Below are 43,177 nucleotides of genomic sequence, written 5' to 3'. Positions count from 1 at the left end.
CCCAGCGCGTTGAACCGGTGCAACCACCACCGCACCGCCTTGCGACCGCACCCCAGCTCAGCCGCGATCGCCGATACCCGCATACCCGCCCAACTCAGATTCACGATTCGCGCCCGCATCACCAGATCAGCCGGCGCCTTCCGCGCTCCCGCAAGTTTGTCGATCGCCCTCTGCTCGTCAGTCCCCAAAGCCTCCCGAGCCCACAACAACGCCGGCACATCCACCCCCTACGCGATCCCAACACACCTCTTATGCCCGCAACTTGAGGAATTAAGCACTAGTCGTACTCCGTCGCGCTTTTCATCTGCTACTCCCCCCACCAATACGTGAAGTTACTCAGGCGGACCCTATCCGGGCCTTGCCGGTCGGCATGCCTTGGTCACGTCACTGCTGTTCCGGTGCCGGCAGGGGCACCGGAACAGCACGGGTCAACGCGATCACGGCGATGCCCACCAGTACCGCAATAAGCGTGGCGGAGGGCAGCCCCGGTGCGGCGGCCCAGGTGGGGACGCCAGCTGGGTGCGGCACTTGGGCGGTGAGCGGAGAAATCGCAACCAGGACGACCGCGCCTAGCGCCCAACGGCGTTTGATGCGGTATCCGGATGCGGTGGCTGCGGCCAAGATCACGAGAAGCACGCCCGCGATCAGCCCGGCCCCAGGATGGACCAGCTGCCAGTGCGGGAAGAGGCGTTGAATCATAGTCAGTCAGACTGCACCGTAGGCCGCGAACAGCGATCCGAGCAGCAGTGAGATGACAATGACGGGCCTACGGGTCGGCGGGACGATGGCGAGCAGCGGTTCGTGAGGAGGCCCGCCGCTCAGCTCGGTATCCAGCGCGGCGACCATCTTGCGCAGGCTCTTACGGCCTCGTCTGGTGAAGATGTAGCTCAAGAAGAGGGCGACCAATCCGAGCGGCAACCACATGCGGACGACCGCGCCAGGAAGCGAGGCGCCCAGCGCAAGCTGGGGGACCAGGACGGCGAAGGCCACGGCCAGGGTTATCAGACCGTGAAACATCCGCCGGCGATCGTGCTGCTTGCGCAGCGCCTGTGTGTAGCGGGCTACCTTGCCCTGCCACTCCGCAGCTCCGAACGATTTCGTCTTGGTCTCCAGGTCGGACAACACATCTCCGGCCAGCTGCCGCACCAACATGCCATCAGGCGAGAAGTAGAGAGTGTGGTCCCGCAGCGGATGTCCAAGGACGGGTGTGGCTTCCTGCTCGACCTGATCGGGGAGAGGAGGCAGGAGCATACGGCCCACCATGTCGTGCTGGCTGCTGTGTTCCCGCCACTCAAGCTCACGGGCCGAAGTGCCCTTTGGGAGATTGAGAGAGTCCTGGATCACGGGCCTGATGAAGCGCCGTACCAGCGGCGCGCAGCCGGCAGTAATGAGTGCGCCGACAGCAACCAACCCCCATCGCGTGCCGTCCATGCCTGTGATGTCAATCGGGAGGTAGTCGCTGAGCGCTTGTGGTCGGATGGCGTCCAGGGCGTGGTTGAGCTGCGCGGAGGTCCGTTCGGGAGTCAGGGTGATGAGGGGCATCGCCAGGAGCATGGTGGTGCCGGCCATGGCCTTCATCACCCCCGCCATGACTGACGCGTCGGAGAACAGCGGCAACAGGCCCCAGCTGAAGCAAAGTGAGGCGGCGGGAAGCAGCCATGACACCAGCAGCACCGCGGGACGCTGGGTCTGGCGCAGGATCGAGATGGGCTTGAGCCCCGATCCCACTCCGACGAAGCGAATGACCTTGGCCTGGTTACGCCCGTTGTCACGGGCCAGGAGCTGGTGGGCGAGGTATCCGCCCTGTGAGTGGGCGATGATGACGATGTCGTCGCAGCGCCGCTCCAGCCACCGCAGCCGGTGCTCCAAGTAGCCGAGAAGGGCCTCACGTTCGGTGTCCCGGGCAGCAGCGGTGATCACGTGGTCGGCGACGTTAAGCCGGGTGCACAGCACCCCGATGACAACGGCGGCGATGACGGCTGCCGCCCACGGGTGTGTCGTAGCCAGTCCCACCAGCGCGGAGAACAACACAGCGAGCGTGAGCAGCCGCCACCCGATGCGCATCATCTGACGTACCTCGGGACTGGTGAAGTATGCCCGCAGGCTGAGCCCCCCGCGTAGTGTGTTGAGGAACGGCCTTTCCTCCGGCGACCCGTCACCCAGCCAGAACGCGCGGTCCCGCCGGTCCGGACCGATCAGCATGAGTGCCGTCGGCAGACTGCGCCCCATGTACCTCAGCGTGAGGAGCCAGCGCAGCCACCACGGTGGCCGCCTGAAGCAGTCCGACCACACAGCTTCGGCGATTGTCACCTTGGCCGTCGGCCGCTCAGGGATACGTATCCGGGCGACGGCGTAGGCGGGCTCACCGTAGGGGGCGTCCGCGGTCGCCTCCGGGCGCTCAGGGGTCTCCTGCCAGTCGACAGCAGACCTCCCGTACGCCTGGGCTATCGGGTCGACCATGGACTTGCCCATGTGGCGCAGGACGGATCGGTCCGTCCCAGCCTTGCGGTGCTGGTTTCCCACGCCGTGTACGACGAGGTAGCCGAGTCTTCGGGCGGTGCCCGACCCGTGTCTGCTCCGGTTGCCCTGCGCCCGCTGGCCGCCTCGCCTATTGCGTTTCGCCATCCGTGACCCTCGAGTTTCTCGCCAGTCCATTCCGCGATGTGAAGATCATGGCGAGGCTCGGGCACAGAGCGCATCCGTACGAATACTTAGATCAGCCGTCGTGGGAGAGGTGGTGCGCAGCGACCGAATTCAGGAACCGCTGTGGTGAGCCATGTCCCACAGACACCGGAGAGATGGCGGTGCGGTCACCTCACCGCAACCTGACGCCCATATGGCGCCGACGCTACGGGGGCCAACGCGTGCTGTCCCTGGAAACCCCTTGCGGTGAGAACACCGCGCTGCGCGATCTGCTTGCCACCACCGCCTGCTCCGAGGACCCCCTGCTCGACTTCATCCCCGCCGACCCATGCCTCGCCGCCATTCTTACCGCCTTGGCGCCTGCGGAGCGCTCGGTGGCACTCGCGCTCGGCATGCCGGGCATCACCACATGGGCAGAGGCGGCCGAGTTCGCCGGCGCCGACGATCCCCTCGCCTTCGGGGAGCGAGTTCGGCGCAAGACCCGGCGGCTGGCCGCCGAGCAGCGGCGCCGGGCCACGAAGCGCGAGATCTCAAATGGGGCGCTGTGGCGCCCGAACCAGAACGGAGGACAGCTGAGCGGCATTGCAGGACTAGGAGGAGCGCCCCGGTGAGCAAGGGATTAGAGCCCCAGGACGAGTCGGAGCCACTTGGCGGCGAGGAGGTCGGCGGCGATGCACCACCTCGCCGGGTGGATCGAAAAGTGCGCGATGCCATCGCGACCGCAGGGGTGACATTGGTGCGGGGGCCATCTCCAGCGTGATCGCTACGGTCGCAGGAGAGGCACTGTTGCGGGCGCTGGACCTGAACTAGGGCCTTAGAGGATGTCTCACGTGGTGCGTTTTGCCAGCTTCTTGTAGCAGGTGAGAGCGGCGGCGAGGCCGGGGAAGGCGAGGAACTGTGAGCCCTTCCGCTCGTATCGGACGGTGAGGCGGCGGTAGCCGAAGAGCCAAGCGATCGACCTTGCGGTCTTCCAGCGGTGCCGGCCGAGCCGTTCGCTCGACTCGATGCCCCGGGCGGGCGATACGCGGAATGAGGCCGCGTTCGCGCCGCCAGGCGAGGTGGTCGGCGGAGAAGTACGCCTAATAGGCACCGTGAGTTGGTCGTTGGGCCAGCTCTGGCAGGGGCCCATGCTCACTACGACCGCCGGCGAGACACCGGCGACCGATACCACGGAGCCCTCCGCCATCTATTCAACCGTATGCTCGGCCAACTCCATCACTGCCTGACGTGCCGACAAATGTTCAACGAGGGCGCAGCCTTCGGTCACCCAGACCTACCAGCACTCACGGCAGTTGCTTGACTTGACCAGATAGCTGCATGGGGTGTCTTGTCGGCGCGAAGCTTGCGGCGTGGTACGCGGCGGGAGCGGATGGCGGGTATCCCGTGGATCAGTGGCTTGAGGGCGAGGCTGTCGCGGGTGTTCGCCGTGGACACAGCGACGGCCAGCGGGATGTCCTGGGCCTCGGACAGCACGTGCAGTTTGCTGCCCTTCTTGCCGCGATAGACCGGGTTCGGCCCGGTCAGCGAGCCCCCGTTTCGCCCGCACCGACGCCGCGTCGACGATCGCGGAGGTCCAGTCCAGCTCGCCCCGGGCGCCGAGTTCGTCCAGGACCGCCCGGTGCAGCCGCCGCCACAGCCCCGCTCTCGTCCACACAATGAACCGGCGGTGCGCGGTGGCGGGCGAGACGCCGAACGTCTCCGGCAGATGCCGCCAGGAAACCCGCTGGTCAGGACGTACACCACCGCCGTGAGCACAGCCCGCTCGTCTCGCGGAGCAGTCCCGCCGCCTTGCGGACGGGACTTGAACGACGGCCCCACCGCCGGAGTCGCCCGTCCAACCACCCGTCAGGTTGGAAACGGCTCCTTGTATGTGCAGAGATGCGAGAGACAGCCAACACGCAACGGGGACTGGCAATAGTCTCGGCCCATGGCGACCTTCAACCAGCAGAACCAGACCGTTTACGGCGGCCAGAACAACGCAGAGACCATCAATCAGGTCCAGTACAGGACAGAACGCATCACTCTGGAAGCAGCTCGTGAACAGCTGGACGAGGTCATCGATGTCGCGTGCGCAGAGGACTCCCAGCTTGACCAACTAGGGCGAGACGAGCTAATTGCGGCCCGTCAAGACCTGGAGACAGGTGACACCGCTACCGCAACGCGGCGCCTTGAGCGTGCACGTGCTTGGCTCGCAGATTCTGTTGGGTTGGCGACACTGGCAGCAACCGTCGGCCAGATTGCCGGGGGCTTGGGTGGCTGAAGCAAGTTTCAATCAGAGCCGACAAAGCGTCACAGGAAACCAGTACAACGCTGAGCATATTGTTTTCGGGGCGACAGGCGGGCTGGATAGGGTCCGCCATGAGCTGGTCCTTGATATATACGCAGAGGGGAATACCCTACTGGACGACTTCTGTCGCACCGTGAGAGAGGTGCCGTTTCTTCATCTCGCCGACTGGTCAAAGAAAGTCGAATACCCTAAAGAATTCGAGTCGCGGTGCGATTCACTGCTGCGCCTACTGCTGAAGGCCAAGGCGCTCGGCGTTCAGACACGCGACTCCCCGCTAGATGATGTCCTCTCGATCCTACTCACCTGGATCAGGAGCATAAGAAAATTTATCGCCGGTGACCCGACGATTCAGCGAGCAACCGCAATGGAGGCGATCTTGGTGTACATGCATTCCTCGGAACATGAAGAAGATGCGCCTACAACCGGGGATCTAGCGGAATTGTTGGCGGGGGACAAGATTCTATTGGGGTATAGCAATGTGGTACTCAGGAAATCAGTAACAGACGCCCTAGACATGCTGCGACATGCTGAATTTGGCGTCTGGTGACGCCATCGCAGACCTGACGACGGCCGGCCGGTACATCGAGATGGCGTCGCGCCCCCAAACCGGCTCTGCTCGATCTAGCCGCGCTCGCGATCTGTGGGTGAGTGAAGCGGTAGGCGGCGGTTGTCAGTGCCGTATGGGATGGTGCGTTTCAGGCCTGACTATGGGAGGGAAATGAGTACTTCGGACCGTCGTTCGTGCACCGCGCCCTGAGTGGGGAAACATTCGAGGGCGCAGGCAATTTCCCGGTCGGGCCCTGGCCAAGTGCAAGGGGCGGGGTCCGACCATAACGCCAGACGGTTTCTTAAGGCCTACCATCGGCCTAGGTCCGTCTTTTTCAGCTTTCTAGTTGGCCGGTGTGCTCGATGGAGTCGACGAATTTGATCATTTCCGTGTGGGTGGTGCTCTTGGCTGGACGCATGCTCGGCCGGGCTCCCGGCTACCTAGGCCCATTCATCACGGCGGTCTGCGAAAAAATCAATTGCCTTCACTTCGCGATCGTTGGATCGGAACAATGCACGCAGATCCGATCGAGACACCTGAGCGACCCCCGGTTGGAAGATTCCGATGAACCAAGCCCAGCAGGGAGTGTGACGACAGGTCAAGGACTGTTTTGGGCAATGTCGTCACCTGGCAAACATCTGCTCATCACAGGAATCGAGAGGGCCGCCATACCGGGCGACCTGGACTTCATCATCACCGACAGGGCGCCGCGGAACTCCTTGGCCGCACCATACGACCGCAGCGACGAGCCGCACTGCGGCCACGCCGCCGGGCTCATCGGCGCGATCACCGGACGCATAGGTGGCACTTTCGCCGAATCCAGCCCCGTGAACCGTGTGCACCCGGCCCGAACACCCTCTGGAACGACCAGTGAGCGCCGCCCGAAAGTCCTCACCTCGTATGGATGTTCCGCAGGCCGCAGGCACGGAGGCCCTATCGAGAGGCAAGGGTCGGCAGCCACCTGACTGGGCGGGCTATTGATCGGGCTGCCAGCCCAGCTGGACCAGGGATGTGCCGCGTTTGCGGGTGATGTAGTGGGCGCGGCCTGGCGGCAGGGGGCGGGGGCGGACGTTGGCGAGGACGTCGCCGTCATTGGGGTCGCCGGAGAGGATGAGGGCTTGGGCGCCGAGTTCGGTGAGGCGTTGGAGGGTGGGTTCGTAGAGGGCGCGGGAGATGCCGGCGGTGGTGCGGGTGAGGATGAGGTGGATGCCGGTGTCGCGGGCGTAGGGGAGTTTGTCGGTGAGGGTGGCTAGGGGGTTGTTGGTGGTGGTGGCGATGAGGTCGTAGTCGTCGAGGAGGACGAAGAAGCGGGGGCCGGTCCACCAGCTGCGGTCGCGGAGTTGTTGGGGGGTGACGTCGGGGGTGGGGCGGCGGCGGTCCATGAGGCCGGCGAGGGCGTTCATGTGGATGTCGAGGGTGGCGTCGGTGGGGGCGTATTCGAGGAGGTGCCCGTCCGGGACGGCGCCGAGGAGCGTGCGGCGGTAGTCGCCGACGACGATTTTGGCTTCGTCGGGGGTGTAGCGTTCGGCGATTTTGTGGGCGAGGTGGCGGAGGGTGGCGGTCTTGCCGGATTCGCTTTCGCCGAAGACGAGGAGGAAGGGGTCGGTTTCGAAGTCGGTGTAGACGGGTTCGAGGTTGGTTTCGTCGAGGCCGAGGGCGCTGCCGCGGTGGGGGAAGTCCGAGCCCTTGGGGAGGTGGGCTGCGGGGACGGTGAGGGGAAGGAGGCGGACCGCGGGGGCGGAGGGCCCGGGCCAGTTTTCCGCGACTGTACGGACGAACTCGGCAGTGTTGTCGGCGAGTTCCGTGGTGTTGCGCGTCTTGCCGGTGTGGGGGAGGGCGGTGAGGAAGTGGAGTTTGCCTGGGGTTTGGCCGCGGCCGGGGACGCCGGGTGGGACGTTGGCGGCGGTTTTGCGGTCGAACTCGGAGTCCATGGGGTCGGTCAGGCGGAGTTCCAGGCGGCCCAGGATTTGGTCCTTGAGGGCGGCGCGGACTTCGAGGTGGCGGGAGGCGGTGAGGATGACGTGGATACCGAAGCCGAGGCCGCGGGAGGCGAGGTCGGTGACGACCGGTTCCAGGTGTTCGTATTCGTCCTTGAAGGGGCCCCAGCCGTCGATGACGAGGAAGACGTCGCCCCATGGCTGGTCGGGGAGGTGGCCTTCGGCGCGGCGTCGGCGGTAGGTGGCGATGGTGTCGATGTTGTGGGTGCGGAAGTACTCCTCGCGGCGGGCGAGGATGCCGGCGACCTCGGCGACGGTGCGGCGGATGCGTTCGGGGTCCAGGCGGGAGGCGATGGAGCCGACGTGCGGGAGGCCGGCGAGGGAGCTGAGTGATCCGCCGCCGAAGTCGAGGCCGTAGAACTGGACTTCGTGGGGTGTGTGGGTGAGGGCGAAGGCGCTGATGAGGGTGCGCAGGAGGGTGGATTTGCCGGACTGGGGGCCGCCGACGACGAGGAGGTGGCCGGTGGCGCCGGAGAAGTCGTGGTGGAGGGTGTCGCGGCGCTGTTCGAAGGGCTTGTCGACGAGGCCGAAGGGGACGGAGAGCGCGCGGCCGGTGGCGGGGTAGTCGGTGGCATGCAGGCCGCGGTCGGGGGTGGTGGCCAGGGGTGGGAGGAGTTGGTCGAGGGTGGGGGCGGTGTCCAGGGGTGGGAGCCAGACGCGGTGGGCGGGTGGTCCCTGGCCGTCGAGGCGGCGGACGATGACGTCCAGGACGGTGTCGGACAGGGCGGCCGTGTCGGCCAGGGCGTCGTCGGTCGGTGTGACGGCTTCGGGGGTGGGCTGCGCGGTCGGGGTGGTGCTGGCGACCGGGACCGGGACGGGGATGGGTACGGGTGTGGCGGTGAAGAGGGCTGCGCGCTGCTGGGTGGGGAGTGTGCCGTGGTCTGTGTGGTCGGTGGTTGAGCGGTGGGGGCCGGAGACGTATGCGGCTTTGAAGCGGGTCATCTCGTCCGTGCCGTGCTTGAGGTAGCCGGAGCCGGGGACGGAGGGGAGGTGGTAGGCGTCGGGGACGCCGAGGGCGACGCGGGATTCGGCGGCGGAGAAGGTGCGCAGGCCGATGCGGTAGGAGAGGTAGGTGTCCAGGCCGCGCAGGCGGCCTTCCTCCAGGCGCTGGGAGGCGAGGAGGAGGTGGACGCCGAGGGATCGGCCGATGCGGCCGATCTGGATGAACATATCGATGAAGTCGGGCTTGGCGGTGAGCAGTTCGCTGAACTCGTCGATGACCAGGACGAGGGAGGGCAGTGGGTCGAGGGGGTGGCCGGCGGCGCGGGCCTTTTCGTAGTCGTGGATGCTGGCGAAGTTGCCGGCTTGGCGGAGTAGTTCCTGGCGGCGTTGGAGTTCGCCGCGGAGGGAGTCGCCCATGCGGTCGACGAGGGAGAGGTCGTCGGCGAGGTTGGTGATGACGGCGGCGACGTGCGGGAGGGCGGACATGCCGGCGAAGGTGGCGCCGCCCTTGAAGTCGGCGAGGATGAAGTTGAGGGTTTCGGAGGAGTGGGTGACCGAGAGGCCCAGGACGAGGGTGCGCAGGAGTTCGGATTTGCCGGAGCCGGTGGCGCCGACGCACAGGCCGTGCGGGCCCATGCCGTTCTGGGCGGCCTCCTTGAGGTCGAGCATGACGGGTTGGCCGGATTCGTCGATGCCGATCGGGACGCGTAGGCGTTCGGGTTGGGAGCGGGGGCGCCAGGTGTGGGCGGTGTCGACCTGGGCGGGGTCGCCGAGGTCGAGGAGGTCGGTGAAGTCCAGGTTGGCCAGGAGTGGTTCGTCCTCGTCGGTGCCGTCCACGTAGAGGGGTGCGAGTTGGCGGGCGAGGGTGTCGGCGCGTTCCAGGGAGAGCAGGTCTGGGGTGCCGTCGTAGGCGGAGACGGCGGATTCCAGGCGCAGGCGGGTGGGGTGGGAGGTTACCGAGAGGCCGCCGCGGGGTTCGTCGAGTTCGCCGGAGATGACCTCGATGACGGTGACGCCTTGGAGGCCCTCGGGGGCGGCGAAGGCGGAGTCGGCGGGGACCATGCCGCCGTCCAGGACGATGACGAGGTGGGGTCGGTCGAGGAGGGGTGGGGCGTCTCGGTTGAAGCGGGGGCGGTCGGCGAGGTGGGCGGCCAGGAGGGTTTCGAGTTCGGTGAGGTCGTCGGTGAACAGGCGTCGGGTGCCGGCGCCGTCGGCCGAGGTGGGCAGTTGGGCGTGGGGCAGCCACTTCGTCCACTCCCACCGGTCGATGGCGCCGGGGGCTGCCACGACGGCGACCTGGAGGTCGGCGGGCGAGTGGAGGGTGGCGAGTTGGCCGATCAGGGCTCGGGCCGTGCCCTGGGCGCAGGCTGGGTCGCCGGAGACCGTGAGGTGGTAGAAGGCGCGCAGGGAGACGGCGATCGGCATGTTGTGCAGTGAGCCGTGGGTGGCCAGGAAGCGCTGCATGATGCCGGCGGTGAGGGGTTCGAGTTCGTCGACGGGGGCGGTGTCGGGGGCGACGAGCGGGGTGGCCAGTTGCTGGGTGCCCAGGCCGATGCGGGCCTGGGCGAAGTCGGCGTCGCCGATGCGGCGTTCCCAGACGCGGCTGCCCTCGGCGACGATGGACCACAGCTGGTCGGGGGCGGGGTGGAGGTAGTGCTGGGCGTCCTGCTGGGTGGTGGCGGTGCGGCGGATGCGTCGGCGGGTCTGCGCCAGGTATTTGAGGTAGTCCCGGCGGCTCTGCGCCATCTCGCCCTGGGTGCCTCGGCGGTAGCGGACGATCTGGGCGAGGACCATGCCGATCGTCGAGACGAGCATCAGCGCGCCCATGATGCGCATGAACGGCGGCATGCCCGGCATGAAGAAGAAGACCACCGACGAGCCCATGCCGAGCATCGGCAGGAGCTGCATCAGCACGCTCTCCTGCTGGCCGCGCGGCAGCTCCGGCGGGGCCTGCAGGTGTAGCTCGTCCGTGGCGGGGCCGGGCGGAAGCGCACGCGGTGGGCGCTTGACGACGATCTGGCTCACCGAGCATCAATCCCTCGACACGAGGGAAGTTCCGTCCCGATCGCCCCCTGGCGACGGCGCCCCCCGCGTCAGGCGATCCTACTGCCGACTAATGTGACGAGTGGGAAGGGCCTCGCGGCGCGGTGGCACAAAGCCGGTCACGCGAAGCCGGTGACGCAAAGCTGCGGTGGCTACCACGGTGTGGTGGCACGATGGCGCCCCGGCATGGGGCGTGCACGGAGTGCCGCGGCGATGAGCGAGTGACCGGGCGGCCGCCTGACCGAGTGGCCGGATGACCAGGTGAGCAGGGGGCAGATCTGAACACGGTGAGCATGAGTACGGGGGCCGGCTTCCGCAGGGTCGCGGTCGTTGCCCCCGACAGCCGTATCGACGTGGCGCTGCCCGAGAACATCCCGGTCTCCGACATCTACCCGGAGATCTTGCGTCTGACCGGCCAGCGGCAGCCCCCGGGCGCACCGACCGGTTACTACCTCTTCCGCGCCGACGGCAGTGCCCTCGACAGTGCCCGCACCCTCGCCGACCAACGTGTCGTCGACGGCGAGATGCTGCACCTGCGCCCCTTCTCGCAGTCGCTCCCGCCGGCGGTCTTCGACGATGTCTCGGACGCGGTGGCCGCCGCCGTCACCCGGGACCGCCGTCTGTGGCACGACGACCTGCTGCGCGGGACGGGTCTGGTCGGGGTCGGAGTGCTGCTCGCTCTCCTTGCCCTGTTGCTGTGGTTTGCCGACCCGGTGCGGCACGACATGCACAGCCTGCCGGGCGTGGTCGCCGGTACGGCCGGTGTGCTGTTGGCCGCGTTCGCGGGGGTTAGGGCCCGGGTCTACGGGGACCAGCCGTCCGCCGTCGCATTGGGGCTGGGCGCGCTACCGGTGGTGCTGTGCGCGGGTTCGGGGATCGTCGGTCCGGATGCCGGTCACGGGGCCGGGAGGCTGCAGTTCCTGCTGGGCTGTGTCGCCGTGCTCGTCGTCTCCGTCGCCCTGGTTGCGCTGTCGCCGTCCGGTGATGCGCCGTTCATCGCTGCCACGTTCGCCGCGGCGGTCGCCACCCTGGCCGCCTTCCTCGCCATTGTCAGCGAGGCGACGGCCGTCCAGGCCGCAGCCGTCTGCGCGCCGGTCGTCATCGGTGTCATGGCTTTTCTGCCGGGGCTGGCCACGCGCCTGGCCCGGCTGCCTATCGGGTACGCCACTCCGCGCAGCCTGAGCCAGGAGCGCGAGGCGGGGGCGGAACTGAGGGGCGGTGAGGAGCCCGTCGGCTTGGAACCCGTCGACGAGGAGCGCATCGCCGCCCAGGCCCGCCGCGGGCATGAGCTGCTGCTCGGGCTGCTCGGTGGCTGTTGCGCTGTCCTCATCGGTGCCGGGGGTGTCCTCGGTTTCAGCCACTCCGCATGGGCGCAGCTCCTCGCCCTCGCCACTGGTCTGGCGACGCTGCTGCGTGCCCGGCTCTTCCGCTACACCTCGCAGGTCGCCTGCGCGGTCGTCGCCGGCCTCGCGGCGCTCTCCCTTCTCGTACTGGGCGTGGCCTTCAACCCGCCCACCGGGATGCTCAACGACTTCCTCGCAGGCGACCGCACTCCACTGGATCTGCGTACGCTGTGGCTGGCGCTGGTAGTCATCGGCGCGGTGGCGCTGGTGACGACGGTCGCGCTGACGGTGCCGAAGAAGGGGCTGACGCCGTTCTGGGGCCGGGCGCTCGACCTCGCCGACGGATTCCTGCTGCTGTCCCTGATGCCACTGTGCCTGGCGGTCCTGGACCTGTACAGCACGGCGCGGAGCATGACGAGCGGTTGAGGAAATAGAAGGCCCCGGGCCTCGGGGCCCGGGAACAAGCAGGACCGGACGGCTACCGGACGACGTCAGAAACGGCCGTAGAGGGAGCAGGGGGAAGCGCAGCGTCATGGCATCACGGCGGGACGAGCTCAACGGCTACACCTTCGCCAAGAAACGGCTGGTGGCCGCGTTCCTGCAGCCCTCCCCTGACCGTACGGACGAGGGCGCCCCGAGCCCGCTGCGCGCGGTGCTGCCCGGCCTGGTCGTCGCCGCTCTGGTCCTGGCCGGATTCGGCGCCTGGGGCATGTTCCGCCCCAAGGCCCCCAAGGGCTGGGACACCCCCGGCGCGCACGTCATCCTGGGCAGCAAATCCGCCACCTTGTACGTGGTCCTGGAGACGGGCGGCAAGAGGCAGTTGCATCCCGTCCTGAACATGGCTTCCGCCCGACTGCTCGTCAAACCCGACCGGTCCGACGTTCTCAAGGTCGACGAGAGCGAGCTGGACAACGGAAAACTCCAGCACGGCCCGACCCTGGGCATCCCGTATGCCCCCGACCGCCTCCCAGATGCCGGCGACGCGGCGAAGAGCAAGCGCTGGGCGGTCTGCGAACAACCCGGCAACAACGGCAGGTCCGTACAGAAGGCCACCTTCCTCTTCGCCGACCGCGACGCGGACAAGGTGGAGGGCCCGGGCCGGCTGCACGGCGGCCAGGCCCTCTACGTCCAAGAGAACAAGGGCTCCGGGGAATCCGGGGAATCCGGGGAAGCCGGCGGGGCTCGCTACCTGGTCGACCCGAAGGGCACCAAGTACCTCATCGACGGCGGCAGCGACACCGAACTGCTACTGCGCGCCCTGGTGGGCAGCCGACAGCCCCAGCAGGTCACCAAGGACTGGCTCGCCACCTTCCACGACGGCACGCCGATTGCCTTCCCCGCCCTGCCCGTCGGCACGGTCGCCCAGCCCGCGAACGTCAAGGGGCTCGGTGCACGGGAAAACCGCGTCGGCATGGTGCTGCGCGCGACCACCGGCGACGGCACCCAGCACTACGTCGTCCTCCCGGGCAAGGTCGTCCCCGTCTCCGACTTCGTAGCCAAGCTGCTCCTGTTCTCCCGGCAGACGGCCCCGCTGCAGCAACTCAACCGTCCCACGGAGGTGAACGCGCAATCCTTCACCCCGCAGGCTCAGCAACTGTTCGCCGAGAAGCAGTGGCCACAGGAGATGACCGAGCAGGTCAACACCGCCACGGCTCAAGGTGATCGGGGCACGGTCTGCAGTGTGCTGCGTGGGGTGTCGAAGACCGGTGGTACGGAGCTAAGCACCTGGGCCGGAAAGGATTTCCCCCAGCAGATCGCCAACGGCGGTACCAGCGCGTACGTCACCCCGGGAACAGGCCTGTTCTACAAGCAGATCCAGCCGGGAGACGCCGTCTCCGGGGCGCACTTCCTCGTCACGGACACCGGCCTGCGCTACGGCGTCCAGACCAACAACGACAGCAACGCCAAACAATCAGGCATCGGCACCACAGGCCCCGCCAAGGAACAACAATCCAGCCAAGGCTCACAGGAGACCAACCGGGCGCAGATCCTCCTCGGCTACAAGGACATCAAGCCAGTTCTGGTGCCGGCGAACTGGTCGCAGTTCCTCCCGATGGGGCCCCGGCTGGACGCAAACGCCGCCCGCCAGCCCCAGGGCTCCTAAGGAACGGGGAGACGCAGTGAGGCGGAGAAGCACACCAGCCGCATGGGCCGCAGGCACCATCCTGCTCATGGCACTGATCGGGAGCATCGCCCCCGTATCTCCAGCCTCGGTCGCCCACGCCGCCGACGGAGAGGACGTAACGCCGGTCCCTCAGGGAAACGGCGTCTGCACCTTCCCCATGAAGCAACAGATCAAAGAACGCCCCTGGGCGCTGCAACGCATCGTCTTCGACCAGCTGTGGCAGGACACCAAGGGCCGGGAGGCGCACGGCCGCCCGGTACGCGTCGCCGTCATCGACACCGGCGTCGACAACACCAACCCACAGCTGGCCGAGGCCGTCGACGCCAAGAGCGGCTGGGACTTCCTGCACAACACCAAAGACGCCGGGACAGGCACGGCGACGGATCCGAAGGCGCCGACTGACGGCACGTACGACCCGGTGGGCCACGGCACCAAGGTCGCCGGCATCATCGCCGCCCGCCCGCACGCGGGCACCGGCTTCGTCGGCCTCGCCCCCGAAGCCACCATCATCCCCCTGCGCCAGAACGACGAGAAGGGCAGCGGCAACGCCGCCACCCTGGCCCAGGCCATCCGCAAGGCCATCGCCGCCGACGCCGACGTCATCAACATCTCCCAGGACACCACCAAGCCCCTCTCCCCCAACTCCGACCTGGCGGCCGCCGTACAGGAAGCCCGGCACAAGAACATCGTTGTCGTAGCCTCAGCGGGCAACGACGGCCTCGACGGCCAGCTCAAGGACACCTACCCGGCCGCGTACGACGGGGTGCTGGCCGTCGCCTCCTCCGACCGCAACAACGAGCGCGCTCCCTTCTCCCAAAGCGGCGCCTTCATCGGCGTTGCCGCCCCCGGCGTGGACATGGTCTCCACCGTCCCCAAGGGCGGCCAGTGCGTCGACAACGGCACCAGCTTCTCCGCCCCCTACGTCGCCGGCGTCGCCGCCCTCCTGAAGGCCAAGCACCCGGACTGGAAGGAGTACCAGATCGTCGCCCAGATCGAGCAGACCGCCGAACGCACCGTCAACGGCCAGGACCCCTTCGTCGGCTGGGGCGTCGTAGACCCGGTACGCGCCCTCACCGACGACACCCACCCCATCGACCACCCCACAGCGACCAACGGCCTGACCAAGGCCACACCCCCGGACCCCACCACCTGGCCCGCAGGCGAAAGCCCGCAGGAGCGGATGGAGCGCTATGCGACCTACGGCCTGGGAGCGGGTGGCGTCGCCGTAGCGGTCATCACGGGCGCGGCCGTCGTCTGGCGAGACGCGCGCAAGCGGGGCGCACGCCCGAAAGTGCGCCGCGTCAATAAGTAGCTGTACTCACTTTTCTGGGGCCGTGGCCCGTGAGCCGGGCGGTGCGAACGACTACGCTTCTGGACATAGGAGATAGAGCGTTCCCGGCACGCATGGACGCAAGACGCCCGGCCGTTGTCAGAGGTGATGGATAGAGTGGGTCCTGACGTTGGTGATTTACGCGTAGCAGTATCCGGGGGGAAAGACGCCATGCGGGCCGACGAGACCACTGGCATGCAGGTGAACGGGGTAGCGCCACAGGGCACGAGCGCCGATCTGGCTGTTGAAGTCGAGACGCTGGGGAAGTTCAAGCAGCGGGTGGATGACCTGCTGGCGCGTTTGAAGGCATCGAACGCGAACCCGGGGACGCTCGGCGACCGCAAGATCGCTCCTGCTTCCTTCGGCCAGGGCTTCGCCGAGGCCCACGGCCTGGCCACGGCGTACGAGAAGGTGCTGGCCCAACTGGAGGCGTTCTCCAAGGCGTTCGGCGACCAGATCGAGGCACTGAGCATCGGCTCCCAGGTCGCCGAGAGCGGCTACGAGGCCATCGACGCCGACGTGAAGCACCGCCTGGCGGCCATCCAGCGCCGCACCCAGGAGCTGTACCAGGCACCGCGGCCCGAGAAGCGGCCCACCGATCCCGCCGGTTCGACCGCAGCCGGCAGGGGCGAGGGCCAGTCCGCGGGCGCCGACGGCATCTGACGCGAGGGGGGAGAGAAGACGATGGCGGGGAACTCCAGCTCGTCCGGCAGCAGCAACTTCGAGAACGCAACACACCAGGCCCTGTACGACATGGTGGCCGGCGCGGACCACACGGAGATCTCGTTCACCGGTGCCAGCCTGACCCAGGCAGGTAAGGAGATCGAGCGGATCGCCACCGAGCTCAAGGCACACGTCGAACGCGTGCAGTGGGAGGGCGAGGGCGCCGACGCCTTCCGCGAATGGAGCCACGACACCGTCAAGCAGAGCCACAAGCTGGCCCGCTTCGCCTCCACCACCGGCAACGCCCTCTCGGACGCCGGCACGGCGCTGTGGGAGGCACAGACGATGCCCCAGCCGAAACAGAACAACTCCGTTCAGCTGGACAGCGCAGCAACACCTACGGCACGCGGCGCGACCGGCGCTCCCCTGATGACGGACCCGGACCGCGAAGCGGCCGTGACGGCCATGAACCGGCTGGCCTCGTACTACCGCACGGCCCAGCACACGATCGAGAGCCAGGAGCCGCCCAACTTCAAGCCGGCGTCGGGGTTCGTGCCGGATCCGCAAGGCGGGGAAGCCGGCAGGGACGCGATGTATGTCCTGGACCGGCCGTCTGGCGTCGCGAAGGCGAACGGGACAGCGGGGGGACAGAGCGTGTCTGCACCGGGCAGTAGCGCTGCTGAGAGGCACACAGCCGCGCCTGAGGCCCCGGCCGGTGTTGTGCAGCACGATCGCCAGGTGGGTACGGCCGTCAATTCCACTGCACCTGTCACTGTGCCTGGCATCAAGCCATCGCAGGGAGATCCCCCTCCATCGCAGTCCCCTTGGAGCCCTGGAACCTCTTCCGGTCCGGTCGTACCTCCTCCTGCAACGCTTCCTGGCTCGGCGAAGGCCCCCTCAGGGAACAGAAGCGCGATGCGAGGCACACAGCCGGAAACCGCCCGCCCAGGCGGTACGGCGCCAGGACGGTTCGGCAGCACCCCGGGGGACGGCATCGTCGGCCCAAAGGCCCAGCGCGGCAGCACCGGTACTGCACGCCCGCAGCTGCCGAGCGAACCCGTCATGAGCACCGAACGCGGTGCGATTCCGCCCAGGCTGGCAGGCCCCTCAGGGGCTTCTCCCGCCGCTAACAGCGGACCAGCGAGTGACGGTGCGGGCAACCTGGGGCAACGACCGACCCCTCCCGACACAGCGCCCATGGACAAGTCCCGCGGAGTGGGCGTGGGCGAGGAACGCGCTGCGATGCGGCATGGACTCGCAGGAAGCGGCCATCCGGGGAACGCCAGCAGCATGGGCTCCGCTGTCCCGGGCCGTCGGTTGGCGTATGAGCCCGGCGGTACCGTGGGCGCGGGGCCAGGTGGATCAGTGATCGGCGGCGAGCAGCCGCCCGGCTCAGCGATGGGCAAGGCCGGCCCAGGCGGTGCAGCAGAGGGCACCGTAGCCGGAACACCGTCGGGCACTGGCCGTAGCTCCGCCTCTGAGCTGGGCGAGGCACACGGACGAGCACAGGCACCACGAGGCCGAGCGGCTGACTTCACACCTGGAGGCTCTGGTCTGGCACGAGCCAACTCCACGAGCGACATGCTCCCTATGCCCGGTGCGCCGTTGGCCTCACGAGGCAGGCGCGGTGCCGCGGAGCGGCCGGACTATCTCCAGGAGGACGCCGAGACGTGGACGGCACAGCATCGATCAGTCGTGCCCCCCGTGATCGAATAGCCGCGGCGTGGTCGTGGAACGGACAGGAGGACACTGCACCGTGACTCGTGCGGCAGATCACCAACGGCGGCGGAGGCGTTGGTCGGCAGCAGTGCTTACTTGCTTGATGTCGGTCTCCTTGGGCTTTCTTGCGCCGAGCGCTGCTGCGGAAGGCAAGAGATCGCGCCAGTGGTACCTGGACGCGATGCAAGCCGAGCGCATGTGGCAGACCAGCACGGGCGAGGGCATCACCGTTGCTGTGATCGATAGTGGTGTTGACGACTCCGTTCCCGAGCTGCGCGGTCAGCTACTGCCGGGCAGGGACTTGTCGGGAGAAGGCCGTGGTGCAAACTTCGACAGTGAGGGCCACGGCACGAGCATGGCGATGATCATCGCTGGCAAGCGGAGCGGAGAGGGCACCTGGGGGCTGGCACCAGGATCGAAGGTCCTTCCCATCAGAAGCGTCGGCGGGAACTGGACCGTCAACATGGCTAAGTCCATCCGCTTCGCGGCAGATCAAGGCGCGAAGGTCATCAACATCTCTCGGGGCGGACCGGCCAGCGACCTAGCCAAGCAGGTGTTGCAACCGGCGATCGACTATGCGAATCAAAAGGGAAGCCTCATCTTCGTCGCGACAGGTAACGACGGAGCCAAGGGCAATGCTCCCGATTACCCATCGCGTCTTCCTGGGGTCGTCGGAGTCGGTGCCGTGGACAAAACCTTGAAGGTAACGAAGTTCTCCGTCCATGGGCCGCAAGTGGCATTGGCGGCGCCAGGTGTCGAAGTCCCCACTCGCTGCACGAAGGCCCTGCTGGATTGCGAAACATGGGGCACCAGTGATGCCACAGCCATCGCCTCAGCGTCGGCAGCCTTGGTCTGGTCCGCACACCCGGACTGGACGAACAATCAGGTCCTGCGAGTCATGTTGGAGACCGCCGGCAAACCTGAGGATGGCAAGGTTCCGAGCGAGTACCTCGGTTACGGGATTGTCCGTCCACGCAAGGTCTTGCTGGACAAGGAAGGCGATCCCGGCCCTCCTGACGTCAACCCTCTGGTCGCGCCTCCCAACACTGCTGCGCCATCAGAGGCACCGCGGCCGGGGACCACCAAGGGCACAAACAAGGCAGCGCAGAAAACAGCAAGCCGTGTGAAGGACGACGACTCCACAACACGGCTGGTCATGGCCGGAATCGTGGCAGCGGTTGGAGTGGCAGCCATCGCTGGACTCGTGCTCGTTCGTCGTCGCAGAGCATAGCCATGAACTCAGAGAAGGGATGAAACTCTGCTCGCCCGCGAATAGATTGCTCAATGGAACGGGCTGAAATGATGGAATGTGCCCGTAGACCTAAGTCGATAGAGGTAGACCTCCTCGGCTTCGTAAGTTACTCATGGGGGAAGGTGGAACATGGCAGGGAAAACCGCACTTACGTATGCGGAGATCGAGAAGCTCAAGAGTGAGATCCAGAGCGGCAGCCAGTCGATGTCGGCGCAGCTGCGGACGCTGGTGAACGCCATCGCGGCGGTTGAGACCGCGTGGACAGGCCAGGGCGCAAGTGCCTTCCGGCAGGCGCAGAATGCGCTTAATGAGGATCACGCCGCGCTGCGTCGGATGCTCGACGGCATCAACGATGCCGTTGCCCGCACCAGCACCACCAGCGACGCCAATGACGCCGAGGTGCTGTCCAGCTTCCGAGGTATCGACGTCAACGGTGGTGCAGCCGGCGGGCGCCTGGACCCCGGCGCTGCCAGCGGCATCAGCAACTACTAGACGGTGCGATAGGGCTGGGGCACCGATTCCCCGGCGGGCTCATCACGACCACCGAGTAGCAACTCAGAGAAGTGGGGGAGAATATGGCCGGCGACCAGAACCTTCGGGTTACCTATGGCGCTCTGGAGCAGACCGCCGCCGACATCGAGCGGGCCGCAAAGGAACTGCAGGCCGAGCTGGACAAGATCTGGGGTGCGGTGAAGCGCGTCTCCGAGTCCTGGGAAGGCGAGGCACACCAGGCGTTCCAGGCCGCAGAGCGGCAGTGGAACACCCGCGCGAGCCACATCCAGAGCACGCTGCACGAGGTGTCTGCCAAGATCCGTGCGGGCAGCTCCGACTACCGGGCGACGGACCGCAAGGCGGCGGGCTTTTTCCAGTAGTCGCCGCGGCAGTGCCCGATCGCGGGCCTCGGCTTGATTGTGGGGTGGACGCCTGTTTCAGAGGTAGTTCACCCCACAGTGCTGATCGACACCAGCTTTGTGGTCGCCAGCGCGGGGTCCATGGCTGGGCCGCAGGCTGGAAGTCTGGGCACAGGGAGCGGGACGGCCGGCATACGGACGCCGGGCCTACCTCCCGAAGCCCTAAACGTCCGACGGGGAGGGACGTAGCCCGGGCGAACGTTCCAGATGGCGGTGATTTCACGATCACGACCGAGCTGGCCGACCTCGTCGTTGTCCCATCGCCTGGGTGGCCGTGGAGGCCCTTTAAGGCCAGGGCTGGCGCCTCCACCGCATGTTTGAGGAGGCGAGCCATGTCATCGCAGCGCCGAAGTCACAACAGGTCAAGTCCGCTTGCCAGCCACTGGCGCATCGGTCACCTCCGCTGTCCTTCGTAATACCCAGGGAACTGCTTTCCTCCGGGAGGATGCCAAGGGTCTCTGAACCGGCCTCGTCAGACCCCGGAGTGGGCGGAGTTATTGATCCGAAACGGTTGGGGTTCTGATTCGTTGATCGCCGTTGAGCGAACTGGTGGGGGATGCACGGTACTTGTCGCCGTCGGCACAGGAAGCGTTGCGGGTGCGGGCGGTGGCCGCGCTGGTCGAGGGACGTGGCCGCGAGGACGTCGCGGCGATGTTCAAGGTCTCGCTCAAGGCGGTGGACGGCTGGTGGGCAAAGTGGCTGTCCGGCGGGCGCGAGGCCCTGACCATGCGTCCCCGGGGACGGCGCATTGGCGAGCACCAGGTGCTGTCCGAGGCCGAGCAGCAGGCGGTCCTGGACCACCAACCCTGCGAGCGGGGGCTTTCCGGGCAGCTGTGGACGCGCGGCCAGGTGGGTGCGCCTTGGGGCTCCGGTCAGGGCCGCTCATACGCGTCGGGCAGGCTCACGTGGACCGGGCATGGTGTTCAGGTCCTCGCCCTTCCGTACCTCAGCGGCACCCTCCGCCGGTACGCGCTCCCGGCACAGGACAACCAGGATGGCGCCGGCGATCGTCAGCGCTCCGGCGATGACCGCGGCGTAGCTCATACCAGTGCTGACCGCATGCGCGGCCGTTCCCTGGTCGCGCGGAACGAACGCCAGGATGGCGGCGACCAGCGCGACCCCCAACGAGGAACCGAGGTAGCGCGCGGCGTTGTTCGCCGCGGACCCCACCGCGACGCGATGCGGCGGAACACTGCGTACGGCCAACCCGGCGAGTGCCGCGTTGATCACCCCGCTGCCGAGCCCCGCCAGAACCAGGCCCGGCACGAACCGCCACCACGAGGAGTTCTCGGAGATCCCCGCCAGGGCGATCTCGCCGACACCACACAGGGCCAGTCCGGCCGCCGCTTGGTGACGGTCCACGACACGGCCGGCCAGTCGGCGGGCCTGAGGAGCGGCCACGAAGGAGAGTCCGGACCAGATCGCCAGCAGGACGGCGCTCTGCAAGGGGCTCAGCCCCAGCATGCTCTGCGCCGCGGTCGGCACGTATGTCATGAGTCCGATGACGCCTATGCCGGTGACCAGCGCCCCGACGACCGAGGCGACGAACGCGGGGCGGCGGAAGAGCGCCAGATCGAGCATCGGGTCCACTGCGCGCTTCTCGACCCAGACAAAGGTGGCGAGCAGCACCAGCGCCACCGCCAGGAAGACGATGACGTGCGGCTGGGTCCAGCCGCCTCGCCCCTCCGTGAGTCCCGCAACCAGCAGCGAGACGCCGAGGCCGAGGGTGATCACACCGGGGAAGTCGAAGCGGCGTCGGTGCGCGCTACGGGATTCCCCCAGGGACGCCTTGCCCCAGACCACGACCAGTGCGGCGATGGCCGCGATGGCCCAGTAGGTGGCCCGCCAGTCGGTGGCCTTGCTGATCAGCGCGGAGAGCACCGGGCCGAGGGCGATGCCGCCGCCCACCATCGCGCCCCACAGGCCGGTGGCGTGGGCCCGTTCAGGACCGGGCGGAAAGACATGACCCAGCAAGCCGAGACTGGACGCCAACAGCGCGGCGCTCGCCCCGCCCTGGGCGATGCGGCCGAGGACGAAGACCAGGGTCGTGGGTGCGACGGCACACACCACCGTGGCGAGCACCAGCACCAGGCCACCGATCACGAATATCCGCTTGCGCCCGAAGTCATCGGCAAGCGTCCCCGCCATCATCAGGCACGCCGCGAGACCGACACTGATGCTGCCCAGAATCCAGGTCTGCCCTGATACCCCCGAGCCGAGCGCTGCTCTGACGGTCTGCACGGTCGACACAGGGGCAGTGAAGTTGATGAGAACGAGCAGGGTTGCCACACAGGAGATCGCCAACGTCGCGCGGGCAGAAGACCGGCGCGCGACCGGTTCGGTCGTCACTACTACCCCCTAAGGGACGGTGTTTTGGACGCACGCACTGCAACAGGCGTGGTTCATTCATTGAACCACATGATCTGGTGAATGAACTGCTATCCTGGTGTCGTGGCACTGGGACGTGGCTACGCAGGTCAGGACTGCTCTCTGGCCCGCGCTCTGGAAGTCGTTGGGGAGCGCTGGACGCTCCTCGTCATCCGGGATTGCTTCTACGGAGTGCGGAGGTTCGGCGACTTCCACGCACACCTGGACATCCCGCGGGCCGTCCTGGCCAACCGCCTCAAGTCCCTGACGGCCGCCGCGATCATCGAGCGCCACCCACACCCGACGGGGGTCGAGGTTGACTACGTCCTCACCCGACGAGGCTTGGACCTGTGGCCGATGGTTTTCACCCTGGGGCAGTGGGGCGAACGCTGGCTCGCCCCTGACGGCATACGGCGCCTCTACAGTCATGTGGCGTGCGGCACGGACATCACTGCCAGCGGCTGGTGCCCCGCCTGTGACGTTCTCCCGTCACCCGGCGACCTCCTCATCCACCAGGGCCCCGGTGCTGACTCGACTCTGCGTAACGACCGTGTCAGCGTCGCCCTGCGCAGCGGCCCGCACCGTCTGCTGACCGATCTCTTCCCAACGTCGGCGCACACTCCCGACATTCCCTGAACTCCCGGCGCATCTGGCACTTCCGGCACTTCAGGAACTTCCCGCGGCTTCGTGACCCGCACTCCGGTCGACGAGATCTCCGATTCCTCCCCTTATGATCAGCAACCCAAATGGTTTCTCATCGATGACGTAGCGGACGTGTGGGCCGCCGAAGTAGCCGCGGATGATGTGCGGTCGGCGGTGGAAGAACCTACGGGTTTCGGCGGCGAGCTGGGCCTGGTCGCGGGCCCAGCTATGGCGGGGAAGACTCTGCTTGAGATCGGCGTTGACGAGTTCGCCGGGGTTCAGCTCGGGCGCGCAGCCAGGCAGGAAGTGCAACTCGAACCGGTCCGGGTGGCTCTCCAGCCAGTCGCGCACCTTGCGGGAGCGGTGGGCGGAGTGCCCGTCCAGGACGAGGTGGACCTTGCGCTGGATGTGACTGGCGAGACGGTCCAGGAAGCGGCACATGACGTCCGCGTCGAAGGTCTCGGTGAACACCATGAAGTGCATGCGGCCCTTCGTGCTGATCGCGGACATCGCGTTCACCGAGAACCGGTTGCCGGTGCGGCGCACGAGGGGAGTACGCCCCTTCTCGCCCCAGGTGCGGCCGGTGATGTGGTCGGAGCGGATGCCGACCTGGTCGGCGAAGAGCGCCTCGGCGCCCTCGGCCCTGGCCTTCGCCCGGATCGCCGGCCAGGTCTCCTCCCGCCACACACGCACCGCCTCCGTGTCCTGCTCGACGGCCCGCTTGTCCGGACGCTGGAAGGCCAGGCCCCAGCGGCGCAGGTACTTGCCCACCCCCTGCTCGGTCAGACGCACCCGATACAGCTTCGCGATCAGTGCACCCACCTGGCCGCGCGTCCACAGCTGCCCGGAAAGCCCCCGCTCGCAGGGTTGGTGGTCCAGGACCGCCTGCCGCACCGTCTGCTGCTCGACCTCGGACAGCACCTGGTGCTCGCCCATGCGCCGTCCCCGGGGACGCATGGTCAGGGCCTCGCGCCCGCCGGACAGCCACTTTGCCCACCAGCCGTCCACCGCCTTGAGCGAGACCTTGAACATCGCCGCGACGTCCTCGCGGCCACGTCCCTCGACCAGCGCGGCCACCGCCCGCACCCGCAACGCTTCCTGTGCCGACGGCGACAAGTGCCGTGCATCCCCCACCAGTTCGCTCATGCGGCGATCAACGAATCAGAACCCCAACCGTTTCGGATCAATAGGACGACACGGAAAATATCGAGCATATTGGCGTTTTTGATCTGGTGCCGGACGGTCTCTTATGAGGAAGATTGCTTCGACCAGAACTCGGACTGGACATTGGGAGTCGGGATCTTGCCCCCGGAGTAGTCTGGGCCGTTGGGTTTGGTCTTGGGAGGAGTGACTTCCGACTGCTTCACGCAGGGGGTCACAACATTAAGGAACACTTGCCCCTTGTAGCCAACTTCGAGAGCCAGTCGGAAATTCTCAGAGGTAGTGGCGAAAATGGCTGGGCTTTCGGAACTGTCGCGAGCGGCAGTGATCACATACCCCTTGTCTTTCCAGTAGCGCTTCACTGCTTCGATGAACTTTCCGCGCTGGGTTGCTGAAATTATCGTCATCACAGCTGCGCGACGGGTTACAGTTCCAGTTCCCGTCGCATCATTCTTGAAATCGTTGCATGTGCCGTCGGTGGATTCGCCATGGGTCCAATGAACCGCGGGCTTGGCGGCGCTCAGAGTGCCGCTGATAACGGAATCCGCATACTGCGCCGCCTGTTGCATGTTCACGTTGCGATCGCTTCCTTTTCCTTGGGTAGCCTGGGGAGAAGCCCCGCAGCCAGACAGGGTAATTACAGCGATAAGCCCAGCCGTTAGGCGGCGTTTCATCGTCCAGCCTCCGGAATGATGAGATCAGGTCGATTGGCGACGACGGCAGATACGTTTGCGGCCGAAACTGGATCCGCTTCTGGATCGAAGTAGTGCGAGTGTGCAGGAGTGGCGCCTTGGCCGTCGATGAACGGCCGAGCCCCGGCATCCACTTTGAAGCGCCTCGCACCGAACTCTTCGCTCGCCGGGTCAACACCGAACCACAACTCGTGGTCACCGCTCATCAGCGACCCCACTCCGTAGCCAATGGCACCGCCCAGGCTGGTAATCACAGGGTTACCGGTCAGGCTGCCCGTCCCCGCGCCAGTCAGCAAGCCGCCCCCTTCAGCTTTGCTCGGCAGGTGCGTGACCGGATCGTTCTCGGCGGCGCCCACGAAAACATGGTCCTTACCTACTCCAAGGTCAGCAGCGGACTGTGCACCTGTCCCTGGGCTGCCGAGTAGGACGATATCGTCGACTCCAGGAATACCTTTGGTCATCAACGCGGTCTGGCCCACCGTGAGTGAGCCATAGGAATGACCGATGGCGGTGATGTGCGGATCGGAATTATCATTGCTTACGGCGATTCCGTTCATGAAACTGCTGTACGCAGGGGCCCCGGCCCTGGCGTTTTGCTCGCCGAGTACGTCGAGGTTGTCGAGAAGGTCATCGGCGGGAAGCTGGGGGGCGTCGTAGCCAAGCCAGACAATCGATGCGCTGGACGGGTCGTGCGTTTGTGCTCCAAGCGCCGTATCCCGTGCTCGCTTGAGATCGTGGGTGGCGAAGTCTTTATCCAGTGCCGTTCCGAGCCCGGGAACGTAGGCCGAGACGTTTTTCGAGGAATCTGGGTTCCCGTAGCTGATGATCGCTCGCCCATTTCCCTTGTCGTCGATCCCGAGCAGGAACATCGGCGGGTAACTCCCCGCGTCCAGCTGGCTAGATATCTCCCGAAGGCCTTCGAGTTGCGTTCGTGCCTTGTCGTCATCGAGGCCGTCAAGCTTACTGATCAGCATGGGGAGGTAGGCTCGATTTGCCTCATCACGAACCACTGCTGGGATCCCATCTAGTTGCCCAACCAGCTCTGGGTAGAGGGCGATCAGATCCTGCTGCTGTTCTGAGGAGAGCCTCTTCCACCACTTGGCGTTCTCGGCTGGAGGCTTGCCCTTGGGAATGTCATTGCGCTGCAAGTACTTACCTGCGGATTTCTGGAGAGACCTCATGTCCTGCCGGGCGTCGGCCCAGTCCGAGCTGGTGACGTCGAGGTCGTTGTCCGCCCGAAGGCGATCGAGAGTCCGGGAGTAGCGCGCGTCCGCCTCGTTGGCGTCCTGGATGGCCGCACCTATGCGGTCCGCGTACGCCTGGGCCTTGGCCTGTTGAGGATCGGAGGTAATGGTGCTCCCGGGGCCGCCCGCCCAGGAGGTGTGCTCAGGACTGAACGGGATCTTCTCTCGCTGAGAAATCCAATGGACCGCGCCGTCGGGTTTGACCGTGAACTTCTCCGCTTCGGCATCCGCCACCGCGTCGTTGAGCTTCTTCTGTGCGGCACGTAGCTCCGAGGCCAGGCCGTCCAGTGCGGTACGGATCAGTCCACTTTCCGCCTGGGTGTACTGGAAGTTGCGGCTGAGCCGTCGCAGGCGGCCTACTGCCGCATCCCGCCCCGCGCCCTCCAGGTGGTGCTGCAACGTCGCAACGATCTCGTTGTCTACCCGGTCCTTGGCCTCGCCTGCGGCGCTGCTTACCTTGTGCCAGCCGTTAGCGGCTTCCTCGAACTCCGATGGCTTGAGTGCCCGCAGCTGTGAGAAGTTCACCATCAGGGTGCCCTCCGGTCCTGGTCAGAGCTGACGGCACTGGCGCTCTTCAACGGCGCGGCCTTCTGCTCGCGGAAGGCCGCGCCGATCTCAGCGTCACTCTTGTAGAAGGCGTCACCGGACTTCTGCAACTTGTCCCTCAGCTCTTCGCACTCCCGGCTTACGAGATCCAGCCGCCGTTGCCATGACTGATAGGCACTGAGGTGTGAGGCCGCACTGCGCAAGCCGTCGACTCCGCTGGCGGCACCCCCAGCCGTACCGTGCTTGCTCTCCAACTCCCGTAGCGCGGCCTTCAGGTTCGTCTGAAGCGATCCCACGGCCTGGGCGCCCTTGTGCCATACCGGCCGAGATGAGCGAAGATTGCCTTGCCCGCTTCCGGAGCTCCCGCCCTCCCCACCGGTGCTGGCCAGGCTCATGCGGACCGAGGCATCCCGTTTGAGCTCGGCCCACTCTTCCTCGAACGTCACTCCGCCCCCTGCCAAACCACGTGCTTGTTGGTATCACGCGCGGGTGCGAAGGTAGCAGCCGTGCTGCCGCCCGTGCGTGAGTATGTGTACTCAAATGCTGGCAGTTCCTGCCCGAGGTAATTCATCGCGTGACCGTGGCCTAGCCCACGCGTCCGGGCCGCCCGGACTGCCGTCCGTCACCCGCCCTCTCCTCCCAGCGAGTCCGGACATCGCCCCGCCACCTGACGCTACATTGCTCATGCGCGCGGGATGCCCCGTTCCTGATGTCGGTGACGATCGCCAGATGAGTCGGTAGTGAGGCTCTGTGGTCCGGGGGCCCGCCATCGCATCGCCGCAGGATGGACAGCTCTGGCCGAAGGGGCGCGCGCTCTGATCTCGCTGGGCGTTGATGATCGTGCCCTTGTCAGGTGCCAAGGGTCGGTGATTCGCCGTGGTGACGGCCGGCCGCGTGAGGTCAGTATGGTTCTCGCATGATTCGCGCTGTGGTCTTCGATGTTGGGGAATGCCTGGTCGACGAGACCAAGGAGTACGGAACATGGGCCGACTGGCTCGGTGTCCCACGCCACACCTTTGCTGCGATGTTCGGAGCCGTCATCGCGCAGGGGCGTGACTACCGTGAGACTTTCCTGGAGTTCGATCCTGGTTTCGATCTCCCGGCGCAGCGCGAGGCACGTGCGGCTGCGGGACAGCCGGAGCACTTCGACGAGAGTGATCTCTACCCCGATGTCCGGCCGGCCCTCGCTCAGCTCAGGGAGGCTGGGCTGTGGCTCGGTATCGCAGGGAACCAGACGGTGCGTGCGGGACGCATCCTCCGTGATCTGTTCTCCCGCGACGTGGATTTGATCGGCACGTCGGACGACTGGGGGGCCAGTAAGCCGGATCCTGAGTTCTTCGTTCGGGTCGCCGCGGCGGTGCCGTTCATGCCTGAGGAGATCCTGTACGTCGGAGATCGTGTGGACAACGATCTACGTCCCGGGGCTGCCGCAGGAATGCACACTGCCCTCGTGCACCGAGGCCCCTGGGCCACCATTCAGTGGAACACCGCTGAGGCGCGAGAGTTGCCGACGTTCCGCGTCGAAACGCTCAGGGAGTTGCCCGAGCTGATCGGCAAGTTCAACGCGTCAGCGCGCTGACCGTCGTCGACCAGCCGTACAGGCGCTCGTCCAGTTCGCTTACGCACTGCTCGCGTTGGTGTGGGATGAGGCTCCGGCGTACTTCCCGGACGCGTTCCATGCCTGTGGCGTACCAGGTGATCTCCAGCTGGTCGAGGGCGGAGCAGGCGTGACGGCATGCTTCCTCCGGTTGGCCGGCGGCGGCCTCGACGGCGGCCAGGTCGGCGTAGACGACGGTGCGCTGCTTGTCTTCCTCTGGGGGCATCTGGTCGAGGGCGTCGAGCAGCGTTGAACGTGCCTGCGGAAGGTGACCGGCTTTGAGCTGGGTGTTTCCCTTGAAGGCGGCGAGGCGTGCGGCGCTGAACCAGTCCATCCACGGGGGCAAGGAGTGGCTTTGATCCTCTGCCAGGGTGTCCTCGGCGTGCTTGATCAGGTTCAGCGCTGTGCGTAGGTGGCCGCATCGGGTTTCACATTCCGCTTCGACGGCGTCCAGCCACGCCAGGAAGGCGGCGGAAGCAGGGTGGCGGCGCGCGTACGTCCGGGCGGCCATCATGCGCTCGGCCGCTGCATCCCGGTCACCGGACCAACCGGGAATGAAGGCCGTATGGGCCAGGATGGCCGCGCCCATCAGGGCGTCGTCGGCTTCACCGGCCGCCTGCAGGGCCCGGAGCAGAGTGGAGCTGGCAGCCTCTGGTTCGCGGAGGTCGAAGAACTCGATGCGTCCGGCGAGGAGCCAGGTCTCGGCCAACGCCAAGGCCACAGTGCGGAGGGTTCGGCCGGTTGTCTCGGGAAGTAGTGCACACCCGAGGTCTGCGTGTGCCAGAACCGCGGGGTGCAGTGTCGCCGGGGCAACGGACCAGTACATGCGTCGGTGGGAGCGCGTGACGTCTTCGTAGTCGGTGGCCAGGGACGAGGGCTGCATGGACGTCTGGGTACGGGACGGTACGGCAGGCAGGCGACCGGACACGGGGCGGGGTGCCGCTGAGCGTCGTGGGATCACTGCGTGATCGCGTCCAGGTGGCACGGTGAAGCCAAGAGCTTCCATGTCCTGCCCGGTGAGTTCTGTGAGGCGCTCTTGCATGTCTGCGTGCGGCCAAGGCGGCTTGTCGGATTCCCATCGACGAACCTGGCGGACATCCACACCGAGAGCCGCGGCGAAGGCTTGCTGGGTGCTGTAACCCGCCGCCATACGAGCGGACTTGAGTCGGACGTTTCCTGCGGGCCGTGGCACGACGTACCTCCTGTGTAGGTCTTCTGACAGTTTCCCCGGGAGTCCTCATCATCGCCAGAGCTCACCCTAAAGAGGTCATAGAGGCCCCTTTTTCAACAGAAAAAGTCCTCTAGAAGTCCTCGCCACGGCGATACAACCGGGCAATCCTTGAAGGCACTTGACCAGACTGATGCGACCTCAGGAGCCCAGTCATGCCCAGCCGCGTTCGTCCCGCCTACGCAGGCCCTTCCGTACCTCAGCGGGGAAACGCCCACCGAGATGCGATCCGCACAACGCCAATGGCACTGTCGGCCCCTATGCGGGACCCGATCGATGCGGAGACCATCGCGGCGACCATTCGCCACGCCCTGCACCTCGGTGCCGGCAGGCCCTCCCCCGGGGAACTGGCAGAAGCGGCGGAGACACTCACCGGACACATCGCACTGCTCATCACCGAGGCCCGTGAGGCAGCCCACGGAAGCCGGCCCGTCTGCGTTGAAGCAGCCGATTGCGCTGGCCGTTTCCACGGCATCGAGCGACAGATGAAACAGGGACTCGGTGACGGCGCTCTGTCCGCCCACGTTCAGGTGCACCTGCTCGCCCGAGACTGCCAGTGGCTGCTGGCCCACCACACAGCGAGGGTGGGCTGGTGAGCGTCGGGCAACTGCCGGTGGTGTCTGCTGCGGCGCATCGCCGAGACCGGGGCCGGATCGTCTCCTCCTCGGGTGCGTCTGAACGGCTGGCCCTGTCCGTGCGTGTACGGACGTGGAGGTCGCCGTGACGGATCGGCAGAGGCGCATGGCTGCCTACCTCACCTGCCTGGCTGCCTTCGTGCTGGTCCTCGCCACCGGCATCTCTGGGGCTGGCCGATGACGAGGAACTGCTGGTCCTGACCGTCCACGACCAGTACTCCATCCTGCCGAGGCCGACTGCAGCCATGGGCATTGGACGAGGCCAGATGACGGCGGCCTATGAGTGGTGCAGATCTCGTCACCGCGGGGTAGGTCGACGCGTTTCCTCGTCGACGCAAACGGCGGTGACAAAGGCAGTGGGAGTTGCACTTGGCGAAGGAGAAGTCTGTGCTTGACCAGGTCGCGCATATACCCGCTGGCGTAGAGCATGCGGCGTTCGACCCGACAGGGACCACCGTCATCAGCCACAGCCTCCGCTGCCGGCCCATGCCCCTGAGCAGCAGCCGCTCCAAGGCCAGGGCATCCGGGCACGGCTGCACGCCAAGCAGCGGCAGGAGCATGTCTGCTGCTCGCTACTTTGCGCCAGCACGCCAGGCGCTGACGCAGATACCGCCCTTCAGGATCCCGGCAGCGGTTGCCGTTGGCCGAGGTGACTGTGGCGACCGCCACAGGAACCACCACCTTTTGAGGCAGCGAGGCATCAACTTCAGGCACGAAGAGGGGGCCCGACAGCACCGAGCCCCGTCTGCGTCGTGCCTACCGGTGGATGATCATGCAGGCCATGCCACGCAGAATTTGACCCGAGAGGTCTTTCCACTCAGTGCACAATCGCGAGCCGTCCGGGAAGTTCTCGCTGATGCTCCAGCTGGTGTGGTCGGTGTCGCCATTGGTGTCTGCGGACGTCCAGCCTCGGAGGTTCCGTTTCCATTTCCCGTTCTTCTCCCGGAGCGTCAGGAGCGCCTGGGCGTGGATCCGGTGGGGTGTCCTGGCCGTAGTCACACTGTCCACGTGCAATCCATTGCCGTACACAGTGATCCGGTTGCCCTGTCGGGTCGCTGATCCTGTGGCCTCCGCCGGCGGCACAGAAAGCAGCAGGGAAAGCACGGCTAGAGCGGCTGCGGTGATCGCGTTTCTTCGCATACCGAATGAACGGAAGATTCGACCTCTCAGTCTCGCACCCACTCGAAGATCCTCCCTCGGCGTGAAGTCTGAAGAGCGGCATGACGGGAGCGATATCGTCACTTTGTCGGGACAGTCTGGAGCGTTTCCCGCTGACCACCCTCACCGTCTCGTGCGGCTGCGCGTCATGTCGTCACCGATCTCCACAACCAACAAAAGACCTCTCGACCAGCGGCTTCCGCTCTTCATGAGCGGCGAGGTTCGGTGGTCGCGTTCCAGCCGCGATCACCGTGGAGGTCATCCGCATGACTCCTATTCTGTTCGTCGCCGCATCCCTGACGTTGCTGTTCACCCACACCGGTCCCACGGTGTTTGCCGAAGCGAGCATGAGCGTTCGGCCCGGACGCGGCCGCCACCGCCGTGTCGCCCGAGGGCGGCACGCCGCGCGAGGGGGGCGACGATGACTCCGACGTTGCCCCACAAGGACGACGTGGTCCGTGTGCTGTGGCGCTGGACGAGCGATACCCCCCATGCGCTACCGCGGGCCCGGACCACACTGCGCTGCGCGTTGGTTCAACTGGGATACGGGGGCGAGCCACTGGAGGACGCAGTGTTGGCGGTGTCCGAGCTTGCCGCCAACGCACTCGAACACGCGCCGGGCCCGTACGAGATGCGGCTGCGGTTCACCGCTTCGGGACTGATCTGCGAAGTTGCGGACAGAGATCCCCGGTTGCCGGCAATCCCCGCGTTTCCGGCGACGGGCCCGTTCGAGGCCGACCCATCGAGGCGCAGTGGCGGCTTGGACGCCTTGCTCAAGTCCATGTCAGAGAGAGGGCGAGGACTCCACGTGGTTCATCAGCTCACCTGCGGAGCTTGGGGTTTCGCCGCCGAGGAGGAAGGGCGAATGAAGGTGGCCTGGATGGCGATTCCGGGCAGCTGAGGCCGAACGCTCGACTCAGTGGCTTGCCGCCCCGAGGCGGCAAGCCACGTACTTCGGCTCGGCGCGCCGCACGGGCGTGTCGTGCCTGCCGTGGGTCCGTCAAGGAGGGAGTGGACCTTCCCGATCCGAGTGGAAAGTGCGACGCAGGCATTTCCAGCTTGCAATTGATCACGCAGGGTGGTTATTTGTCGGCTCTAAGTGACGGAAGGTGGGGGAACGTGACGTTTCGTGGACGAGTGAGGTGGCAACTGCGCTGGGGCTGCGCGGTCGCCGCTGTGCTGGGCTTGGTAGGTGGGTGCTCTGGAAGTCCGCACGATGCGAAGCCGTCTGAAGGAGCCGCAACGGCTGGGGTGGCTCGCACGCCGAGCACTCCGAACGGGGATGCGATTGCCGCCTACCGGGCGATGTGGAGCGACCTGACCGCAGTCTCGGCAGCCCCCGACCCGCAGTCGCCGCGCCTCGCAGAGCATGCGACGGCCGGCGCTCTCGAGTTGATGAAATACGGCCTCCGGAAACAAGTGAAGGAGGGCATTGTTGCCAAGGGCGCTCCGCGGCTGGCTCCGACAGTCGTTTCCGCCCGTGACGGCAAGGTCATCATCCGTGATTGCGTCGACGGTACCGACTGGCTGCAATACAAACGGAACGGCGAGCTGAAGAATGAAGTGCCGGGTAGCCATTTCAAAGCCGACGCGACTGTGCAGCGAGCCCAGGGCGTCTGGAAGGTCACCCATCTCTACATGGACGAATCCGGCTCATGCTGATCAGGGGAACCAAGCTGAACAGTCGGGCCCGCGGCATGGCTGTGTGGTGGGCAATCCTTACGCTTTCACTCTCAACCTGGCCCGCACGGGCGGATGGGAACAAGGACATGTTCGGCGGAGTTACGTGCGTTCCAGGTGTTTGCAGCGCAGAAGCGAAGAGCATCACGACCCACCCGGAGGATTCCGGGAAGGACAGGCCGGCGCCGCGGTCCTCCAAGGGGCGCACGGAACCGGAGCGCGGGGGAGATAAGAGCGATTCAGATATCGCCGCGGATGGCTGGGAGCATGGCCTGGCCAAGATGGGCCTGGTGAACGCTGGAAAGGGGCTTCTTCCGCGTGTCGATGGCGAAGAGGCGACCAATCCCAAGGCAGACGCAAAAGAACACGTGCCGGTGCGGGTCGCGGTGCAGCGGGCGGTGTCGCAGTTGAAGTTGCCGAAGCCGGTGATCCATACGAGCCCGCATGAGGACTTTGCGCAGGTGGTCAATGTGCCGACGTGGATGTGGGTGGAGCGCGGCACGTGGGGGCCTGTGACGACGTCGGCGGCTGTGGACGGGGTGGAGGTGACGGCGACGGCTCGGCCGCGGAAGGCGGTGTGGTCGATGGGCGATGGCGGGAGTGTGGTGTGTTCGGGGCCGGGGACGCCGTACTCGACCCGGTTCGGGCCCAAGGCGTCGTCACCGGACTGCGGTTACACCTATCGGCGGGCGTCGACGTCCGAGCCGGGGAAGGCGTTTCCCGTGTCTGTGCGGGTGATTTGGGATGTGGAGTGGAAAGGGGGTGGGCGAACGGGGGTGGTGCCGGGCCTGGCGATGTCGGCGCAGCGGCAGTTGGTGGTGGATGAGGTGCAGGCCGTCGTCACGGGCTGACGCCTGGAGTGAACGGCGGTGCGCTGCTGCTGTGCCGTTCGTCGGAAGTTGAACGTTCTTGTTGCGGGGTGAATCGTGGGTACTTCCTTGTCTTCTTCAGTCGCCAAGAGTGCTGGGGCCGGTGTGCCGGGGGCGCGACAGTCGGGTCCGGAGCGGAAGCCGCCTGTGACTGGTGGTCGGCGGCGTCGGCTGGGCTGGGTGTGGGCCGGCCTGGGGGCGGTGGTGGTCTCGGCGGTTGGTTTCACGATGGTCGCCAAGGTGGTGGGGCACCGGGACCGCGTGTTGGTGCTGGCGCGTGATGTGCCGGTGGGCCGGGCGCTGCAACCAGCTGACCTGCGGGCGGTGGAGGTCGCTGCCGAGGCGGGTGTCGTGTCGGCGGCTGATCGGGGGAAGGTGGTTGGGCGGAGGGTGAAGGTGCCGTTGGTGGCCGGTGCGTTGTTGGCGCCCGGGCAGGTGGGAGCGCCCGCCATCTTTCCGCCAAAGGGCTCTTCTGAGGTGTCGCTGGCGGTAGAGCCTGGCGGGGCGCCGCCGGACCTTTCTCGCGGAGAACGAGTGGCGGTGCTGCCTGGACCGACTGGGGGCGGCGGTGCACCGCAAGCCGACGAGGGCGAGGCGTCCGCTGCGGTGATGGGGACGGTGACGGGGGTGCGGGCACCGGAGTCGTCGGGCGGGCCGCAGGTGGTGACGGTACTGGTGGAGACCGGGGCCGCGAAGCGGGCGGCGCAGCTGGAGCATCCGCGTGTGGTGGTGCTGCCGGCCGAGGGGCGTGAGGCTCCGTGAGGCGCTTGGTGGTGGTCGGGTCGATCTCGGGTGCGCCGGGGGTGACGACGGTGGCGTTGGCCCTGGCTGCAGCGTGGCCGTCTGAGGCGGATGGTGGGGTCCGGCCGGTGATGGTGGAGGCGGACAGGTCCGGTGGGGACCTGATGATGCGCTTCGGGCTACCGCCGGCGCCCTCGCTGTTGGACGTGGCGGCCGCGGTCGGGAAACCGCATCCGGGTTCCTTGCTGGGTGCGGTGAGTGAACTTCCCTTCGGGGTAAGAGCGGTGGCTGCAGTGCCTGGGCGCGGACCGTGCACGGAGGCGGTGCGCTTGCTGGCCGGTGAAGACGGTCGCCGGGTGCTGCTGGGTGGGGATGGCGACCGGGGCACGGTGGTGCTGGATGTTGGGCGGATCGGTCAGGACACCGAACCCTTGCTGCGGGCCGCTGATCAGGTGGTGCTGGTGGCGCGGGGCGGTGCGGAGCCGTTGACGCATGTGTCCGCGTACGGGCTGAAGAGAGAAGCGTATGGAGGGCGGTTGACGCTGGCCGTCGTGGGCCCGTGTCCGTATCCGGCGGAGGAGATCGCGCAGTCGCTCGCCATCGAGCAGGTCGTCTTCCTGCCGTGGGATGCCAAGACCCTAGCCGCGATGAACCGGCGGTGTGCGGGACGGCTGCGGACGACCGGGTTCCGTGTGACGCCGCTCATGGCCGCAGTCTGCAAGCTGGGCCGGCACCTGGCCGACTCCCGAGAGCAGAAGGCCACGGTGATGGACGCGAAATCGCAGCGGCGTCTGGTGCCAGCTGCGGGTGATGAGGGGGTGCCCTCGTGGGTGAGACGCTGATGCCCGCGCCGGGGGTGGTGCCGGCGCAGGGTGAGCAGGACCTGGTGTTGCTGGTGCGGCAGCGGGTGGCGGCCCGTCTGGCGGAGTATGCCGGTGAGCGGGAGGCGGCGGGGCTGCCGGCGGAGAGTGAGGCGGCGCGCCGGGCCACCGTGGATCGTCTGCTGGCCGAGGAACTGGGGGCCCAGCGCCGTCTGGCCCTCTCCTACGGCAGCCGGGTAGTCGATGCAGCCGTGGAGGAACGGGTTACCCAAGCGGTCACGGATGCGCTGTTCGGAACGGGGCGCCTGGAGCGGCTGCTGGCGGACACCACGCTGGAGAACATCTGCATCAACGGCTGCGATGTCGTCTGGGTCAAGGATGCGTCCGGCACGTGGCGCCGCGAGAGTGCCGTGGCGGCTTCGGATACCGAGCTGGTGGAACTCGTACGGACCCTCGCGACCAGTACGGGCGACGAAGAACGTCGCTTCGACCGAGGGATGCCCCGACTGAACCTTCAACTCGCCGACGGTTCGAGGCTTTTCGCGGTGATGGCGGTGACTGGTCGGGTGTCGCTGACGATCCGCCGCCACCGCTTCCCGGCCGCCTCGATGGCCGAGCTGGTACGACTCGGCGTGTGTGACCACGAGCTGGCGGCGTTCTTGACCGCGCTGGTGCGGGCGCGCAAGAACATCGTGATCGGTGGCGGAACCAATGTCGGCAAGACCACGGTGTTGCGGGCCTTCGCGCACGAGATTCCGCCCATGGAGCGGCTGGTGACGATCGAGGACACCTTCGAGCTCGGTCTGGACGCCGACCCGGTGGCACACCCGAATGTGGTGGCGATGCAGGCGCGGGAGCCGAACATCGAGGGGCAGGGCGGCATCGACCAGGCGGAGCTGGTGCGTTGGGGGCTTCGGATGTCCCCGGACCGGGTCATCGTCGGGGAGATCCGCGGGGCCGAGGTCATCCCGATGTGCAACGCCATGTCGCAGGGCAACGACGGCTCCCTGTCCACCATCCACGCCTCGACCTCGCGCGGGGTGTTCACCAAACTCGCCTCCTACGCGGCGCAGGCTCCGGAGCGGTTGTCGTTGGAGGCGACGAACCTGATGGTGGCCTCCGCGGTGCACTTCGTTGTGCATCTGGGCTGGGATGCGGCGGGGCGGCGAGTGATCGATTCGGTCCGGGAGGTCATCGACGCCGAGGGCGCGCAGATCGTCTCCAACGAGGTCTACCGACCCGGCTCGGACGGACGGGCTGTGCCCGCGACCCCGTTGCGGACAGAGACCCTCAACGATCTGGTCGCCGCCGGACTGGAGCCCCAGGTCACCGAGGCGCCGTGGTGGGGAGCGGCCCGATGACCACCACCATCCACTGGGGTACTGGCGCGGTGACGGCAGTGGCGGTTGCGTGCGGCACGGTGTGCGGCCTGGGGCTAGTGGCGATCGGCTACGGCGCCGTACGACGTACCGCGCGCGAGGAGCAGGTGGGGCTCGGACGCCGACTGCTCGGACGGCTGCCCGCGGAGTGGACCACCCGGCGCTTCACGATTGCGGTGACGGTCGCAGTGGTCGTGGGCGCTCTGACGGGTTGGCCGGTGGCGGCGGTGGTGACCACGGTCGCCGGACTGACCTTGCCTGGGCTGCTGGGCCCGGACCGGGCGGCCGCCCTGCGTACGGAGCGGATGGAGGCTCTGGCGGCGTGGACGGAGATGCTGCGCGACACCCTCTGCGCCGCGGCCGGACTGGAACAGGCGGTGCTGGTAACAGCCGACATCGCGCCGGCGGCCCTTGAGGGCGAGATGCGGACGCTAGCGGCCGCTATCCGGGCGGGCCGGTCACTCCCTTCTGCCTTGAGGGCGTTCGCCGTAGAGGTGGATGATCCGTTGGCGGATGTGGTGGTGGCCGCGCTGGTCATGGCAGCCGAGCAGCAGGCCGGGCAGTTGGCGCCGTTGCTGGGTGAGCTGGCGGAATCTGTGCGCGAGCAGGTCGCCATGCGGCAGCGCATCGACGCCGGCCGCGCGAGCGTACGGACCGGCGTGCGGGTCACCGTCCTCGTCACATTGGGGATGGCAGTGGGCATGGTGGTCTTCAACCGCCCCTACCTGGATCCCTTCGACACGTTGACCGGGCAGGTGGTCCTGGCCGCGGTGGGCGGGCTGTTCGCCGTCAGCTTCACCTACCTGTCCGCGATCGGCCGCATCGACGAACCCGTCCGCCTGATCACCCCAGCCGTCACCGGGACGGCTTCCGCACCGGGAGGTCAACCGTGATCGTCATGCTGCTCGGGGCGCTCTTCGGCGCCGGGGTGACCGCTGTTGTCTACGGGCTGCGTCCTCCCAGGCTCGCGCTCGCCGACGTTCTGACCATCCTCAACGCGCCTGTGCAACCTGTGCCTTCGTCGGCGCGGGGTGTGGAGGAGATGGAGTGGGCGACCCGGTTGGGGCGGTGTGCGGTGCCGCTGGTGCGGGCGCTCGGCTTCCCCACGAAGTCCTTGCGGACGGACCTCGCAGTCTGTGGCACGGACGAGGAAGCGCACCTGGCGGGCAAGGCCACCTGCGCCATGACCGGCCTCGTCGCCCCCTGGGCCGTCGTCCTGCTGCTGCGCCTGGGGGCGGATGTCGCGACGGGGTGGTGGGTGCCGCTGTCCGGCTGCCTGGCTCTTGCGGCAGCGCTGTTCTTCGTCCCCGACCTCGGTCTGCGCAAGCAGGCGCAGCGGCGGCGCCGCGAAATGCAGCACACCCTCAGCCTCGTCCTGGACCTGACCGTGATCGCGCTGGCCGGCGGCGCAGGCGTCCAACAAGCCTTGACGCAGGCCGTCGCCGCGCCGCAGGGCTGGGCAGCCGGCTCCCTGCGGCACGCCCTGCACGTCGCGCAGCTCACCCGTACCAGCCCCTGGACTCACCTGGGTGAACTCGGCCGGCAACTGGGCGTCAGCGACCTGGTGGAGCTCGCCTCGACGCTGAGCCTTGCGGGCAGCGAGGGCGCCAAGATCCGCGGGTCCCTGGGGGCGAAGGCACGGGCGATGCGGCGGCGCAGGATCTCCGAGGCCGACGGAGCGGCACAGGCGGCCACCGAGCAGATGTCGCTGCCCGTGGTCGGCCTGTTCGCTGCCTTCCTGCTGCTGATCGGATACCCCGCCCTCGCCCACGTGCTGACCGCCACTTGAGCCCGAAATGCACAAGATCGAAGAGGAAGAACAGTCATGTTCGACGTGAAGACGATGGCTCGCCTGCTGCGGGCCCACCTGGCCGAGGTGCGCCGGAATGCCCGTGCCCGTGGAGATGCCGGCTACACCACCGAGACCGTCCTGATCACCGCCCTGCTCGTCATCCTGGCCCTCAGCGTGGTGGGCATCATCGTCGCCAAGGTCACCGCCAAGGCCAAGGGCATCGACCTCGGATAGGTCATGATCGTCTCCCTTCGCAAGTGGCGCGTTGATCGCGGGGCGGCGTCGACGCAGCTGGTTCTGGTCATCCCGGTGCTGCTGCTCCTGGCCATGTTGATCGTGCAGTTCGCGCTGGTCTGGCACGCCCGGCACATCGCCCAGTACGCCGCCCAGCGGGCTCTGGCCACTGCCCGCGCCCAGCACGGCAGCGCCGCGGACGGCCGGGCCCAGGCCGCACGCAGTCTCGTGGCACTGGGCAGCCGGACCCTGACCACGCCCTCCGTGGCAGTCGAGCGCACCACCACGCAGACCACCGTACGAGTCCGCGGCACGGTGATGGCCGTGGTACCGGGCCTGCACCTGCACGCTTCCGGCACCGCCGCCGGCCCAACCGAGCGCCTCACCACACCCGATGGGGGCCACCGATGATGCGTGAGGGGCGTGGCGTGCGTGCTGGTGATGACCGTGGTTCGGCGGCGGTGGAGCTGGTGCTGCTCACCCCGCTGCTGGTGCTGATGCTGCTCGTCGTGGTGGCGCTGGGGCGGCTCGCCGACGCACGCCTCGTCGTGGCGGACGCCGCCCACCAGGCCGCCCGCGCCGCCTCCCTGGCCCGCACCGAGCACGCCGCCCACACCCAGGCCCTTCGCGCCGCGACCACGGCGCTCAAGGAAACGGGAGCCACCTGCACCACCCCGAGCGTTCACCTCACCACCGCTGGCCTTGCCCCCGGAACCAACGTCTCGACGACAGTCTCCTGCACCGCCGGCCTGGGAGACCTCACGCGCACCGGGATGCCTGGCCACGTACGCCTGGCCGGCACAGCCGTCTCCGTCGTCGACACTTTCAGGGGCAGGGCAGCCCGGTGAACCCACGACTCCGTGCACACCTTGATGGCCTCCGCGCCAGGTTCGCTCTGGCAGACGACCGGGGGCAGGCCACGGCCTTCGTCGTCGGCATCGCCGCCGCGCTCTGGCTGTTCGCCGGGATCGTCGTCGACGGGGGCCTTGCCCTGGCTGGCAAAGCCCAGGCACTGGATGTCGCGCAGGAGGCCGCGCGGGCCGGCGCTCAACAGCTCGACGTCGACCGGCTGCGCGATCACCAGGATGTCCGGCTCGTACGTGCCGAAGCCGCCCGGAGGGCCCGCGGCTACGTCTCCTCCGTCGGAGACACCGGAAGCGCCGCGGTGAAGGGAAACGCCGTCACCGTCCACGTCACCCACCGCTACCGGACTCAGATCCTGCAGTTGGTCGGCCTGCGCACCCTCACCCTGCACGCGAGCGCAACCTCACAGGCCGAACGCACTACCCCCTGAAGACTGTTCATCCCATCCGCCGCGGAGAGCGAACCGGCCACCATGACCCACCACGTCGCACTACGCGAGCGCCTGACCGCGGCCGTCACGGCCCTGGGCACCCTCGCCGTCACGCTCGCCCTGCTGGCCGGAATGCCCTACGTGCTGTGGCAGGCCGCAGGAATCCCCTGGCCGGACAGCGTCCGCTCCTGGCACGAGCTGGGCGAACGGCTCGCCCAACCAGTCAGTGATCCCCTGGTCATCGACCTGTTGGCGATGGCGGGCTGGGTATGTTGGGCCGCCTTCACGTTCACCGTCGTCCGGGAGATCTGCTGGTACGCAGCACACCTTCCCCAGCTTCTGCACGACCGCCGCACCCACCACGACCACGTGGCCACCCTGTCCCTCAAGAGTTCGCTGGCCGCACTGTGCATCGGCACCCTCGTCGTCGCCCTGCTCAGCCTCTGGCGCCCCACAACGGCCAGCGCCCAGCCGCCCTCCCACACCAACGAGACCCGACAACCCATCGCCGCGACAGCCCCTCTCACCCCCACGACCACGGACCCCGCCACAGCGACATCTCGACGGGCTCTCCCGGGGCCGGCTGCCAGTGCTGAGGCCGTGCGGCACATCGAGTACACGGTGGTGGAAGGCGACACCCTCTGGGACATCGCCACCGTGCATCTGGGCGACGGGCTCAAGTGGCCCCGGATCTACGCGCTCAACAAGGACCGTGTCCAACACGACGGTGACCGGCTCGACGACCCCGACCTGCTCAGAGCCGGCTGGCAGTTGACCATCCCCCTCGGCCCTCACCACCCCGCCTCGCCAGCAACCATCCCGACTACGACTCCCGAACGTCCCATGCCGGACGACGCACCACAGGCAGCGCCGGCGCCAACAGCCTCTCCCATGCAGCCGTCCCGGTACCGAAATCCTGCGCCCGACCCGCAAGCCGAGGGCCGGCATCGCCGGTCCACGTCGAGGCAGGCGGACAACCTCGCGGGACGGTCAGCCCAGATGGCCTCTGGCCCGGCCGCCATCGATGTCGGCGAGGCCAGTCTGATCGGCATCACCACAGCGGCTGGACTCCTGGCCGCGCGCCGCTACTGGTACATCCAGCAGCGACGACGGCGAGAACCCGAGGCGGAGGTACCCGCCCTGAGTCCGCTGGTCGACAAGGCGGCGCAGGCCGCGCACGCAGCCGCGCAGCCTCGTCGGCAGCATGGACCCGAGGACCTGATCGTCCGCCGCACCCCACCGCAACCACCACGTACCGCGGACTCGGTGACCATCGGGGTGAGCGACAACACCGAGGTATCCGTCGACGTGCTGGCCACCGCCGGCGGCTACACCTGGAATGGACCGGGTGCCGAAGGCGCCGCCCGCGCCTTGCTGACCGGCATCCTCACCGCCGCCGAACGCCAACGCCCCAACCCGCCCCACACCAAAGCCGTCGTCACTGAAGACCTCGCCGACCGCCTGCTGCCCGGACTGCCGCCACAGTTCACCGCCCTGACCCAGACCCCCGACATTGCACAGGCGATCCACCTCGCCGAACAGCACCTGGTCACCCACGCCCGTATCCACGATGACCGCGATACGCCGACACCCAGCCCAGCAGCAGGCCATTCAGACCAGACCGATCCCGGTTCTCTGATCCTTATGGTGGCCCCAGGCGCCGCCCACGTCGGGCAGGTCCAGGCCGTGGCCGCCCGCAGCCGCCCTGGCGTCCTGGCCGTACTCACGCTGGGCACCCCGCTTCCTGGTGCCGAGCACTGGCACATCGCCGCCGACGGCGCCGCCACCGGATCCAGCCCGCGATCCCAACACCCCAATGGCCTGGAGCTGTTTCACCTGACACCGGACGCCGGGCGTGAGATGGCAGAAGTCCTTCTCGGCGCCCACGGCCAGCGCCCCTGTCTGCCTGTCCTCCCCAACCAACAGCCCTCGTCCCGAGAAGGCCAGTCGCAACCGCCTTCCGCCGAGGAGCCAGAGCCCGAACCGGACCCCACCGAGCCAGCAGCCCCTGCCGACCCGCGCCCCGCGCCCACATTTCACCACCGGCAGGTCAAGCCCGTCCGCCTCCACGTCCTTGGCCCCGTCACGCTCTACGCCCGCGGCTATGAGGATCCCGTCGGCACCAACCTGCGGCCCGACGTCCACGAATTCCTCGCCCTCCTCGCCGCCCACCCCACTGGGCTCGTGGCCTCCGACATTGCTGACAAACTTCACCTGGAACCCGGCACAGAGCAGAACGCGCTGAAAAACCTCCGCCGCGCCGTACGCCGCGCCCTGCGTACCGCAACTGGCATCACCGCGCAGGAATTCATCCTGCACCAGGGGGACCTCCACAAGCTCCACCCGGAGCTCGTAGAATCCGACCTCGCGGATTTCACCAGAATCCTGAAGGGAGCCTTCTCGAATAACGGAGATTCCACCCACGATGCGTTGAATGCCGTGCAGGAGGCGCTGGGCCACTACCGCGGGCCCTTCGCCCAAGGCGCCGACCACCTGTGGGCGGATGCCATCCGTGAGCACCTCACCACCCAGGCCACCGACGCCGCCCTCCGGCTCGCCCACCAGGCCGAGCGCACAGACGCCAGCCCGCAGCAACAAGACGCCGTACTGACACTCCTGGAACACCTCGGAGCGCTCCACCCGGATCACGAGCGGCTGACGCAACACGCCATCCGCCTCTACCAGGTCGCCGGCCGCCACGATGCCGCCCGGCACACCTACACCCGCCTCGAACGCCACCTCGCCGACCTCGGTCTCGAACCCGACCCAGCAACCAGGGCCTTGGTCACACCGAGGGGCCACTCACGTCAGATGGGCTGAAACTGCAGGTCACAGGCCCTGCGAGCCACACGACAGCGGCTCGGAAGGTGCGTTGTCGTTTCCCCCGTCGTTCCGGGGGTCGTTCCCCCCGTCGCATCCGTGTACGCGCTTGGATGCGACGCCCCTGGTCGCCCCGTAGCCGCAGGTCAGGTGGCTGCGAGCCATGCGCGGGCGAGGGCGACTGTATTTCTGTGCAGTTCTGCACCCGATCTACTTGTCATCGGCCCCGGCCCGTGAACCTGTCACGCATGCCGGCGCTCGGCTTCCTGTTCGCCTCCTCGTGCCCCACCCCAGGCTTCCCTCTGTTGCCCCGGCCGGTGAACCACGCGGCTGAGAACGGCTGTTAGGCGCGGCGGCGCCCGGGCGTAGCCGAGGGTGCCGCCGCGCCGGGGGCCGCGCCGGGGGCCGCGCCGGGGGCCGCGCCGGGGGCCGCGCCGGGGGCCGCGCCGGGGGCCGCGCCGGGGGCCGCGCCGGG

37 protein-coding genes and 1 pseudogene are annotated in these 43,177 nt (G+C 67.4%); 26 read left to right on the top strand and 12 right to left on the bottom strand.

Annotated elements, in window-relative coordinates; translation table 11 throughout:
• From B073_RS46800 to B073_RS0130705, 3 genes are all read right to left on the bottom strand, one after another.
• Positions 1 to 224, bottom strand: a 224-nt coding sequence (locus tag B073_RS46800) for a helix-turn-helix domain-containing protein (RefSeq protein WP_018541918.1), incomplete at its 3' end; no start/stop codon positions are given.
• Positions 225 to 384: 160 nt separating this feature from the next.
• On the bottom strand, positions 385 to 699 hold the full coding sequence (locus B073_RS46795) for a hypothetical protein (protein ID WP_018541917.1): 315 nt from the start codon (positions 697 to 699) through the stop codon (positions 385 to 387).
• A 6-nt stretch (positions 700 to 705) separates the two neighbouring features.
• Positions 706 to 2,472 carry a hypothetical protein gene (locus tag B073_RS0130705; RefSeq protein ID WP_018541916.1) on the bottom strand — a complete coding sequence of 589 codons (1,767 nt, stop codon included), beginning with the start codon at positions 2,470 to 2,472 and terminating at the stop codon, positions 706 to 708.
• Between the two features lie 392 nt (positions 2,473 to 2,864).
• Between B073_RS0130705 and B073_RS41615 the strand changes: the two genes are divergently transcribed.
• Positions 2,865 to 3,254: a hypothetical protein gene (locus tag B073_RS41615; protein ID WP_018541915.1), complete on the top strand. Its 390-nt coding sequence runs from the start codon at positions 2,865 to 2,867 to the stop codon at positions 3,252 to 3,254.
• 215 nt (positions 3,255 to 3,469) lie between these two features.
• Here the strand turns inward: B073_RS41615 and B073_RS48330 are convergent.
• A pseudogene (locus B073_RS48330) lies at positions 3,470 to 3,689 on the bottom strand (IS5/IS1182 family transposase); the annotation flags it as partial.
• Between the two features lie 881 nt (positions 3,690 to 4,570).
• On the opposite strand from B073_RS48330, the gene B073_RS46790 reads away from it, so the two are divergent.
• Positions 4,571 to 4,903 carry a hypothetical protein gene (locus tag B073_RS46790; protein WP_158690261.1) on the top strand — a complete coding sequence of 111 codons (333 nt, stop codon included), beginning with the start codon at positions 4,571 to 4,573 and terminating at the stop codon, positions 4,901 to 4,903.
• A complete protein-coding gene (locus tag B073_RS46785) occupies positions 4,896 to 5,477 on the top strand; it encodes a hypothetical protein (RefSeq protein WP_158690260.1) in 582 nt (193 codons plus the stop codon). Before B073_RS46790 ends, B073_RS46785 begins: the two co-directional genes overlap by 8 nt.
• A 598-nt stretch (positions 5,478 to 6,075) precedes the next feature.
• Here the strand turns inward: B073_RS46785 and B073_RS48320 are convergent.
• Together B073_RS48320 and B073_RS0130685 are read right to left on the bottom strand one after the other, a co-directional pair.
• The gene (locus B073_RS48320) at positions 6,076 to 6,276 is read right to left on the bottom strand and encodes a hypothetical protein (protein ID WP_234025208.1); all 201 of its coding nucleotides are present in this window, start codon (positions 6,274 to 6,276) and stop codon (positions 6,076 to 6,078) included.
• Positions 6,277 to 6,451: 175 nt separating this feature from the next.
• A complete protein-coding gene (locus tag B073_RS0130685) occupies positions 6,452 to 10,441 on the bottom strand; it encodes a type VII secretion protein EccC (RefSeq protein ID WP_018541913.1) in 3,990 nt (1,329 codons plus the stop codon).
• 311 nt (positions 10,442 to 10,752) lie between these two features.
• On the opposite strand from B073_RS0130685, the gene eccD reads away from it, so the two are divergent.
• The 7 genes from eccD to B073_RS0130655 all read left to right on the top strand — a co-directional run bounded on the left by eccD (position 10,753) and on the right by B073_RS0130655 (position 19,763).
• A complete protein-coding gene (eccD, locus tag B073_RS0130680) occupies positions 10,753 to 12,228 on the top strand; it encodes a type VII secretion integral membrane protein EccD (protein ID WP_018541912.1) in 1,476 nt (491 codons plus the stop codon).
• Positions 12,229 to 12,334: 106 nt separating this feature from the next.
• Complete coding sequence (gene eccB, locus B073_RS0130675) at positions 12,335 to 13,906, top strand: type VII secretion protein EccB (RefSeq protein WP_018541911.1); 1,572 nt, start codon at positions 12,335 to 12,337, stop codon at positions 13,904 to 13,906.
• A gap of 67 nt (positions 13,907 to 13,973) precedes the next feature.
• Complete coding sequence (gene mycP / locus B073_RS0130670; RefSeq protein ID WP_106732003.1) at positions 13,974 to 15,239, top strand: type VII secretion-associated serine protease mycosin; 1,266 nt, start codon at positions 13,974 to 13,976, stop codon at positions 15,237 to 15,239.
• A gap of 189 nt (positions 15,240 to 15,428) precedes the next feature.
• The gene (locus B073_RS41605) at positions 15,429 to 15,920 is read left to right on the top strand and encodes a hypothetical protein (RefSeq protein ID WP_018541909.1); all 492 of its coding nucleotides are present in this window, start codon (positions 15,429 to 15,431) and stop codon (positions 15,918 to 15,920) included.
• 1,822 nt (positions 15,921 to 17,742) lie between these two features.
• Entirely contained in the window at positions 17,743 to 18,870 is a 1,128-nt protein-coding gene (gene mycP, locus B073_RS44690; protein WP_202486765.1) for a type VII secretion-associated serine protease mycosin, read from the top strand.
• Positions 18,871 to 19,020: 150 nt separating this feature from the next.
• A complete protein-coding gene (locus B073_RS41600) occupies positions 19,021 to 19,383 on the top strand; it encodes a WXG100 family type VII secretion target (RefSeq protein ID WP_018541908.1) in 363 nt (120 codons plus the stop codon).
• Between the two features lie 83 nt (positions 19,384 to 19,466).
• Entirely contained in the window at positions 19,467 to 19,763 is a 297-nt protein-coding gene (locus B073_RS0130655) for a WXG100 family type VII secretion target (RefSeq protein WP_018541907.1), read from the top strand.
• 921 nt (positions 19,764 to 20,684) lie between these two features.
• On the opposite strand, the gene B073_RS41595 is transcribed toward B073_RS0130655, so the two are convergent.
• Positions 20,685 to 22,091, bottom strand: a complete 1,407-nt coding sequence (locus B073_RS41595; protein ID WP_267881437.1) for an MFS transporter — start codon at positions 22,089 to 22,091, stop codon at positions 20,685 to 20,687.
• Positions 22,092 to 22,253: 162 nt separating this feature from the next.
• Here B073_RS41595 and B073_RS0130645 point away from each other — a divergent pair, with 162 nt between their 5' ends.
• On the top strand, positions 22,254 to 22,805 hold the full coding sequence (locus B073_RS0130645; protein WP_018541905.1) for a winged helix-turn-helix transcriptional regulator: 552 nt from the start codon (positions 22,254 to 22,256) through the stop codon (positions 22,803 to 22,805).
• Positions 22,806 to 22,835: 30 nt separating this feature from the next.
• On the opposite strand, the gene B073_RS41590 is transcribed toward B073_RS0130645, so the two are convergent.
• The 4 genes from B073_RS41590 to B073_RS41585 all read right to left on the bottom strand — a co-directional run bounded on the left by B073_RS41590 (position 22,836) and on the right by B073_RS41585 (position 26,900).
• Positions 22,836 to 23,957, bottom strand: coding sequence for an IS630 family transposase (locus B073_RS41590; protein ID WP_202486763.1), 1,122 nt, complete (start codon positions 23,955 to 23,957; stop codon positions 22,836 to 22,838).
• A 101-nt stretch (positions 23,958 to 24,058) separates the two neighbouring features.
• A complete protein-coding gene (locus tag B073_RS44680; protein ID WP_078508255.1) occupies positions 24,059 to 24,547 on the bottom strand; it encodes a hypothetical protein in 489 nt (162 codons plus the stop codon).
• A 95-nt stretch (positions 24,548 to 24,642) separates the two neighbouring features.
• Positions 24,643 to 26,436, bottom strand: a complete 1,794-nt coding sequence (locus B073_RS0130635) for an alpha/beta hydrolase (protein WP_018541903.1) — start codon at positions 26,434 to 26,436, stop codon at positions 24,643 to 24,645.
• Positions 26,436 to 26,900 (bottom strand): hypothetical protein, encoded by a 465-nt coding sequence (locus tag B073_RS41585; protein ID WP_018541902.1) that lies wholly within the window; start codon positions 26,898 to 26,900, stop codon positions 26,436 to 26,438. The genes B073_RS0130635 and B073_RS41585 overlap by 1 nt, the downstream gene beginning before the upstream one ends.
• A 470-nt stretch (positions 26,901 to 27,370) precedes the next feature.
• Here B073_RS41585 and B073_RS0130625 point away from each other — a divergent pair, with 470 nt between their 5' ends.
• Positions 27,371 to 28,033 (top strand): HAD family hydrolase, encoded by a 663-nt coding sequence (locus B073_RS0130625; protein WP_026247881.1) that lies wholly within the window; start codon positions 27,371 to 27,373, stop codon positions 28,031 to 28,033.
• Here B073_RS0130625 and B073_RS0130620 read toward each other — a convergent pair.
• The gene (locus B073_RS0130620) at positions 28,014 to 29,243 is read right to left on the bottom strand and encodes a helix-turn-helix domain-containing protein (RefSeq protein WP_026247880.1); all 1,230 of its coding nucleotides are present in this window, start codon (positions 29,241 to 29,243) and stop codon (positions 28,014 to 28,016) included. The two genes, B073_RS0130625 and B073_RS0130620, sit on opposite strands and share 20 nt — an antisense overlap.
• Positions 29,244 to 29,539: 296 nt before the next feature.
• Here B073_RS0130620 and B073_RS0130615 point away from each other — a divergent pair, with 296 nt between their 5' ends.
• The 14 genes from B073_RS0130615 (at position 29,540) to B073_RS0130540 (ending at position 42,702) form a co-directional block, all read left to right on the top strand.
• On the top strand, positions 29,540 to 29,875 hold the full coding sequence (locus B073_RS0130615) for a DUF6415 family natural product biosynthesis protein (protein ID WP_158690259.1): 336 nt from the start codon (positions 29,540 to 29,542) through the stop codon (positions 29,873 to 29,875).
• Between the two features lie 895 nt (positions 29,876 to 30,770).
• Positions 30,771 to 31,973, top strand: a complete 1,203-nt coding sequence (locus tag B073_RS49125) for an ATP-binding protein (protein WP_324608810.1) — start codon at positions 30,771 to 30,773, stop codon at positions 31,971 to 31,973.
• Between the two features lie 350 nt (positions 31,974 to 32,323).
• The gene (locus B073_RS0130595; protein WP_018541895.1) at positions 32,324 to 32,734 is read left to right on the top strand and encodes a hypothetical protein; all 411 of its coding nucleotides are present in this window, start codon (positions 32,324 to 32,326) and stop codon (positions 32,732 to 32,734) included.
• Positions 32,728 to 33,603: a hypothetical protein gene (locus B073_RS48310; protein ID WP_234025207.1), complete on the top strand. Its 876-nt coding sequence runs from the start codon at positions 32,728 to 32,730 to the stop codon at positions 33,601 to 33,603. Before B073_RS0130595 ends, B073_RS48310 begins: the two co-directional genes overlap by 7 nt.
• A 246-nt stretch (positions 33,604 to 33,849) precedes the next feature.
• Entirely contained in the window at positions 33,850 to 34,383 is a 534-nt protein-coding gene (locus tag B073_RS0130585) for an SAF domain-containing protein (protein ID WP_106732007.1), read from the top strand.
• Between the two features lie 302 nt (positions 34,384 to 34,685).
• Positions 34,686 to 35,204 (top strand): hypothetical protein, encoded by a 519-nt coding sequence (locus tag B073_RS0130580; protein ID WP_234025206.1) that lies wholly within the window; start codon positions 34,686 to 34,688, stop codon positions 35,202 to 35,204.
• Positions 35,189 to 36,544, top strand: a complete 1,356-nt coding sequence (locus B073_RS0130575) for a CpaF family protein (protein WP_018541891.1) — start codon at positions 35,189 to 35,191, stop codon at positions 36,542 to 36,544. The genes B073_RS0130580 and B073_RS0130575 overlap by 16 nt, the downstream gene beginning before the upstream one ends.
• Complete coding sequence (locus tag B073_RS0130570; RefSeq protein WP_051094269.1) at positions 36,541 to 37,455, top strand: type II secretion system F family protein; 915 nt, start codon at positions 36,541 to 36,543, stop codon at positions 37,453 to 37,455. The genes B073_RS0130575 and B073_RS0130570 overlap by 4 nt, the downstream gene beginning before the upstream one ends.
• On the top strand, positions 37,452 to 38,351 hold the full coding sequence (locus B073_RS0130565) for a type II secretion system F family protein (RefSeq protein WP_018541889.1): 900 nt from the start codon (positions 37,452 to 37,454) through the stop codon (positions 38,349 to 38,351). Before B073_RS0130570 ends, B073_RS0130565 begins: the two co-directional genes overlap by 4 nt.
• A gap of 36 nt (positions 38,352 to 38,387) precedes the next feature.
• Complete coding sequence (locus B073_RS0130560) at positions 38,388 to 38,588, top strand: hypothetical protein (RefSeq protein WP_018541888.1); 201 nt, start codon at positions 38,388 to 38,390, stop codon at positions 38,586 to 38,588.
• Between the two features lie 3 nt (positions 38,589 to 38,591).
• Positions 38,592 to 38,999 carry a TadE/TadG family type IV pilus assembly protein gene (locus B073_RS0130555; RefSeq protein WP_018541887.1) on the top strand — a complete coding sequence of 136 codons (408 nt, stop codon included), beginning with the start codon at positions 38,592 to 38,594 and terminating at the stop codon, positions 38,997 to 38,999.
• Positions 39,000 to 39,049: 50 nt separating this feature from the next.
• Entirely contained in the window at positions 39,050 to 39,436 is a 387-nt protein-coding gene (locus tag B073_RS0130550) for a TadE/TadG family type IV pilus assembly protein (RefSeq protein ID WP_018541886.1), read from the top strand.
• The gene (locus tag B073_RS0130545; protein ID WP_018541885.1) at positions 39,433 to 39,882 is read left to right on the top strand and encodes a TadE/TadG family type IV pilus assembly protein; all 450 of its coding nucleotides are present in this window, start codon (positions 39,433 to 39,435) and stop codon (positions 39,880 to 39,882) included. The genes B073_RS0130550 and B073_RS0130545 overlap by 4 nt, the downstream gene beginning before the upstream one ends.
• 42 nt (positions 39,883 to 39,924) lie before the next feature.
• Positions 39,925 to 42,702, top strand: a complete 2,778-nt coding sequence (locus B073_RS0130540) for a BTAD domain-containing putative transcriptional regulator (protein ID WP_018541884.1) — start codon at positions 39,925 to 39,927, stop codon at positions 42,700 to 42,702.
• Positions 42,703 to 43,177 lie beyond the last annotated feature (475 nt).

The organism is Streptomyces sp. MspMP-M5 (assembly GCF_000373585.1).
In the GTDB taxonomy this organism is placed as follows: Bacteria; Actinomycetota; Actinomycetes; order Streptomycetales; family Streptomycetaceae; genus Streptomyces.
This window is presented reverse-complemented; position numbering and strand designations above follow the sequence as displayed.

Coding starts and splice junctions, on each gene's coding strand:
- B073_RS46795 (WP_018541917.1), bottom strand. CDS start 699: ATGATTCAACGCCTCTTCCCGCACTGGCAGCTGGTCCATCCTGGGGCC.
- B073_RS0130705 (WP_018541916.1), bottom strand. CDS start 2,472: ATGGGCAAGTCCATGGTCGACCCGATAGCCCAGGCGTACGGGAGGTCT.
- B073_RS46790 (WP_158690261.1), top strand. CDS start 4,571: ATGGCGACCTTCAACCAGCAGAACCAGACCGTTTACGGCGGCCAGAAC.
- B073_RS48320 (WP_234025208.1), bottom strand. CDS start 6,276: ATGCGTCCGGTGATCGCGCCGATGAGCCCGGCGGCGTGGCCGCAGTGC.
- eccD (WP_018541912.1), top strand. CDS start 10,753: ATGAGTACGGGGGCCGGCTTCCGCAGGGTCGCGGTCGTTGCCCCCGAC.
- eccB (WP_018541911.1), top strand. CDS start 12,335: ATGGCATCACGGCGGGACGAGCTCAACGGCTACACCTTCGCCAAGAAA.
- mycP (WP_106732003.1), top strand. CDS start 13,974: ATGGCACTGATCGGGAGCATCGCCCCCGTATCTCCAGCCTCGGTCGCC.
- B073_RS41605 (WP_018541909.1), top strand. CDS start 15,429: ATGCGGGCCGACGAGACCACTGGCATGCAGGTGAACGGGGTAGCGCCA.
- mycP (WP_202486765.1), top strand. CDS start 17,743: ATGTCGGTCTCCTTGGGCTTTCTTGCGCCGAGCGCTGCTGCGGAAGGC.
- B073_RS41600 (WP_018541908.1), top strand. CDS start 19,021: ATGGCAGGGAAAACCGCACTTACGTATGCGGAGATCGAGAAGCTCAAG.
- B073_RS0130655 (WP_018541907.1), top strand. CDS start 19,467: ATGGCCGGCGACCAGAACCTTCGGGTTACCTATGGCGCTCTGGAGCAG.
- B073_RS41590 (WP_202486763.1), bottom strand. CDS start 23,957: ATGAGCGAACTGGTGGGGGATGCACGGCACTTGTCGCCGTCGGCACAG.
- B073_RS0130635 (WP_018541903.1), bottom strand. CDS start 26,436: ATGGTGAACTTCTCACAGCTGCGGGCACTCAAGCCATCGGAGTTCGAG.
- B073_RS0130625 (WP_026247881.1), top strand. CDS start 27,371: ATGATTCGCGCTGTGGTCTTCGATGTTGGGGAATGCCTGGTCGACGAG.
- B073_RS0130615 (WP_158690259.1), top strand. CDS start 29,540: ATGCGGGACCCGATCGATGCGGAGACCATCGCGGCGACCATTCGCCAC.
- B073_RS49125 (WP_324608810.1), top strand. CDS start 30,771: ATGCTCCAGCTGGTGTGGTCGGTGTCGCCATTGGTGTCTGCGGACGTC.
- B073_RS48310 (WP_234025207.1), top strand. CDS start 32,728: ATGCTGATCAGGGGAACCAAGCTGAACAGTCGGGCCCGCGGCATGGCT.
- B073_RS0130585 (WP_106732007.1), top strand. CDS start 33,850: ATGGTCGCCAAGGTGGTGGGGCACCGGGACCGCGTGTTGGTGCTGGCG.
- B073_RS0130570 (WP_051094269.1), top strand. CDS start 36,541: ATGACCACCACCATCCACTGGGGTACTGGCGCGGTGACGGCAGTGGCG.
- B073_RS0130560 (WP_018541888.1), top strand. CDS start 38,388: ATGTTCGACGTGAAGACGATGGCTCGCCTGCTGCGGGCCCACCTGGCC.
- B073_RS0130555 (WP_018541887.1), top strand. CDS start 38,592: ATGATCGTCTCCCTTCGCAAGTGGCGCGTTGATCGCGGGGCGGCGTCG.
- B073_RS0130540 (WP_018541884.1), top strand. CDS start 39,925: ATGACCCACCACGTCGCACTACGCGAGCGCCTGACCGCGGCCGTCACG.